54 protein-coding genes (2 of these 54 cut by a window edge) are annotated in these 57,671 nt (G+C 54.5%); 37 read left to right on the top strand and 17 right to left on the bottom strand.

The window, feature by feature from the left end:
- The 3 genes in view from CAP48_RS13410 to CAP48_RS13400 are tightly spaced (at most 8 nt apart) and all read left to right on the top strand, a layout consistent with a single transcriptional unit that may run on beyond the window.
- Positions 1-623: the 3' portion of a type II secretion system F family protein gene (locus CAP48_RS13410; protein WP_100697547.1), read on the top strand. 223 nt of this gene lie to the left of the window's left edge; 623 of the gene's 846 nt are visible here — the last part of the coding sequence; the start codon falls outside the window, past its left edge; its stop codon occupies positions 621-623.
- Between the two features lie 8 nt (positions 624-631).
- Positions 632-1,507: a type II secretion system F family protein gene (locus CAP48_RS13405; protein ID WP_161495263.1), complete on the top strand. Its 876-nt coding sequence runs from the start codon at positions 632-634 to the stop codon at positions 1,505-1,507.
- Positions 1,508-1,831, top strand: a complete 324-nt coding sequence (locus tag CAP48_RS13400) for a DUF192 domain-containing protein (protein ID WP_100697543.1) — start codon at positions 1,508-1,510, stop codon at positions 1,829-1,831.
- A gap of 198 nt (positions 1,832-2,029) precedes the next feature.
- On the opposite strand, the gene CAP48_RS13395 is transcribed toward CAP48_RS13400, so the two are convergent.
- Positions 2,030-2,914 (bottom strand): LysR family transcriptional regulator, encoded by an 885-nt coding sequence (locus tag CAP48_RS13395; RefSeq protein ID WP_100697541.1) that lies wholly within the window; start codon positions 2,912-2,914, stop codon positions 2,030-2,032.
- 119 nt (positions 2,915-3,033) lie between these two features.
- On the opposite strand from CAP48_RS13395, the gene CAP48_RS13390 reads away from it, so the two are divergent.
- The 8 genes from CAP48_RS13390 (at position 3,034) to CAP48_RS13350 (ending at position 12,102) form a co-directional block, all read left to right on the top strand.
- On the top strand, positions 3,034-4,707 hold the full coding sequence (locus CAP48_RS13390; protein WP_100697539.1) for an acyl-CoA dehydrogenase family protein: 1,674 nt from the start codon (positions 3,034-3,036) through the stop codon (positions 4,705-4,707).
- A 73-nt stretch (positions 4,708-4,780) separates the two neighbouring features.
- Positions 4,781-5,761 (top strand): tripartite tricarboxylate transporter substrate binding protein, encoded by a 981-nt coding sequence (locus CAP48_RS13385; protein WP_100697537.1) that lies wholly within the window; start codon positions 4,781-4,783, stop codon positions 5,759-5,761.
- A 2-nt stretch (positions 5,762-5,763) separates the two neighbouring features.
- Entirely contained in the window at positions 5,764-6,906 is a 1,143-nt protein-coding gene (locus tag CAP48_RS13380; RefSeq protein ID WP_100697714.1) for a CaiB/BaiF CoA-transferase family protein, read from the top strand.
- A 152-nt stretch (positions 6,907-7,058) separates the two neighbouring features.
- Entirely contained in the window at positions 7,059-8,852 is a 1,794-nt protein-coding gene (locus tag CAP48_RS13375) for an acyl-CoA dehydrogenase (protein WP_100697535.1), read from the top strand.
- Positions 8,853-9,007: 155 nt separating this feature from the next.
- A complete protein-coding gene (locus CAP48_RS13370) occupies positions 9,008-9,652 on the top strand; it encodes a peroxiredoxin (RefSeq protein WP_100697533.1) in 645 nt (214 codons plus the stop codon).
- 568 nt (positions 9,653-10,220) lie between these two features.
- A complete protein-coding gene (locus tag CAP48_RS13360) occupies positions 10,221-10,433 on the top strand; it encodes a hypothetical protein (protein WP_100697529.1) in 213 nt (70 codons plus the stop codon).
- Positions 10,434-10,773: 340 nt separating this feature from the next.
- A complete protein-coding gene (gene rplS, locus CAP48_RS13355) occupies positions 10,774-11,160 on the top strand; it encodes a 50S ribosomal protein L19 (protein ID WP_100697527.1) in 387 nt (128 codons plus the stop codon).
- A gap of 222 nt (positions 11,161-11,382) precedes the next feature.
- Positions 11,383-12,102 (top strand): CoA pyrophosphatase, encoded by a 720-nt coding sequence (locus tag CAP48_RS13350; protein WP_153045705.1) that lies wholly within the window; start codon positions 11,383-11,385, stop codon positions 12,100-12,102.
- An 81-nt stretch (positions 12,103-12,183) separates the two neighbouring features.
- Here the strand turns inward: CAP48_RS13350 and CAP48_RS13345 are convergent, their stop codons facing one another.
- The 3 genes from CAP48_RS13345 to CAP48_RS13335 form a co-directional block, all read right to left on the bottom strand.
- Positions 12,184-12,582 (bottom strand): shikimate kinase, encoded by a 399-nt coding sequence (locus CAP48_RS13345; protein ID WP_100697523.1) that lies wholly within the window; start codon positions 12,580-12,582, stop codon positions 12,184-12,186.
- 307 nt (positions 12,583-12,889) lie between these two features.
- Positions 12,890-13,780 (bottom strand): ribosome small subunit-dependent GTPase A, encoded by an 891-nt coding sequence (rsgA, locus tag CAP48_RS13340; RefSeq protein ID WP_100697521.1) that lies wholly within the window; start codon positions 13,778-13,780, stop codon positions 12,890-12,892.
- Positions 13,777-15,048, bottom strand: coding sequence for a M48 family metallopeptidase (locus CAP48_RS13335; protein WP_100697519.1), 1,272 nt, complete (start codon positions 15,046-15,048; stop codon positions 13,777-13,779). The genes rsgA and CAP48_RS13335 overlap by 4 nt, the downstream gene beginning before the upstream one ends.
- 53 nt (positions 15,049-15,101) lie before the next feature.
- On the opposite strand from CAP48_RS13335, the gene orn reads away from it, so the two are divergent.
- The 6 genes from orn to CAP48_RS13305 all read left to right on the top strand — a co-directional run bounded on the left by orn (position 15,102) and on the right by CAP48_RS13305 (position 21,003).
- Positions 15,102-15,647 carry an oligoribonuclease gene (gene orn, locus CAP48_RS13330; RefSeq protein WP_100697517.1) on the top strand — a complete coding sequence of 182 codons (546 nt, stop codon included), beginning with the start codon at positions 15,102-15,104 and terminating at the stop codon, positions 15,645-15,647.
- 20 nt (positions 15,648-15,667) lie between these two features.
- The gene (gene acpS / locus CAP48_RS13325; RefSeq protein ID WP_100697515.1) at positions 15,668-16,093 is read left to right on the top strand and encodes a holo-ACP synthase; all 426 of its coding nucleotides are present in this window, start codon (positions 15,668-15,670) and stop codon (positions 16,091-16,093) included.
- A 109-nt stretch (positions 16,094-16,202) separates the two neighbouring features.
- A complete protein-coding gene (nagZ, locus tag CAP48_RS13320) occupies positions 16,203-17,231 on the top strand; it encodes a beta-N-acetylhexosaminidase (RefSeq protein ID WP_100697711.1) in 1,029 nt (342 codons plus the stop codon).
- Positions 17,194-19,023, top strand: coding sequence for an excinuclease ABC subunit UvrC (uvrC, locus tag CAP48_RS13315; protein WP_100697513.1), 1,830 nt, complete (start codon positions 17,194-17,196; stop codon positions 19,021-19,023). The genes nagZ and uvrC overlap by 38 nt, the downstream gene beginning before the upstream one ends.
- Positions 19,024-19,072: 49 nt before the next feature.
- Positions 19,073-19,645, top strand: a complete 573-nt coding sequence (pgsA, locus tag CAP48_RS13310) for a CDP-diacylglycerol--glycerol-3-phosphate 3-phosphatidyltransferase (RefSeq protein WP_100697511.1) — start codon at positions 19,073-19,075, stop codon at positions 19,643-19,645.
- 62 nt (positions 19,646-19,707) lie between these two features.
- Positions 19,708-21,003, top strand: coding sequence for an MFS transporter (locus CAP48_RS13305; RefSeq protein WP_100697509.1), 1,296 nt, complete (start codon positions 19,708-19,710; stop codon positions 21,001-21,003).
- A 377-nt stretch (positions 21,004-21,380) separates the two neighbouring features.
- Here the strand turns inward: CAP48_RS13305 and CAP48_RS20250 are convergent, their stop codons facing one another.
- Positions 21,381-21,518 (bottom strand): hypothetical protein, encoded by a 138-nt coding sequence (locus CAP48_RS20250; RefSeq protein ID WP_161495262.1) that lies wholly within the window; start codon positions 21,516-21,518, stop codon positions 21,381-21,383.
- A gap of 477 nt (positions 21,519-21,995) precedes the next feature.
- Here CAP48_RS20250 and aceA point away from each other — a divergent pair, with 477 nt between their 5' ends.
- Entirely contained in the window at positions 21,996-23,297 is a 1,302-nt protein-coding gene (aceA, locus tag CAP48_RS13300) for an isocitrate lyase (protein ID WP_100697507.1), read from the top strand.
- 280 nt (positions 23,298-23,577) lie between these two features.
- Here the strand turns inward: aceA and mltB are convergent, their stop codons facing one another.
- A complete protein-coding gene (mltB, locus tag CAP48_RS13295; protein ID WP_100697505.1) occupies positions 23,578-24,708 on the bottom strand; it encodes a lytic murein transglycosylase B in 1,131 nt (376 codons plus the stop codon).
- A gap of 204 nt (positions 24,709-24,912) precedes the next feature.
- On the opposite strand from mltB, the gene CAP48_RS13290 reads away from it, so the two are divergent.
- From CAP48_RS13290 to CAP48_RS13280, 3 genes are all read left to right on the top strand, one after another.
- The gene (locus tag CAP48_RS13290; RefSeq protein ID WP_100697503.1) at positions 24,913-25,839 is read left to right on the top strand and encodes a histone deacetylase family protein; all 927 of its coding nucleotides are present in this window, start codon (positions 24,913-24,915) and stop codon (positions 25,837-25,839) included.
- A 221-nt stretch (positions 25,840-26,060) separates the two neighbouring features.
- The gene (locus CAP48_RS13285; RefSeq protein ID WP_100697501.1) at positions 26,061-26,810 is read left to right on the top strand and encodes an electron transfer flavoprotein subunit beta/FixA family protein; all 750 of its coding nucleotides are present in this window, start codon (positions 26,061-26,063) and stop codon (positions 26,808-26,810) included.
- 1 nt (position 26,811) lies between these two features.
- Positions 26,812-27,741: an electron transfer flavoprotein subunit alpha/FixB family protein gene (locus CAP48_RS13280; RefSeq protein WP_100697499.1), complete on the top strand. Its 930-nt coding sequence runs from the start codon at positions 26,812-26,814 to the stop codon at positions 27,739-27,741.
- A gap of 370 nt (positions 27,742-28,111) precedes the next feature.
- On the opposite strand, the gene CAP48_RS13270 is transcribed toward CAP48_RS13280, so the two are convergent.
- The 3 genes from CAP48_RS13270 to CAP48_RS13260 are packed head-to-tail and all read right to left on the bottom strand — an operon-like array spanning position 28,112 to position 31,091.
- The gene (locus CAP48_RS13270; protein ID WP_100697496.1) at positions 28,112-28,462 is read right to left on the bottom strand and encodes a tripartite tricarboxylate transporter substrate-binding protein; all 351 of its coding nucleotides are present in this window, start codon (positions 28,460-28,462) and stop codon (positions 28,112-28,114) included.
- A 48-nt stretch (positions 28,463-28,510) separates the two neighbouring features.
- Entirely contained in the window at positions 28,511-30,094 is a 1,584-nt protein-coding gene (locus tag CAP48_RS13265; protein ID WP_100697495.1) for a sulfatase, read from the bottom strand.
- 13 nt (positions 30,095-30,107) lie between these two features.
- Positions 30,108-31,091: a tripartite tricarboxylate transporter substrate binding protein gene (locus tag CAP48_RS13260; protein WP_100697494.1), complete on the bottom strand. Its 984-nt coding sequence runs from the start codon at positions 31,089-31,091 to the stop codon at positions 30,108-30,110.
- A gap of 104 nt (positions 31,092-31,195) precedes the next feature.
- Here CAP48_RS13260 and CAP48_RS13255 point away from each other — a divergent pair, with 104 nt between their 5' ends.
- Positions 31,196-32,161: a LysR family transcriptional regulator gene (locus CAP48_RS13255; RefSeq protein ID WP_100697492.1), complete on the top strand. Its 966-nt coding sequence runs from the start codon at positions 31,196-31,198 to the stop codon at positions 32,159-32,161.
- A 339-nt stretch (positions 32,162-32,500) separates the two neighbouring features.
- On the opposite strand, the gene CAP48_RS13250 is transcribed toward CAP48_RS13255, so the two are convergent.
- From CAP48_RS13250 to CAP48_RS13240, 3 genes are all read right to left on the bottom strand, one after another.
- The gene (locus CAP48_RS13250) at positions 32,501-33,232 is read right to left on the bottom strand and encodes a M48 family metalloprotease (protein ID WP_100697490.1); all 732 of its coding nucleotides are present in this window, start codon (positions 33,230-33,232) and stop codon (positions 32,501-32,503) included.
- 279 nt (positions 33,233-33,511) lie between these two features.
- A complete protein-coding gene (locus tag CAP48_RS13245; RefSeq protein ID WP_100697488.1) occupies positions 33,512-34,327 on the bottom strand; it encodes a BPSS1780 family membrane protein in 816 nt (271 codons plus the stop codon).
- Positions 34,328-34,332: 5 nt separating this feature from the next.
- Positions 34,333-35,301, bottom strand: coding sequence for a homoserine kinase (locus CAP48_RS13240; protein WP_100697486.1), 969 nt, complete (start codon positions 35,299-35,301; stop codon positions 34,333-34,335).
- Between the two features lie 178 nt (positions 35,302-35,479).
- Here CAP48_RS13240 and CAP48_RS13235 point away from each other — a divergent pair, with 178 nt between their 5' ends.
- The 5 genes from CAP48_RS13235 (at position 35,480) to yfaE (ending at position 42,413) form a co-directional block, all read left to right on the top strand.
- Positions 35,480-37,267 (top strand): ClcB-like voltage-gated chloride channel protein, encoded by a 1,788-nt coding sequence (locus CAP48_RS13235; protein WP_100697484.1) that lies wholly within the window; start codon positions 35,480-35,482, stop codon positions 37,265-37,267.
- Positions 37,267-38,358, top strand: coding sequence for a tRNA dihydrouridine(20/20a) synthase DusA (gene dusA / locus CAP48_RS13230; protein WP_100697482.1), 1,092 nt, complete (start codon positions 37,267-37,269; stop codon positions 38,356-38,358). The genes CAP48_RS13235 and dusA overlap by 1 nt, the downstream gene beginning before the upstream one ends.
- A gap of 288 nt (positions 38,359-38,646) precedes the next feature.
- The gene (gene nrdA / locus CAP48_RS13225) at positions 38,647-40,920 is read left to right on the top strand and encodes a class 1a ribonucleoside-diphosphate reductase subunit alpha (RefSeq protein WP_100697480.1); all 2,274 of its coding nucleotides are present in this window, start codon (positions 38,647-38,649) and stop codon (positions 40,918-40,920) included.
- 30 nt (positions 40,921-40,950) lie between these two features.
- Entirely contained in the window at positions 40,951-42,084 is a 1,134-nt protein-coding gene (nrdB, locus tag CAP48_RS13220; RefSeq protein ID WP_100697478.1) for a class Ia ribonucleoside-diphosphate reductase subunit beta, read from the top strand.
- A complete protein-coding gene (gene yfaE, locus CAP48_RS13215; RefSeq protein ID WP_100697476.1) occupies positions 42,081-42,413 on the top strand; it encodes a class I ribonucleotide reductase maintenance protein YfaE in 333 nt (110 codons plus the stop codon). Before nrdB ends, yfaE begins: the two co-directional genes overlap by 4 nt.
- On the opposite strand, the gene CAP48_RS13210 is transcribed toward yfaE, so the two are convergent.
- Entirely contained in the window at positions 42,367-42,657 is a 291-nt protein-coding gene (locus tag CAP48_RS13210; RefSeq protein WP_100697474.1) for a hypothetical protein, read from the bottom strand. The two genes, yfaE and CAP48_RS13210, sit on opposite strands and share 47 nt — an antisense overlap.
- A 272-nt stretch (positions 42,658-42,929) precedes the next feature.
- Between CAP48_RS13210 and CAP48_RS13205 the strand changes: the two genes are divergently transcribed.
- Genes CAP48_RS13205 through CAP48_RS13195 form a run of 3 tightly spaced genes read left to right on the top strand, consistent with a single transcriptional unit; the run spans position 42,930 to position 45,836 of the window.
- A complete protein-coding gene (locus CAP48_RS13205; RefSeq protein WP_100697472.1) occupies positions 42,930-43,988 on the top strand; it encodes an alcohol dehydrogenase in 1,059 nt (352 codons plus the stop codon).
- Positions 43,989-43,998: 10 nt separating this feature from the next.
- The gene (locus CAP48_RS13200) at positions 43,999-45,021 is read left to right on the top strand and encodes a diacylglycerol kinase family protein (protein WP_100697470.1); all 1,023 of its coding nucleotides are present in this window, start codon (positions 43,999-44,001) and stop codon (positions 45,019-45,021) included.
- Between the two features lie 8 nt (positions 45,022-45,029).
- On the top strand, positions 45,030-45,836 hold the full coding sequence (locus CAP48_RS13195) for a metallophosphoesterase (protein ID WP_100697468.1): 807 nt from the start codon (positions 45,030-45,032) through the stop codon (positions 45,834-45,836).
- A gap of 214 nt (positions 45,837-46,050) precedes the next feature.
- Here CAP48_RS13195 and CAP48_RS13190 read toward each other — a convergent pair whose 3' ends face one another.
- Positions 46,051-46,503, bottom strand: a complete 453-nt coding sequence (locus tag CAP48_RS13190; RefSeq protein WP_100697466.1) for a CBS domain-containing protein — start codon at positions 46,501-46,503, stop codon at positions 46,051-46,053.
- A 235-nt stretch (positions 46,504-46,738) separates the two neighbouring features.
- Positions 46,739-48,151 (bottom strand): YihY family inner membrane protein, encoded by a 1,413-nt coding sequence (locus CAP48_RS13185; RefSeq protein WP_242444485.1) that lies wholly within the window; start codon positions 48,149-48,151, stop codon positions 46,739-46,741.
- A 346-nt stretch (positions 48,152-48,497) separates the two neighbouring features.
- Between CAP48_RS13185 and CAP48_RS13180 the strand changes: the two genes are divergently transcribed.
- From CAP48_RS13180 to CAP48_RS13165, 4 genes are all read left to right on the top strand, one after another.
- Positions 48,498-48,872, top strand: coding sequence for a DUF2069 domain-containing protein (locus CAP48_RS13180; RefSeq protein ID WP_242444492.1), 375 nt, complete (start codon positions 48,498-48,500; stop codon positions 48,870-48,872).
- Positions 48,872-50,359 carry a YdiU family protein gene (locus tag CAP48_RS13175; protein ID WP_100697464.1) on the top strand — a complete coding sequence of 496 codons (1,488 nt, stop codon included), beginning with the start codon at positions 48,872-48,874 and terminating at the stop codon, positions 50,357-50,359. Before CAP48_RS13180 ends, CAP48_RS13175 begins: the two co-directional genes overlap by 1 nt.
- 169 nt (positions 50,360-50,528) lie before the next feature.
- Complete coding sequence (aroC, locus tag CAP48_RS13170; RefSeq protein ID WP_100697462.1) at positions 50,529-51,584, top strand: chorismate synthase; 1,056 nt, start codon at positions 50,529-50,531, stop codon at positions 51,582-51,584.
- A 115-nt stretch (positions 51,585-51,699) separates the two neighbouring features.
- Positions 51,700-52,314: a glutathione S-transferase family protein gene (locus CAP48_RS13165; protein WP_192871337.1), complete on the top strand. Its 615-nt coding sequence runs from the start codon at positions 51,700-51,702 to the stop codon at positions 52,312-52,314.
- A 97-nt stretch (positions 52,315-52,411) separates the two neighbouring features.
- On the opposite strand, the gene fahA is transcribed toward CAP48_RS13165, so the two are convergent.
- A complete protein-coding gene (fahA, locus tag CAP48_RS13160; protein WP_100697458.1) occupies positions 52,412-53,740 on the bottom strand; it encodes a fumarylacetoacetase in 1,329 nt (442 codons plus the stop codon).
- A 114-nt stretch (positions 53,741-53,854) separates the two neighbouring features.
- Positions 53,855-55,174, bottom strand: a complete 1,320-nt coding sequence (locus CAP48_RS13155) for an aspartate aminotransferase family protein (protein ID WP_242444484.1) — start codon at positions 55,172-55,174, stop codon at positions 53,855-53,857.
- A gap of 350 nt (positions 55,175-55,524) precedes the next feature.
- On the opposite strand from CAP48_RS13155, the gene leuC reads away from it, so the two are divergent.
- The 3 genes in view from leuC to leuB are tightly spaced (at most 44 nt apart) and all read left to right on the top strand, a layout consistent with a single transcriptional unit that may run on beyond the window.
- Entirely contained in the window at positions 55,525-56,928 is a 1,404-nt protein-coding gene (gene leuC, locus CAP48_RS13150; protein ID WP_100697456.1) for a 3-isopropylmalate dehydratase large subunit, read from the top strand.
- A gap of 4 nt (positions 56,929-56,932) precedes the next feature.
- Complete coding sequence (gene leuD, locus CAP48_RS13145) at positions 56,933-57,589, top strand: 3-isopropylmalate dehydratase small subunit (RefSeq protein WP_100697454.1); 657 nt, start codon at positions 56,933-56,935, stop codon at positions 57,587-57,589.
- 44 nt (positions 57,590-57,633) lie between these two features.
- Positions 57,634-57,671, top strand: partial view of a 3-isopropylmalate dehydrogenase gene (leuB, locus tag CAP48_RS13140; RefSeq protein WP_100697452.1) — the 5' portion only. Its footprint extends 1,039 nt past the window's final position; the window shows 38 of its 1,077 coding nt (coding positions 1-38); its start codon is at positions 57,634-57,636; the stop codon falls past the right edge of the window.

The following is a 57,671-nucleotide window of genomic DNA, read 5'->3' as shown; positions in this document are numbered from 1 at the left end:
GCTTGTGGTGGATTGCCATGATCGTGGGTTTACTGGTTTTTCTGGCGCCCGGCTGGATTGTCGCCAGATTGCGCCAGCGACGCCTCGCTCAATTTGACAGGCAGTTGCCCGCGATGCTGCTGGCGCTGGCCGGTGCATTGCGGGCCGGAGCGGGGGTCCATGCAGCAATCGGCCAAGTCACGGCAGAAATGGCGCCGCCGCTATCGCAGGAGTTCGGTCTGATGCAACGCCAGCAACGACTTGGGGTCTCGTTCGAACAGAGCCTTGACGATCTGTTTGTCCGTATGCCTTCAGAATCCGCGGGCCTACTGGTTTCGGCGCTGAAAATCGCGACGCAAAGCGGCGGAAATCTTGCCGAGGCCCTCGAACGCATCGCACAAACGTTACAGTCCCGCCTGCAGGTACAAGATCGGATTCGGGCGCTGACCTCACAGGGAAAAATGCAGGCCTGGGTGATGGCGGGATTGCCGTTGCTTTTGCTGGTGGTACTCAATATGCTGGATCCGGAGGCGATGCACCTGATGTGGTTTCATCCGGCAGGATGGGTTGTACTGACCGTGGTCTTGTTCCTGGAAGCATTGGGTATCTGGCTGATTCGCAAGATTGTGAATATCGATATTTAGGTGTCACTATGTCATTCTGGATCAGTTGTGTACTCACCGGCATTTCCATTTGTCTTTGTCTTTATCTGTTTCTGTCGCCGGCAAGCAACCGGACTATCGTGCCGCAAGCCTATCGAAAGAACAGAGTACTGGTCTTGCTGTGGCCATGGATCTATGCCCTGGGGCATGCCGTGCTGCCGTTCATGTCGTGGAAGTATCGTGCGCGTTTATGGTCATTGCTACGCAGCGCAGGATTCGATCGTATGGCACAGATCGATCATGTTGCGGGAATCCAGTCGCTAGCCGCCTGCGCGCTGGGCGCCAGTGGCGTCATTCTGCAAATGCCGCAATTGATCGCAAACCCGTTTACAGTGATGGCGACAGCGCTGTTCATGACGTTGGTCGGTTTTTTCCTGCCGCTACTATGGCTACGGGACCGTGCAGCCAGACGCAAGCATAAAATCCTGCGTGAGTTGCCTTTTCTTCTGGATATGACTACGTTGTGCGTAGAGGCAGGCCAGAATCTACAAGGCGCACTGTATTGCACTGCCAATCTGTGCTCACCGGGTATCCTGCGCGATGAATTAAGCTATTGCTTGGGTGAAATACGCACCGGCAAACCGCGCATTGAAGCACTTAGGGCCATGGCCGAACGAACCGGCATCGAAGAGGTCATGCTGTGGGTGGCATCCATCGCCCAGGCAGAAAGCATGGGAATGGCGCTAGGCCCATTATTGCGATCGCAATCGGATCAGCGCCGGCAGGAGCGTTTTAATCGTGCTGAAAAACTCGCTTTGGAGGCGCCGGTCAAAATGCTGATGCCGCTGGTTTTCTGTATTTTTCCGTGCACATTTATCGTACTGGCATTTCCCATCGCGATGAAAATCCTGCAGTCAGGAGTGTAAATGCGTGCCTATTCTTTGATCACCTTCGATCGCTATTTTCAGCGGCTGATCGGCCTCATGGGAAAGCGAAGCATTAACCCGCACCATGTCTTCCATTTTGTTCCTTGCAATAGCGTCCATACCTTTGGAATGGCGATCCCGTTGACCATCATTTTTCTGGACAGGCAAATGCATGTGCTGCATGTGATCGCTGAGCTTGTGCCTTGCCGGGTAGCGTGGCAGCGGCATGCCAGCTCAGTGCTTGAGATGCGGGCCGGCGCCATTGCGTCGATTGAGCAGGCAAGCGCGCTGGTTGAATTTTTATTCTTCAAATGCAAGGGATGAGAAGAGGGGCGCTATCGCCTTACGGCAAGGGCGAAGTTGGCCTTGAGCGTTACAACCGCCCCTGAGCAGTCAGCACCCACGGTATCGATAAAGAAGCCTTCAATCAACAAGGGCTACCCCAGGTCAGCAAGCACGCCTCCCATCAGCAAATAACGGGCCCTTCAGCCAGCGACATAATTCTCAAAGACTACCGGGCAGTCATGGCGTGCCATAGAACGCAAGAATAGTTCGGATAGCATGGTTGATTACGGCGTCATCTCTTTTTCTGGACCAGATCACAGACGTTATAGAGCGCTGAGTATGCGCAAATTCCAGAAAATGCAGATTAGGCAGGCCACAATGGCGCATGCAGGCAGGCACCAGCGAGACTCCCATGTTGTGCGATACCAAACTCAGGATACTCAGCCAGTGGCGCGTTTCATCCACGGCCTTGGGAAAGAACCCAGCGCTGATACACATCGATAGAAGGATTTCGTAATAAACCGGCGATACATGGCGGGAAAAAAAGATAAACCGCTGCGCACTGAAGTGCGTCAAGGTAAGCGCACTTTCTTGAAGTATCGGATTATCCTTGTGAACGCATAACAGAAACGGCTCAGTGACAATGATTTTGTCTTGTAGCTCGGCGGGCAGGCGGTTGCTGTGGATAAACCCCACATCGACATGTCCCATTGCGACTTTATCGATAATATCACTCGAGTTGGACTCGGCCAGTTCAATCTCGATTGTGCCGTCCTCAGGAGCAAGCTGGCCCAATAGCCTGGGCAGCCCCCGGTAGACCATCGAGCCTACAAACCCGATCCGCAAACGGCCACGTTCGGTCGTATGCTGCAGGCGGTTTTTGATCGAACTGGCGTGTCCGAGCAGGAAAAGCGCTTCCTTATAAAGTATGGCGCCAGCAGGTGTCAGACTGACATGCCGACTGTTACGCTCGAACAATTGCACCCCCATCTTGGCTTCAAGCTGGCGGATGGCCAGACTCAAGGGGGGCTGTGAAATGTTCAGGCGAGCCGCCGCCTTGCTGAAATTGAGTGTTTCGGCAACGGCAACAAAATATCGGAGAGCACGTAGTTCCAGATCCATATCTATCTTTATTTTTATCTATATATTATAAGTATAGATCCAAACAGAAATAGTATTTCCGAATATACCTGGTTTTATTTACGCTGTGAACATTCATTGCGTTCAGAAAGGCCGGAATCATGGAGACCAATAATATTCCCGATAGTCGTGGCAGTAATTTCTTTACGCTGGACCCGTACTCCAGTGCATTGTTGAAAACCTATTTGCCACCGCCGCTGTTTGCCCATCTATTGCCTGTTTTCGAGGAACTGGGCGCAGCCGTGGGCGGGCGACTGGACGAGTTGGCCGATACCGCAGACAAAAATCCGCCGCACTTGTTGGTACGAAACCGGCAGGGTCAGGATGCCTGCACCGTTACCCGGCATCCGGCTTACGTCGAACTGGAAAAAGTTGCCTATGAAAAGCTCGGGCTGGCCGCTATGGCGCATCGCCCTGGGGTTTTGGGCTGGAGCCAGCCTTTTCCACCCGTTGCCAAGTATGCCCTGACGCATTTATTCGTGCAGGCAGAATTTGGACTGTGTTGCCCGGTGAGCATGACCGATTCCCTGGCAAGAACACTGAAAAAATTCGGTGATCCTGCCTTGGTCGAACAGGTCTTGCCGCAGGTGACAGCCATTGAGTTTGCCGACTTGCAGCAAGGCGCCATGTTCATGACTGAACAGGCCGCCGGATCCGATGTGAGTGCCACTCAGGTTGTGGCCGAGCTCCAGGGCGATGGGCACTGGCGCCTGACCGGTGATAAGTGGTTTTGTTCGAATCCGGACGCCGGCTTTGCCATGGTGTTGGCGCGCAGTGAAGAAACAGCGGGACTCAAGGGAGTCTCGTTGTTCCTGTTGCCCAAAATCTGCCCTGATGGCACGGCCAATCCGTATCGAATATTACGTTTGAAAGACAAGCTCGGTACACGGTCAATGGCCAGTGGTGAGATCAGGCTGGAAGGGGCTTTTGCATGGCTCGTTGGCGAGCGAGGCAAAGGCTTTCAGCAAATGGCCGATATGATCAATAACTCCCGGCTTTCTAACGGAATGCGTGCCGCCGGCCTGATGCGGCGGGCGGTGAGCGAGGCAGTGTATTTTTGCAGTCACAGGAAAGCATTTGGCAAGCGGCTAATAGAAATGCCATTGATGCAGCGGCAACTGGTCAAGATGATGACCCGGGCAGAGCAGGCGCGCACGGTGATGTTTCAAACCGCAATGGCGCTGGAAAAGGCCGATGGCGGCGATGCGTTTTCCAAGGATCTACTTCGGATTCTCACCCCGCTAATCAAATTTCGTGCTTGTCGCGATGCCCGCGTTGTTACTGGCGATGCCATGGAAGTGCGTGGCGGTTGTGGTTATATCGAAGAGTGGGTTGAGTCGCGTCTGATGCGCGATGCACATTTGGGCTCTATCTGGGAAGGCACCAGTAATATTGTGGCGCTGGACGTGTTGCGGGCGATACGCAAGAGTAACGGGCTGCAGGCGTTGCAGAGCCATGTGCAGTCCCTGTTGCAAACTGGCACGCCATGCATTCAATCGATGAACGCACTGCAAGACGAGTGCATCGACAGGGCATTTGTATTGGCGCGTCGTGTCGCGGACTGTGATGACGCAGTCATGGCGCGCCAGGTCGCATCGGCACTGTATCACGTGATATCGCTCGCCGGCATGCGCTGGGAAGCATCGCAAGCCGGACTTCAAACACGGGCCGTACTGGCTGACCAGGTCTTGCTGCATCGGCTGGCGCCGCGCGATCCGTTATCACAATTGAAATCTGAGGCCGATATGCAGGTGTTGCTGGCTTACGCCTTGTAATTGAAACACATCATATTTTCACAAGATGCATAACGGGCAAGGCTGCCACAGTTGTGCGCACAGGAGCAGACTCATGAATCGATTAAAAATGTATGGCCTGGCCGCGCTGTTGGCGTGTCTGGCGATCCCAGGCGCGGCGATTGCCGCTGATAAATTTCCCGCAGAGGTGGTAAAACTCGTGGTGCCATACCCGCCGGGCGGTCCCACCGATGCACTGGCTCGCCGGCTCGCTCAGGGAGCAGGCGAGAAGCTGGGCACGACCATCGTGGTTGAAAATAAGGCCGGTGCCAACGGCAATATCGGCGCCGAATACGTGGCGCGCGCCAAGCCGGACGGCTACACCATCATGTTCGGCACTTCCGGTCCGCTGGCAATCAACAGCAGCATGTATAAAAAGCTCGGATACCAGCCGGAAACCAGTTTCACACCGATCATGAAAATCGGACACTTGCCCAATATCCTCGTGGTCAACCCAAGGGTTCCGGTAAAGAATGTGCAGGAGCTAATCAGCTACGCCAAGGCCAATCCTGAGAAAGTTACTTATGCCTCATCCGGCACGGGTGCGTCGTCACATCTGGCAGGCGTGTTGTTCAATACGATGGCCGGCACCAGCATATTGCATGTGCCCTATAAGGGAACCGGTCCTGCGCTTAATGACCTGCTGGGCGGACAGGTTGCTATGGCGTTTACCGATGTACTCACCGCATTACCTCACATTCGCGACCATAAATTGAACGCGCTGGGCTTGGCGGCGGCCGAGCGCTCAAAAGCCCTTCCCGAATTGCCGACGATTGCGCAGCAGGGACTCGACGGTTACGACGTCAGTGTCTTTTTCGGCATTGTCGGTCCGGCGGGTATGCCGGACGCGGTTGTCTCGTCATTGAACGACGCGTTCCGAACTGCCATGACCGAACCCGATATCCAGGCCACGCTGGCCAGTCAGGGCATTGTCGAGGCGGAGCAGAAAACACCAGAGGAATTGGCTGGGTTTATTCGCAGCGAAGTGAAAAAATGGCATGACGTAATGAGTAACGCATCTATTGAGCTTAATTAATGATGACCACGACACGACCTCATACGCAGGCCGGTTCTCTGAACGGACTCTGCATTGTCGATCTGACCCGCGTGCTCGGCGGACCCTACTGTACGCAAATTCTGGCTGATCACGGCGCTGAAGTGCTCAAGATAGAGCCGCCTGCGGGCGATGAGACACGAGGCTGGGGGCCGCCCTTTATTGACGACACCGCAGCTTACTTCATGGGCGTCAACCGTAATAAAAAAGGCCTTGTCGCTGATCTGTCTACAGAGAGCGGGCAGCACTTTCTGCGCGGCTTATTGCAGCATGCCGATGTTCTGATCGAAAACTTCAAGCCGGGAACGCTGGAAAAATGGGGGCTGGGCAAGGATACGCTGCACGAGGCATTTCCGCGGTTGATCCATTGCTGTATCAGCGGCTTTGGCGCCGATGGGCCGCTGGGCGGCCTGCCTGGCTATGATGCTTGCGCCCAAGCATTGTGCGGGCTGATGAGTGTAAATGGAGAAAAGGGCGGCGACCCGACGCGCGTGGGACTGCCGGTCGTCGATATGGTGACCGGATTGAATGCGGCAATTGGCGTATTGCTTGCTGTTAACGAGCGCAGAGCTAGCGGAAAAGGGCAATATCTGGACATTTCGCTCTTTGACTGCGCGGTATCGCTGCTGCATCCGCATGCGCCGAACTATTTTGCCAGCGGCAAGGTGCCGGGCCTGACCGGCAATGCGCATCCCAATATTGCGCCTTATGAAAGTTTTCCAACGGCCAATGGAGAGCTGTTTCTGGCAGTCGGCAATAACCGGCAGTTTGCCACGCTGTGCCGCGTGCTGGCGCACCCGCAGATTGCCCAGGATTCGCGCTTTATTGATAATGCGCAACGTCTGGCTAATCGGCAGGCCTTGCATGAACAACTGGTTCAAGTGCTGGCCGCATACCAGGCGTCCGAGCTGGCAGATGAACTGATGCAGGCAGGCGTGCCCGCATCACCCGTCAATAATGTGGCCCAGCTGCTGGCGCATCCGCACACCAGTCATCGGAACATGGTGATCGAGCATGGCAACTATCGCGCCATTAATTCACCAATCAAACTGTCGCGCACACCCGCGCGCTTTCGGTCGCTGCCGCCGGGCTTTGGTGAGCACAATAGTGAATACGCTAAAGAATGATTTGTTCAAACGCCGTTTAAATCGGACCGTCTGGTTCCGTTTTTACGGATGGTGTAATATTGATTTGACAGGCTTTATCTGGAAATTCGCCCAGGGCGTGCCAGCTCGCAACGCCGCCATTATTCATTCTAATACGACACCATGAGACAGACATGACATACAAAACCCCACTGGATGATATTTTTTTCAACCTTAAGGACATGGGGCTGCTTGAGCAGGTATTAGCCCTGCCGGGATACGAGGAAATCGGCGACGACATCGTCGAGGCCGTCTTGCATGAAAACGCAAAATTCGTTCAAGAGGTGGTGGCCCCCACCAACAAGGAGGGCGATAATCACGGTGCCAAATGGGATAATGGTAAAGTGACCACGCCGGCTTCCTTTGCCAACGCATTCAAGGCGTTTGCCGAGGGTGGCTGGCAGGGATTACAGCATACGCCAGATCTGGGTGGTCAAGGTTTCCCGAAGCTGATTTCGGCCATCGTGTCCGAGAACCTGAATGCAGCGAACCTGTCTTTTGCCCTGTGTCCGTTGCTCACCGACGGCTGCATTGAAGCCATCACCCAGGCAGGCAGCGAAACGCTTAAAAAGACGTTTGTGCCACCGATGCTTGAAGGGCGCTGGACCGGCACCATGAATCTGACCGAGCCTCAGGCGGGATCGGACCTGGCCCTGCTCAACACCAGGGCGATTGCCCAGGATGACGGGACTTACCGTATCAGCGGCCAGAAAATCTTTATCACTTACGGTGATCATGACCTGGCGGAAAATATTGTGCATCTGGTGCTGGCCCGCACGCCTGATGCGCCCAAAGGCGTCAAGGGCATCTCCCTGTTTGTGGTGCCCAAGTTTCTGGTCAACGAGAACGGCTCTCTGGGCAAGCGCAATGACGTCTGGTGCGCCTCCATTGAAGAAAAACTGGGGATCCACGGCAGTCCCACCGCCGTTCTTTTATACGGCGCCGGCAAAGGCGAAGTGGGCGAGGGGGCGATCGGCTATCTGGTTGGCCAGGAAAATTTCGGGCTGCAATATATGTTCATCATGATGAATGCCGCCAGGTATAACGTGGGCATTCAGGGCATTTCCGTTTCCGAACGCGCGCTGCAGCAGGCAACTGCCTATGCTGCAGATCGAGTGCAGGGCAATCTGCTGGAGGGCTCAGCCGGGCCGGTCACCATTGACCACCATCCTGATGTCCAGCGTCTTTTGATGACCATGCGCGGACTGACCGAAGGCGGTCGCGCCGTGGCGCTGTATGCTGCCATGTGCAATGACGTCGCCCACCAGCATACCGATGAAAAGACCCGTGATTTGCACCGTGCCCAGTATGAGTACCTCGTTCCTATCGTAAAAGCCTTTTCTACCGAAAATGCGGTTGAAGTCGCCTCGTTGGGCATGCAGGTACATGGAGGCATGGGATATATTGAAGAAACAGGCGCGGCCCAGTATTATCGCGATGCGCGTATTTTGCCGATCTATGAAGGCACGACCGCTATCCAGGCTAATGATTTCATCGGGCGCAAGATTCTGCGCGATGGCGGCGCGGTCAGTCGCGGCTTTCTTGCCGCGATGTGTGATACGGTCAATGCACTGAACCAGCATCCGGAAGATGCGGCGCTGGCCTTTATCGGCGCGCAATTGCAAGTTAGCGTGCAGGCGTACGAGAACGCCCTGGATGCAACACTGGCATTTGCCACCAAGGGTGCCATGCGCAGTGCTTTTGCTGGCAGTGTTCCCTTTCTGATGCTCGCCGGTTATGTTCATGCAGGCTGGCATCTGGCTAACGCGGCTCTCAAAAGCCGGGAACGGCAGTCTGATGTGCACAAGCAAAAAACGGCGACAGCGGTATTTTATGCCGCTCACTTATTACCAAGGGCGCTGGCATTGTCATCTGCCATCAAGGCCGGCGACAATGTGCAGGAAGCATTCGCAGCAGTATTTTCCTAAAGCGCGCAAGCGCAGTGAATATGTTTTAATATGCAAATTGGGTATATCAAAATTATTATTTATTCTTTTAAGGTATAAACATTTTTTGACATAATCCCGGTATACAGTGCGAGGCCATTGGCTTCGCACATTCCCCAAGCTTACAAGGAGATACCATGAGCACAACACTGCGTTTGGGCGATACCGCCCCCGATTTTGAACAGAATTCGTCCACCGGCCCTATCAAGCTTCACGAGTTTCTGGGCGACAGCTGGGGTGTTCTGTTTTCTCACCCGGCCGACTTTACGCCTGTCTGCACGACTGAACTGGGCTATACAGCAAAGCTGGCCGACGAATTTGCCAAGCGTAATGTGAAAGTGCTGGCTGTATCAGTAGATGATGCCGACTCACATAATAAATGGATCGAAGATATCAACGATACGCAAAGCACAACGGTGAATTTCCCCATTCTTGCCGACGATGATCGCAAAGTGTCCACGCTTTACGACATGATTCATCCGAATGCGAGCGCCACTGTCACCGTGCGCTCAGTATTTATTATTGATCCGGCCAAGAAAATTCGCCTGATTATTACCTATCCGGCAAGTACAGGTCGTAATTTCAATGAAATCCTGCGCGTCATCGATTCGCTGCAGTTGACCGACTCTCACAGTGTGGCAACGCCAGTCAACTGGGAAGATGGTCAAGACGTGATCATCGTTCCGTCATTGAAAGATCCTGAAGTGTTGAAACAGAAGTTCCCGAAAGGCTTCACAGAAGTCCGTCCATACTTGCGTACCACGCCGCAGCCTAACAAGTAAGACACGGCCAGATCAGACACGGCCACATAAACCAGAGCCGTTGTTCCGTCCTGATGTTGCCTTCAGGGCCGCTGCTTTTGGGCTGCCCTGAACCTGTCGGCTGTCCAGACATTTCGGCAGTTGCAATAAAAAGCCATGACATAGAACCGTCATGGCTTTTTTATTTGCGGTATCCGTAGTTCTTACGGCAGCAACGGGATTGCTGGGCGCAAAAACGTACGACCCGATGAAAGGCAAGGACGCCAGGGACAAACGCTGTCTGATGCAGCCATGCGGTGGCAACAGCATATCTTCAGGATGTTGATTTAAAAGAAAAATATCAGTCTGGGAGGGTTGGAAACGAAGTGTGAATGCAACATACGCGTGCGAAGTCACAAAATTGCGCTTGCAAAAAATACTGTATGGATATACAGTATTACTTATCGCAATGCATAGTCGCGATATAACTAGATTAGGGTCCTAGTTATCGCTTGCCCGTCGTCGAATGTAGTTTCAATTTGGTGTTTTCCAGCATTCAAATTGTAATTCGACCCCGGGCAGGCACCTCTTAACTTTTGGAGAATTCATCATGACAACCCCAACTCGCAAGCCCGATGCCACTGTCACTTCAACTATATCAGCCTGCCGTCAGTTCGACCAGTCTTTTGCCACGCTTTATCGCAGAAAAAGCAGCAAAGTGAGTCGCAGCAGCCATCTTTTGGCCGACGTCTGCATGGTAGCAGCGTGGTTTGCGTTGATTCCGGTCATGAATCTTTTAGGTACCGCTGCTGGCCTGGCCTGACCTGCCTCACAGAACGGTTCTTTTGTAGGCTATCGCAAGTCAAATAACGCCGCCTTGTGCCGCTCGTATTGGTAAGCCCGCCTAGAACAAGCTGGCCGACTCGGCATGGCGGTGGCAAGGGTCAATTTGTTGTGTTTTTGCCGCTTTTTGATTGAATTCAACAACTTAAGCCTGTTTGTTCCGTGGTAAAAGGCTAGATCGCTGGTGTGCCTGAGCCAAATAAGCTATACTTTCGAGTTCTATTTATCCTCTGTCGGCAAACGCACCTGAATGGGTCGGTGCAATCACAAATAATGTGACGTTACTCTAAACAGCCGTTCATGATGAACCGGAGTCTATTATGAATCTTATCGAAAAACTCGAGCAGGAAGAAATTCAGCGTCTGACTGGTGGCAATCCCGTGACTGAATTTGCGCCTGGCGACACCGTGATCGTCAGCGTGAATGTGGTCGAAGGCACCCGCAAGCGTGCACAGGCATATGAGGGCGTGGTTATTGCCAAACGCAATCGTGGTCTGAACTCTTCCTTTATTGTCCGCAAAATTTCTTCAGGCGAAGCCGTTGAAAGGACATTCCAGTTGTATTCTCCGCAAATCGCATCTATCGTCGTTAAACGTCGTGGTGATGTGCGTCGCGCGAAACTGTACTATCTGCGCAACCGTTCTGGTAAAGCTGCGCGTATCAAAGAAAAATTGGTACGTAAGGCCGACAAGAAGGCAGCTGCGTAAGCAGGTCTTGCAGCGACTGACTGCTTTACAGTGTTATCGCGTTACCGCTGCCTGGTTTATCGCAGCGCTGTAACGGGGAAAAGGGCCGGCTTTGCCGGCTCTTTTTTTATTGGTCGCTTGCCATTCCTTCTGGTTTCATTTCATTCCGATTGGACCGAAATAATATTGCGTGCCTTAAAATGCGCATATTAAGAACGATCATTTATTGCACAGGACACTGTTTTGACTGAACCACTAAGAAAGCCTATTACGCCCGGGTTTGACGTGCAGGCACAAAAATGGACGGTGGCCAATGAAAATTTGCACGCGATATCTCCTGACTTACTTACATCCGCTTTGATCGAGGGCGCCTTTGATCATAGTCTTGTCTGGTCGGCTGATGCGCTGGTTCAACAATGGAACGAAGCCAAAATCGTCCAATATCAGTCTGAGTCCTATATTGACTCTGCCGTGCTGATGCCGCTGGTAAAGCGCGATGGGGAAATCTTCGTGCTGTTGACCAAGCGTTCCGAAAAGCTATATCACCATCCGGGGCAGGTCAGCTTCCCTGGAGGACGGGTCGAGGAAAGCGACATCAACCCTCAACATACGGCGTTGCGGGAAACGTTTGAGGAAATCGGTGTGCCTACACAGGCGGTGACGGTGCTGGGACAATTGCCGGAATTTTACACAGGAACGGGCTTTTTGTTGCGACCCTACGTTGGCTGGCTCGCCAATACGGTTGAAATAAAAACAGACCAGGTGGAGGTGGCAGAAGTTTTCCAGGTGCCGCTGGCGTTTCTGATGGATCCGGCCAACCATCGTCTGCATCATGCAATTGCCCCCGATGGCAACGAAAGATATTATTATTCCATGCCCTGGAATGGTTATTTCATTTGGGGTGCCACGGCAAACGTGATCAGGAATTTCTACCATCGCCTGTTGGCCGTAGTTCAGGCCTGATCTGTCCAGTTTCGCCTACAGTGAAAATATTCCCTAATGAGTGAGAATGGAGAATGCAATTTCATTGTTTGAGTCAAGGTGTCATAAACGAAACATACCGATTTGCATGGCGCTGATGACCATCTCAAGCGTTTCCTGTCGGGTTTTGCCGTCAACAGACAGAACATGGTGTTCCAGTTCACCCAGCAAAGAAAACTGTTGATGCAGGGCAGCGATAGGTTCTGGGTCTGTCAAGGTGTCGTTACCGCGTTGCTGACAGTGAGCGATTGCCAGCGCTAATGAAGGGCGCAGGACAAGGTAATGCACTGGCGTGGCAATTGTCTGGAAAGACGGTAAAAACCATGGGCCGACTATGCAGAAGTCGTCGGTATGCAGGTGAACCTTTGCGGACCCAGGTTGCTCGGTCAGGGCCAGTGCAGCGGTTGTTTTTCCGGAGCCGGGTGGGCCGGTAAGAATAAGAATTTCGCCAGCGTGTTCCATAACAATTCCGTGTGCATGCAACCGTTTCCGATTTTCGATGACGGGTGATGGTTGTTTTATTGCTTTGAAAAATAGTCAGGCCAATTGTGAAACAAAATCGAGATATTTGCATTCATTGTGCAATTTCGACAGAATACGAATTCCCAATTGATAAAAAATGTCAAATCAAGATAGCCATTTTTACTGAATTTTCAGCAGGGCATAATGACCGGGATACGGGGTAACGCCGTTCGGAGCCAGCGCCCCGATGTCTCTGGCTACGCTGAGCCCACTGTCCACGCGCAAACCCGGAGACGGCAGGGTGGTTTCAATATTTCTGCGGCGCGGTCGACTCGGCTAAGATGCGCAAGTAAAGTTCATGCCGCTTGACGCTGATTAAACCCTGCTCTTTGGCAGCCAGCACGCCACAACCGGGCTCATGTCGATGCGCGCAGTTGTAGAACCGGCAGTTTTGGCTGTAGGGCGCGAATTCTGGAAATCCCTGTTCCACTTCAGTTTGTCCCAGATGTTTGAGGCCAAACGCCTGAAAACCGGGCGAATCGATTAACTGCCCACCATTGTCGGGCAAATGATATAGGCGCGACGATGTCGTTGTATGTTTGCCAGTGCCCAGAGCAATGGAATGCGCTTGGGTGTCGGCGCGAGCTTCGGGCACCAGGATATTCAAAATGCTGGATTTGCCCATACCGCTTTGACCAAGCAGCAGGCTGGTTTTGTTTTTCAATAGGGGCAACAGGGCATTGCGCAATGCCTCGGGCTGCAGGGTGCTGGTTTCGATGATTTGCACGCCCAGCTCTTTTATGTCTGACAGAAGGGCGCGTGCACGCGGCAATCCTTCGGCCAGGTCACACTTGTTCAGAATGATTACGGGTGTGATATCGGCGCTGAATGCGCCGGCCAGCGCCCGGCCGGTCAGATCCTCGGAAAACAGTGGTTCAACTGCAATCACAATCAGCAACTGGTCAACATTAGCCGCAAATTGCTTGGCCCGCATTTCGTCTGAACGGTACAGTAAGTTACGGCGTTCGTGTATTCGTTCGATTCGGCCTTCGTCCTGCCCCTGGGGTTCAATGTCGACATAGTCGCCAACACAAATCCCGCTTTTTTTCCCGCGCGTATAGCATTGGCGCAATTGCCCATCGCCCATTTCGACCTGATAGTGACGGCCGTGAGCGGCTACGACACGCCCGGCGATCATCCGTTTGTTGCCTGCAGCTCTTGGAGTCGTCGGATACGCAGCGATGCTGGTGGATGGCTGTCATAAAAAGCCGAGTGCACCGGGTCTGGCGTCAGGGTGGAGGCATTGTCGTTGTATAGCTTGACCAGCGCAGAAATCAGCGCTTCAGAGCTGGCTTGCGTGTGGGCGTAATGGTCAGCTTCAAACTCGTCCTTGCGAGAAAAGAAGCTGAATATCGGCGCAAAGAAGAACGTGAACACAGGCATGGCCATAAAGAACAGCAGCAGAGCCATAGCATCGTTAGAACCATTGATGACAGGTGAAACCCCCAGGCCTTGGTAAAACCAGATCTGATTTTTCAGAAATCCCAGTACGGCGAAAAACACGAGCGCCAGCAAAAAGCTGAAAATCATGCGTTTTTGTACGTGCTTATGACTGAAATGCCCCAGCTCATGGGCCAGCACAGCTTCAATCTCGTCAGGGTTCAGTTTGCCCAGCAGCGTATCGAAAAAAACAATCCGGCGCGATTTGCCGAACCCGGTGAAATAGGCATTGCCGTGGGCCGAACGCTTGGAGCCGTCCATGACGAACAACCCCTTGAGGGCAAAATGGCAGCGCTGTGCCAGATTGTTGATGCGATCGGCCAGCTCGGGATTATCCAGCGGCGTAAACTTGTTGAAAAGCGGGGCAATCCAGGTTGGGAAGACAAACAGAAGGAATGCGTTGAACGCGACCCAGACCATCCATGCCCACAGCCACCACAGGGGACCGGATGCGGCCATCAGCCAGAGCGTGACAGCGGCCAGCGGCAGGCCCAGAACCACGCTGACCACCAAGCCCTTGATCGTGTCGCTGACAAACAGCCCGAAGGTCATACGGTTAAATCCGAATTTCTGTTCCAGTTTGAATTGCTTCCACAGGCTAAATGGCAGATGCAGCGCGCCGGAAATCAACAGGACAGTGCCAAGCAGCAGAATCTGGCGCCAGAAATCGCCAGGGACGGTGTTAATCAGAAACTCATTGATCAATTGCAAACCGCCAAGCAGTGTAAACGCAATGAGCACCATTGCGTCGAAAACGCGCCGGGTCATAGACAGCTTCATGCGCTCGACCGTGTAGTCAGCGGCACGCTGATGGCTATGCAACCCGATTTTTTCAGCAAATTCGTCCGGCACCCTGGCGCGATGGCGAGTAACATGGCGCGCCTGCCGGCTTGCCAGCCACAAATGCGTTACAGTCTCGAGAAGAAGGAAAAGGACAAATAAAAGCGTAAATGGGGTTGGGGACATTTCTGTTGTGTGCTCTGTGCGAAAATAATGTTTCTGAACTATAAGGATCGAAAATGGCGGTAAATGATCTGCGACTGGTATGGCTGGACATGGAAATGAGCGGCCTGGATCCCGAAAAAGAACGTATTCTGGAGGTGGCGGTTGTGGTAACCGAACCTGACCTCAGCTTGGTGGCGGAAGGCCCGGTTCTGGTGATTAATCAGTCCGATGAGGTTCTGGCAGGCATGGATAAATGGAACACGTCTACCCATGGCCGCAGTGGCCTGACCGAAAAGGTCCGCACCTCTGTGCTCACTGAAGAGCAGGCAGAAGACATTCTGCTTGAATTTCTCGCTCCCTTGGTGCCAAAAGGCGCATCACCACTTTGCGGCAACACAATAAGCCAGGACCGGCGCTTCATGTACAAGTACATGCCGCGGTTCGAGAGCTACTTTCATTACCGCAATCTGGATGTAAGCACGCTCAAGGAACTGTCCCGCCGCTGGAAACCAGAGGTATACAAAGGATTCGATAAGAAAAGCCGCCACGAGGCACTGGCCGATATTTACGAATCCATTGAAGAACTCAAGCACTACCGAGAACATTTTATCAAGGTTTAGCACTTCACGGTGAAATGCCCATGGCTAACGAAGTCACGCCGCCGGCAGCGATTGCCGGTATCGGTACGGACCTGATCCATATACATCGAATCCGCCATGCGTACGAGCGCTTTGGCGATCGATTTGTCGCGCGTATCCTGGGCCCGCAAGAGCGGGAGAAATTCTTGCGCAGACAGGCACGTGACCCGGAGCGCGGCCTTCGCTTCCTGGCTACCCGCTTTGCCGCCAAAGAGGCGTTTTCCAAGGCGATCGGGCTGGGCATGCGCACGCCCATGACCTGGTCGCGCATGCAAACGCTCAATGCGACTAGCGGGCAGCCGCTAGTCGTGCTGGCTTCACCCTTGAAAGACTGGTACGAATCCCGCTACGGGCTGGCCCATATTACCCTGACCGATGAATCTGATCTGGCCATGGCCTTTGTCATTGTCGAGCGTAAACCCGTTTAATCATTCATTTTATTGTTCACAGCCAAAAGGAGTCCCGGTGTCTGCTTCCCCATCCCGCCCCGCCCGCCAATCTGCCCAATCGGCCGCCACTGCAGCAGCTGGCCGACAAATGCCCGGTCCGGTGATGCTGGACGTTGCCGGCCACCGCCTGACCAGTCAGGAGCGGGATCGCCTGGCGCACCCGCTGACCGGTGCGGTGATTCTCTTTGCGCGTAATTACGACAATCCTGAACAACTGGCAGAACTGACAGCGCAAATTCATGAAGCCCGCGACGAACCGCTACTTATTGCGGTGGACCATGAGGGCGGGCGTGTACAGCGCTTTCGCGACAAGGGTTTTACCCACCTGCCATCAATGCAGCAGCTTGGCCGCTATTGGGAGCGCAACCCGTTGCAGGCCATGCGAGCTGCGACCGAGATCGGTTATGTGCTGGCGGCCGAACTGCGCGCCTGTGGCGTGGATTTCAGCTTTACGCCTGTACTGGACTTGGACTATGGTGTCAGCGCGGTGGTAGGCAGTCGCGCCTTTCATCGCGACCCGCGCGTCGTTGCCATGCTTGCTCGTGCCCTCATTCAGGGCTTGAGTCTGGCGGGTATGCGCTCCTGCGGCAAGCATTTTCCTGGTCATGGCTTTGTCGATGCCGATTCGCATGTGGCCATTCCGGTCGACGAGCGTGAACTTGAACAAATCATGGCAGACGATGCCATGCCTTATGACTGGCTGGGCGCGCCGGTGCTCTCTGCGGTGATGCCGGCACATGTGATCTACCCCAAGGTAGATGCCTCGCCTGCCGGCTTTTCCAAAGTATGGGTGCAACAGATTCTGCGCGAGCGCCTGAAGTATGATGGCGTGGTGTTTTCCGACGATCTGACCATGGAAGGGGCCTCGGTCGCCGGCGACATCACGGCGCGTGCCCAAGCAGCGCTTTCTGCCGGGTGTGATATGGTATTGGTATGCAACCGTCCCGATCTGGCCGATACCTTGCTCGATTCACTGCAAATAGCCCCTTCGCCGGCATCGCTTGGCCGGATCCGCGCCCTGAAGCCGGCGGCGTCGTTCATGGACTGGAATACTTTGCAATCAGACTCACGGTATCAGTATGCCCGAGACTTTCGATCTCAAATCCTTTCTGAGTGATCTGCCGCATCTGCCCGGGGTGTATCGCCACCTGGATGCGCAAGACACGGTTTTATATGTAGGCAAGGCCCGCGATCTGAAAAAACGCGTCTCGTCCTATTTCCAGAAAACGCCTGACAGTCCGCGCATTGCGATGATGGTGGCGCGGGTCTGGCGCGTGGAAGTGACCGTCACCCGTTCGGAAGCCGAGGCGCTGATTCTGGAAAACAACCTGATCAAAAGTCTGCGGCCGCGTTACAACATCCTGTTTCGTGACGACAAGTCATATCCGTACCTGATGATCAGTGCGCACGACTATCCTCGCATTGCTTACTATCGCGGCATTACCAGTCGCAAGGGGCGTTTTTTCGGGCCTTATCCCAATTCCTGGGCCGTGCGCGAAACCATACAGATTCTGCAAAAGGTCTTTCGGCTGCGCACCTGTGAAGACACCGTGTTTTCGAATCGCTCCCGTCCTTGTCTGCAATATCAGATCGGACGCTGTACTGCGCCTTGCGTCAATTTCATCAGCGAGGACGAATACCAGCGTGATGTGCAGCAAGCTGTGCGTTTTTTGGACGGCGAGGCCGATGACGTGGTCAACGATCTGCAGTCTCGCATGCAGCGGGCCTCAGACCAATTGCAGTTTGAACAGGCTGCGGCGCTGCGGGACCAGATGCACGCGCTGGCCACTGTGTTGCATCAGCAGTCCATGGAAGAGGTGGACAAGACCGATGTCGATATCATTGCCGTGGCACAGGCGGCCGACAAGGCTTGCGTCAATCTGGCCATGGTGCGGGGTGGCCGCCACCTTGGCGATCGCTCGTTTTTTCCGACACAAGCCGATGGTGAAAGCCGTTCCGACGTCATGACCGCATTCATCGCCCAGCATTATGTAGAAAATCCGCTGCCTCCGGTGCTGGTGTGCTCCGAGACGCTGGCCGATGAGGATCTGCTGGCATTGCTCAATGAACAACAGCCGTCCCGGATCAAGACCCGGCTGCAGACCCGTCCTCAGGGGGTGCGCCGGACCTGGCTGGATCAGGCCTTGCGCAATGCCGAGTCTTCCCTGGCGCGAGCTCTATCAGAGTCGACATCGCGTGCGGCGCGCACGCGTGCGCTGGCCGAACTGCTGCAACTGGATACCGATGATGAAGCGCTGGATGCGCTGCGTATCGAATGCTTTGACATCAGCCATACCGCAGGCGAGGCGACGCAGGCCTCCTGTGTGGTTTATCATCATCATGATATGCAGCCTTCGTTATATCGCCGTTATAACATCGCCGGTATTAACGAAGGCGATGACTATGCGGCCATGCGCCAAGTCTTGATTCGCCGCTTCTCCAAAGTCGCCGATGGCGAGGCGCCGTTGCCGGAAGTCGTTTTGATTGATGGCGGCAAGGGACAGGTTGAAATCGCCAGGCAGGTGTTTGTGGAGTTTGGTCTGGACACCCGTGTTATTGTCGGGGTGGCCAAGGGAGAAGGGCGCAAGGTCGGGTTGGAAACCCTGGTCTTTACAGACGATCGCCCGCCTGTCGCGCTTGGCCTGGGCTCGGCGGCATTAATGCTTGTTGCTCAGGTGCGCGATGAAGCGCACCGGTTTGCCATCACGGGTATGCGGGCGCGCCGCGCCAAAGCCCGGAATGTGTCGCGACTGGAAGAAATTGAAGGCGTTGGCGCCAAGCGCAGGCAGAAACTGCTGGCGCGTTTCGGCGGGTTCTCGGGCGTGGCGGCTGCAAGCATCGATGATTTGCGTTCAGTAGAAGGTATTTCCAGAGAACTTGCAGAACGCATCTATGAGTCATTGCGTTAATGGTAGGATTACACATGATGCCCCGCCGTATTTTGTGTATTAAAGTCCTATGCCACTGAACATACCTATTATCCTGACCTGGATGCGGATCGCCATGATTCCGCTGGTCATTGCGCTTTATTATCTGCCGCTGAACTGGATGGGCGTCCCGTTGCGCGATACTATCGGTGCGCTGGCCTTTGTTTTTGCGGCGCTGACAGATTGGTTCGATGGCTGGCTGGCGCGGCGCTGGAACCAGACGTCATCGTTTGGTGCCTTTCTGGATCCGGTCGCAGACAAGCTAATGGTTTGCGCGGCCCTGTTGATTCTGCTCGACTTGAACCGGCTTGATTCCTTTATTGCACTTATCATTATCGGGCGTGAAATAACCATTTCGGCACTGCGCGAGTGGATGGCAACCATTGGCGCGCGCAATAGCGTTGCCGTGCATTGGGTGGGCAAATTCAAAACCGCCGCACAAATGACCGCAATCCCATGTCTGCTGTTTTACCAGGACTGGCATTCCATTCCGTTTGCCCCCGTTGGCACGGTATTGGTGTACATTGCCGCTGTCCTGACAATCTGGTCCATGTTTTACTATTTGAAGAAAGCGTGGCCCATTATCAAACAACAGCAGAACTGACGTTTTTCTCAGATTTATTCAACCGGTTATCACAGGTATAAACCGGTTATCACAGGTATCATATGACTTCGCAGGTTGTGACTTCTTCTGTCCGCGCTCCCAACGCTGACGGCGACCCAAGAGATTGGAAGGTAATTGCGCTGATCGGACTATTGCATGGCGGTTCGCATTTCTATCAGCTGGTATTGCCGTCACTGTATCTGTCTTTGAATCGGGAGTTTGGCTATAGTTTTGCCGAGCTGGGGTTTGTGGCTACGGTATTCTTTGTTGTTTCAGGTGTCGGACAAGCCTCCTCCGGCTTTGTCGTTGACCACAAGGGGGCGCGGCCTGTACTGCGTTTCGGCCTGGCCTGCATGGTGGTTTCCGCTATGCTGATCTCCATTGCCGACGCCTATTGGGTATTTATCCTCGCCGCGTTCATCGGTGGCGCCGGAAACTCTGTGTTTCATCCGGTTGATTTTTCCATTATTAACCAAAACGTGAGCCAGCGGCGCCTGGGCCACGCCTTTAGTATTCACGGTCTCTCCGGGAATCTGGGCTGGGCACTGGCGCCTATTTTCATTACCTTTTTTATTGTCCAGACCGGATCCTGGCGCGTTGCCGCGGGCGCGGCTGCGGTTGCGCTATTGTGCCTCTTTTTGGCAACATTTATTGGTGCGTCGCTGCTGGCCACGCCGGCAGCCGAGGCCGATAAGCCGGCGCCTGAACAAGTTCGCGCCGCAGAACCGGGATTTATCCACAAATTGCGCATGCTTCTGAAGAATCCGGCGTTGTGGGGGGCATTCCTGTTCTTTGCCTTTACATCAGGCTCCATGTCATCGGTGCAAAATTTCACCATTCCGATCCTGGGATCCTTATACGGCATTGGCAAGGAATGGGCCAGTTCGGCGTTGTCTCTATATATGATTTCAGCGGGCGTTGGCCTGCTCATCGGCGGTTTTCTGGCGGGCAGTACCGACAGGACGGAACGTATTGTGGCCGGCTCGCTGGCTACCTCGGGTGTTGTCTTTATTCTGCTTGCTATGGGGGTGCTACCTTCCGGGCTGGCCATAGCCGGACTCTGTATGGCCGGATTTCTGAGCGGCATGGCCGGCCCTTCTCGCGATATGCTGGTTCGGCGTGTCACGCCCAAGGGCGCGCTGGGCTCAGTTTACGGTCTTGTCTATTCGGGAATGGACGTGGGCTCGGCCCTTGGACCGGTCATGTATGGCTTTATGCTAGATCATCAGGCCGTTCGCGGTCCGTGGCTGGCCGCTGGCGTGGCGTTGTTCGGCGCCGTACTGGCTGCATTCTGGGTGGCATACTGCGCGCGCAGACAACAGGACAGTCGCCCGCTCGCACAGGGCAGTACCGCCTGATGCGGTAAAGTGGCTGTCCAGGCGCTTGCCAATCGCTTGAGTCCGCCGTGTCCGCCGATTGCCAGCCCTTGGGTAGCGGGTCTTGACCGCCCATCGTGGTGAGGTATACTGGTTTCATCGCCTTCAGGCTTGTAAGCACAGCGAATCCAGTCCGATCGTCCTTTATCCGGTCTGGGGCCGCAAGAGTGCATTGCACTTATCATTCAGGGAGGAACCACTTATGACAACCGTCAAGCGACTGGCCGCTTACAGCGTAGTGATGGCCATCCTTCTTCTTGTGTTTTCCCTGTACACTAATCCAGAGCTGTACGTGTCCGTATCCAATCTCTTTTGGTCCTGCTTCGGGGGATTCTAGTCGATCCCCGCGCGGCACGATCTCACCGTTCACGGGCGGGACTGGACGCATCGCGCAGTCGCAGGGCAGTGCCTGTCACTTTCGCGGTGCTATTGCCCAATGCGCGGATGACGGATCGTCGGATGGCAACAGGCGCGATCACATCTGTATTTAAACCCATTCGTGTGCCACCGCATTTTTGATTGATGCTATCTGTGTTCGATCACATCCGTGTTCTTCCTCATTGCCGGTGCTTTTGCGGCATGCACTGTCGTCATGAAACAGGGTTCGATATTGAACAATTAATCAGACGGTCTGGCTATTCTTGCTTACGGATCACCACTCTATCGCTTTTGACGGCATTGCCCTTTAGCCTGGCATCCAGACTGGCCTGTTCACAGTAATTTTCAATTCCCAATTCCGAGTATTTCACATTATGAGATGCTAATTTCACAACATGAATTTTGCATGCTGCGCTCGCAAAAATAGCATTTCATTATCGCAAATACTATTTCATAATATAAAATATAAATCATAATATATTGATTTATATGGCGATAATTTTTAGTCTTATATAAGATATAAGTCTATATTGCAGTGCGGTCTTCAGATAGAATTTTCTCCATAGCATCTTTCTTTTTTTATACAGGAGTCAATCATGTCAAAACGCGAAACCGCTATCCGTAACCTTCAAAAAGATTGGGCCGAAAACCCACGCTGGCAGGGGATCAAACGCGGCTATGGGGCTGAAGAGGTTATCAAGCTGCGAGGCTCACGTCAAAACGAGTACACCCTGGCGCGCACCGGTTCCGAAAAACTCTGGAACCTGCTCAATAACGAACCTTTCGTCAATACGCTGGGGGCGCTTACCGGCAACCAGGCAATGCAGCAGATCAAGGCCGGTCTCAAGGCGATTTATCTGTCGGGCTGGCAGGTTGCAGGCGATGCCAATATTGCTGGTGAAATGTATCCCGACCAGTCGCTGTATCCCGCAAACTCGGTTCCAAACGTGGTGCGTCGTATCAATAACTCGCTGACTCGCTGTGACCAAGTTCAGTGGATGGAAGGCAAGGAAGAGGGCGATGCAGGGTATATCGACTACTTTGCGCCGATCATTGCCGATGCTGAAGCCGGGTTTGGCGGCGTACTGAACGCGTTTGAGCTGATGAAAGCCATGATTGATGCTGGCGCCTCAGGAGTTCACTTCGAGGATCAACTGGCGTCGGTGAAAAAATGCGGCCACATGGGTGGTAAGGTGCTGGTGCCAACGCGTGAAGCCGTTGCCAAACTGGTTTCGGCCCGGCTGGCTGCAGACGTGATGGGTGTGCCGACCGTGCTGCTGGCGCGTACCGATGCGGACGCTGCTGACCTGATAACCAGCGATGTCGACGATAACGATCAGCCATTTCTGACTGGCGAGCGCACGCCTGAAGGCTTTTTCCGCACCAAACCCGGTATGGACCAGGCTATTTCGCGCGGGCTGGCTTATGCACCGTATGCAGACTTGCTGTGGTGCGAGACATCGACCCCCAATCTGGATGATGCGAAAAAATTTGCGGAAGCCATTCACAAACAGTTCCCGGGCAAACTGCTGGCCTATAACTGCTCGCCATCGTTTAACTGGAAAAAGAACCTGGATGATGTCACCATCGCCAAATTCCAGCGCGAACTGGGCGCCATGGGTTACAAATTCCAGTTCATCACGCTTGCGGGATTCCATGCCCTGAATTATGGCATGTTCGAATTGGCCCATGGCTATGCTCGTAACCAGATGAGCGCATTCGTTGAGCTGCAGCAAAAAGAATTCGCCGCAGCAGAACTGGGCTTTACCGCCGTCAAACACCAGCGCGAAGTGGGTACCGGTTATTTTGATGCCGTCACCCAGACTATTGAAGGCGGACGTTCGTCAACAACGGCGCTGACCGGCTCTACCGAAGAAGCGCAGTTCTCTCACGGCTGATCGTGCAGCCGGTCCGGCAACGCTTCTGGCGTATCCGGGCCATGCACGGGTCAGTGTTGACGATGTGTAAAAGAAGCGGCCACCGGATTCAAAAAAGCCGGTGGCCGCTTTTGCTGATTGCTTCCGTTCACAACCCGCAGGGACAAGGTGCAGCCTGTCCGATATAGGGGCAGCCGGCAACCGCATTTTGCATCGGCACAACCGGCAGCAAGCTAGGGGCACCGGGCAGCCTGCGCGCTGGTGCCCCTATCCGCTATTGCTGCGCCGCGTTTCTCATTTCTCAATATGGCATGGTGACCTGATGACCATTGGCACGCTGGCGCTGCGCCAGTCCGTGAGCCAGCTCGGCCACAGAGGCGGCATAGAAGTAGCTGCGGTTGTATTTGGTAATGGCGAAAAAGTTGCGTGTGGCGGTACGATACTCATGTACGCCGCGAACCTCATCACGCAGGTCGATGACGCCGATTTCCTTGCCGTTCTGCCAGTTGCCGCCGCTAGCGCCGGCACGCAGCTTGGCGCCATGACTTTGCAACTGGCGCCAGCTCATGGACGGCTCCAGGCCACCGTCAACCAAGGATGCTGCATTTGCGGGCAATGTCACCGGCGCGAAAACCGGCGCATCGGCGCGCCAGCCATGTTTGGCGAGGTAGTTAGCCACGGAAAGGATGGCATCCTGAGCGCTGTAGCGCAGATCAATGTGTCCGTCATTGTCACCGTCTACTGCATAGTGCTCGATGCTGACTGGCATAAATTGCGGAAGGCCAATGGCGCCGGCAAAGGAGCCGGTAGCGGCATTGGCATCGACTTTGTCGCGATAGTCAAGATCCAGCAGGGCGGCCAGCTGATTGCGGAACATCTGGGCCTTCTCGGGGCGGTTCGCCTCGGGATGGTGAAAGCCCAGGGTATACAGGGTATCCAGCACGCGGAACGACCCGGTTTGTTCCCCGTAGACGGTTTCCACGCCGATGATCGCGGCAATAATCGCAGCAGGAACGCCGTAAGTTTTTTCTGCCCGGTTCAGGGTTTGCCGGTTGGCATCCCAGAAGGTCGTCCCTTTGCGCAGGCGAATGGGTTCGACAAAACGGCTGCGGTAGCTGAGCCAGGCGCGGGTTACCCGTCCGCCTGTGCCTTTGGGCGTCATCAGGCGGACGACCCGGTCGTCCACAGTGGCCGTGGCAAGTAGCTGTTCGATGTGCGAGCGCGGGATGGCATGGCGCTCAGAAACTTGGGCGACAAAAGTGTTCCGGTTCGCGCTCAGGCTTCGGTTTTCCGCTGCCCAGCCCGTCGGTCCACTGGTGCCGGACTGCGTTGACGAGCCTCTATCACTCGATTGCACCGATTGGCCGGTGGATGAACACGCCGATAAAGACAGCAGCAATACCGGTACAAGCAGTGCAAAAGATCGTTTCAAGAGGAACCCCGTGAAGTTGTGGTGACGTTGGAAGTATGGGAAATTAGCAGCATCATGCCATAATTTGCGGCAAAAACCGAGAGATTGAGTATGACGCCCAGGATTGCCCAGTGTCTCGTTGCGCTGCAAAATATGGTAGATTGTATGCAGATAAAATAAGATCAATCAATAGTCAATCAGTAAATTGAAAGCAGGACGAATATTGTGGAGACGCTATTCATAACGCATTCTTCGTGCCATCGCCACGAAATGCGCTCCTGGCATCCCGAGTCGCCGGCGCGTCTGGATGCCATCAATGACAGGCTGGTGGCAAGCGGTCTTGCCGATTTTCTGCAGCATATGCCGGCTCGGGAAGCACTGGAATCCGATCTGCTGCGCGTGCATACCGAAGAGCATGTCCGGTTTCTGCGTGAAAACGCGCCGCAGGACGGCTATTTTAATGTCGATACCGAAGAAACTTGCATGAACCCGCATACCCTGCAGGCGGCATTGCATGCGGCAGGAGCCGGCTTGCAAGCCATTGACCAGATCATGGCCGGCCACGCCCGTAATGCTTTTTGTGCCGTACGACCGCCAGGGCATCATGCCGAGCCGTCGCGAGCCAGTGGATTCTGTTTTTTGAATAATGTGGCTATCGGCGTTCGTTATGCGCAGCACCAATATGGCCTTCGGCGTATTGCCATTGTTGATTTTGACGTCCACCACGGCAATGGCAGCGAGGCAGCGTTTGCCAACGACGATTCGGTCATGATGTGCAGTTTTTTTCAATATCCGCTGTTTCCCAACAGCGGTGTAGATCATCCGGCGCCCAACATGCACAACAGCCCCGTGCCGGCTTACACGAAGGCGGAGCAGATTCGCGAACTGGTGGCGCGCCAGTGGCTGCCGGCGCTGGAACAATTCAAACCCGAGTTGATTTTTATTTCTGCCGGTTTTGACGCGCATCGCGAAGACGACATGGGGCAGCTTGACTTGGTAGAAAAGGATTACATCTGGCTTACCAAGCAGGTGAAGGATGTTGCTGATAAATATAGTCAAGGGCGTATTGTGAGCATGCTGGAGGGCGGTTACGCCTTGTCCGCGTTGGGACGCAGCACCGAAGCGCATATTCGGACTTTAGCAGGGCTTTAAGTCGGTCCGGCGCCGGATTTGCGGACAAATGTGGCATTTTCTGCGGCAAAGCGGTCCACAGTGACCACCGGAGCGCGTTTCTGTTGCGCTGTGCAAAACGGAAATCTGCAAAATTCATGCGATTGAATGAATTAGTCAAATCGCTGCAAGCAAGCATGTAAAATAATCGGGTTCAGTAATAAGTTCGGGGCGGCTGCCCCGTAAACCTAGGAGATTGTTGGATGAAGGTATTGGTGCCTGTAAAACGTGTTGTTGACTATAACGTCAAAGTACGCGTGAAGTCAGATCAGTCTGGCGTAGATATTGCAAATGTGAAAATGTCTATGAATCCGTTTGATGAAATCGCCGTCGAGGAAGCAACACGACTCAAGGAAGCAGGTACGGCCACAGAAATCATTGCGGTCTCTTGCGGTGTGGCGCAATGCCAGGAAACCTTGCGTACGGCCATGGCCATTGGCGCTGACCGCGCTGCGCTTGTGCAAACCGATGTCGAGTTGCAGCCCCTGGCTGTGGCCAAGCTGCTCAAAGCTGTTGCCGAGAAAGAGCAGGTTAACCTGGTCATTCTGGGTAAGCAGGCCATTGACGACGATGCCAACCAGACCGGACAAATGCTGGCAGCATTGCTGGGCTGGCCACAGGCCACGTTCGCCAGCAAGGTTGTGATTGAAGGCGAAAACGCCAAAGTCACGCGCGAGGTAGACGGTGGTCTTGAAACCATCAGCGTCAAACTGCCTGCGATCATCACGACCGACCTGCGCCTGAACGAGCCTCGCTATGTGACGTTACCCAACATCATGAAAGCGAAGAAAAAGCAGCTGGATACACTCACGCCAGAAGAGCTGGGTGTAGACGTGACGCCGCGTATCAAAACGCTGAAAGTCAGCGAGCCGCCTTCACGCAAGGCCGGCATCAAGGTTGATGATGTTGCTGCGCTGGTAGACAAACTCAAGAATGAAGCGAAGGTGATTTAATATGACGACTCTAGTTATTGCAGAACATGATAACCAGCAGTTAAAACCGGCAACATTGAATGCGGTTGCTGCTGCACAGAAAATCGGCGGCGATATTCATATTCTGGTTGCCGGCAGTGGAGCACAGGAGGTCGCGGCACAGGCTGCCAAAGTCGAGGGCATTACCAGCGTACTGCTGGCCGATGCCGATCATCTGAAGGACTCCCTGGCGGAAAACGTGGCCGAGCAGGTGCTTGCCGTTGCCGGTGACTACAGCCATATTGTGTTTCCGGCCACAGCATCCGGCAAAAATATCGCGCCGCGCGTGGCTGCGAAGCTGGACGTAGCCCAGATTTCCGATATCACCGCTGTCGAGTCAGCCGATACATTCGAGCGTCCCATTTACGCCGGTAACGCGATCGCAACCGTCCAGTCTTCCGATGATAAGAAAGTGATCACCGTTCGCGTCACTTCTTTTGACGCCGTAGCGGCCGAGGGCGGCAGCGCCGAAGTCAACACTCTGGAAGCGATTGGCGATTCAGGCCTGTCATCTTTTGTGGGCCGCGAAATGGCCAAGAATGATCGCCCCGAGTTGACTGCGGCTACGGTTGTGGTATCGGGTGGTCGCGGTATGGGCAGTGCAGATAACTTCAAGTTGCTCGAGCCGCTGGCCGACAAGCTTGGCGCTGCGCTTGGCGCTTCCCGCGCTGCGGTTGACGCCGGTTATGCGCCGAACGACTGGCAAGTGGGTCAAACCGGAAAAATCGTTGCGCCGCAGTTGTACGTGGCCATTGGTATTTCAGGTGCAATCCAGCATCTGGCCGGCATGAAAGATTCCAAAGTCATCGTTGCCGTCAATAAAGATCCGGAAGCGCCGATTTTTGGTGTTGCCGATTACGGCCTGGTTGCAGATTTGTTTACTGCCGTACCAGAGTTGGAAAAAGCAATCTGACCCTGCTCAATGGCTTTTGCTGGGGCGCGACACACGCATCCACCCGCAGGCAAACCCTAAAAGAGGCATTGCGTTAAAATTTCACCCGCGACATCAGTCCAACAGGTCTGGTATCACGGGTGAAATGCTTTTGGATTCAGCGACTGTTTTTAGGTTCAGTGATTGCTGTTGCGGACAACTCGCAGTTTGCCCCAACCAGATACCGATAAGTGCAATCGATAGCCAGCCTGATCCGGCAAGCGTGTGGAATTGCGCGTCGGGCGCCATATCGGGTTTCGAAACTGTTTTCACATCGATCTTCGTATCGAGCTTTCGCAACGGACCTTCGCATCGACCAGTGAGATAAGCCAGTTCCTGTGAAGGAAAGCGCTTATTCAACCCGGATATTGGCTTGCTTGATAGTTGCGCGGATACGACTGTCGTAATTGACGACCCATTGTTGCGCTTCCTGCGATGATCCGCTAACGCTGCGCAAATTCAGCTTGTCAAACTGTGCTTTGACTTTTTCTGATTGCATCGCGCGTGCAATCGCAGCATTCCATTTTTCGGAGATATTTTTGTCCAGTCCCTTGGGCGCCATCAGCAGGAACGCAAAGTGCATATCAAAATTCTTCAAGACTTCAATGCCACTCTCGGGATAGTTTGCCAATGCTGCGCCGCCAAAGACGAGGGCCAGGCCGCAGGCGATGGCCTTTTTGGCGATAGTATTCAATGTATACACAGTTGTCTTCTGTCTTGAGTACCGGGTGTTATCTAGGGTAGTTTCTGCTCACGCCAGTGCGCTTGGGTACGGGCTTTTGTCCACCAGCTCGAGATTGGTGTATGCCAGTTTTTCCATCATCATTGCTCGAACGACCGCTGCCTCCTGGCTATCCCATAGATTGTTCATCTCGTTAGGATCGTTTTGCAGGTCATAGAGTTCTCCCCAGGAGGCTGCATCGTAAATTGTCATTCGGTAACGCCGCGTCAAAAGGGTACGGCAGCGTACACGGGTGTCGATGCTGAGGATGACGCGCTGGCCTTCTTCTTCAATCAGCAATGAATCGCGCAGATCCGAACTGGCGCCGTCAATCAAGGGTTGCATGTCTTGGCCCTGAATGCCATTGAAGGCGCGTACGCCGGCGCGATTCAGAATGGTGGGTGCAATATCGATCGTGCTGGCAAGCGCATCCGATTGTTTGCCAGCTGCTTGTGGCAAATGTGGATCAGCCCAAATGAAGGGAACGCGCGTCAGACCTCGGTAGTGGATTGGACCTTTGAGCATAAGTTGGTGATCGCCCAAGAAATCGCCGTGGTCGCTGGTGAATATGACGACCGTGTTTTCCTGCAATCCGAGCTGTTCCAATTGATCTATCACGCGGCCGATCTGCGCATCGATATTGCTGATAGAGCCATAGTTCAGTGCCAGCGCTTCCTTTGCTTCGCGCTCATCGCACGCAAAAACGGCAGTACCTTTCTTTGTGGCTACGCCGGAGTCACGACGCTGATAAAGCCATTTGACATGTTGCGGCGGCTCGTGATTGGAGTAAAACGATGCCGGCAGTGTCATGTCCTCGGGCTTGTACATGTCCCAATACTTGCCCGGCGGGGTAAAGGGATGATGGGGGTCAGGAAAAGATACCTGCAGAAAAAACGGCTGTTCGCTGCCTGCATACTCATTGAGCAGGTCAATGCTGCGATCGGCAATATAGGCTGATGGGTATTGTTGCTCGGTCAGACGCGTGCGCCAAGCCTGTCCGATCTGCGTTAACTTGTAGTCTGGGGAGGGTATTGCGTTGTCGGGGCCGATCAGCGATTCCCCATCGGGCACTTCGCGACGCAGCCAATACCGATAATGCCCATGAACGATATCGGCATGGTCGTCCACCAGATAGACTTGTTCGAATCCGTAGTATGGATAATCAAGATCGTAATTATCGCAAGCGAGCCACTTGCCGCGCTTTTCCTGCTCATAGTTGCCGTCATCTGTTTCGAACGCTTCCTCGCATAATCGTTGCGTCGGATCTTCGGGCCAGATCGGTGCATGCGCCGTCATGTTTTGCAGATGGATTTTGCCTACCTGTGCAGTCTGATAGCCGGCAATGCGCAAAGTCTCGACAAAGGTACGTGCCTTGAGCGATAGCGGTATCCCATTATGGCGCGCTCCGTGCACCGAAGGATAACGGCCAGTCATCATGCTGGCCCGGTTTGGCATGCAAATAGGTGTAGCTACGTGCATATTTTCCAGCCGGAACCCTTTTTTTGAAAGCGCGTCAATAATAGGCGTTTTCACCACGTCGTTACCATAGCAGCCCAGGTGATCGGCACGTAACTGGTCTGTAATAAACATAAGAAAATTGACTGGTCGGGTCATATCTGACATTACCTTATTGTTTGGCGGATGTTGTCGAAGAAATGGAATTCTTCCAGCGTTGCACATTGGCGTTCACTTTATCGGCAAACGTATTGCGGCTGGAAATGTTGGGAACCATTCCCAGGGGAATGAGCTCGCGGGCAAATGCATCAGAGGCAATCACCTTGTTGAATGCCAAGTGCATTCTGTCGGCCAGCGCAGGATCCAGGTTTGCCGGAGCAAACAGACCGATCCAGGACTGGATCGATGTACCTTTCTGGATATCGGAAAAATATTGTGTTTGTGCGACTTCCTTGACGCCACCGAACATGTCATCCTGGGGATTGGCGATACCCAGGATCTTGATCCGTTTGTCAGCCAGAAACGGCTTGGCCGGCACCACCCCCGCCATGACAAGTGGAATGTTGCCAGCAACCGTGTCTGTCATTGCCGGACCGGCTCCCTTGTATGCGATATGCGTGACATCAAGATTCAGCTTTTGCGCAAATTGCTCCATGGCCAGCGCATGTACGCTGCCCATTCCTGGCGACCCAAAGCTGTATTTGCCGGGTGAGTTGCGAATAAGCTGTACTGCTTCAGTAAGGGTATTGGCCGGGAAGTCCTTGTTGGCAGCCAGGATGACGATGTTCTCGGCGACATCGGCGATGGGCGTAAAGTCTTTGACGGGGTCATAATTGAGGTCGGGCATTATCACGCTATTGACGCCGTGGGTGTTTGAGGTGCCCATCAGCAGAGTGCGTCCGTTTGGTTTGCTGCGTGCCGCCTGCTGAGCAGCGATAGCGCCCGCGGCCCCCGACTTGTTCTCCACCACGAGATTGAGACCATCATTGGCCGACATGTGCTTTGCCAAAATTCTGGTCAGCGCATCCACTGCACCTCCCGGCGCATAGGGGACGATGATCGTGATTTGTTCCGGCATGGCGGTCGAAGCCACGGCTGCCGGGGAAACACAACAGGTCAACAGCACGGGTAGAACGCGTTTCCATAGACGACGCATGACATTGTCTCCTTATATGTTTGTTCGCTTAAGTGTTCCATAGTTACCGGAACTCTGTAAAATTCATTTATCGACTCACCGCATAACCAATTTGGCATAACCCCATGTTTCACCTGAAAAAACGCCAGGCTGATTTGCTCGTAGCGCTGGCCGAGACGCAGAACCTGCACAAGGCGTCGCTACAACTGCATATGACCCAGCCAGCGGCCTCTAAAGCGTTGTCTCAGCTTGAGCAGGAAATTGGCTATCCGTTATTTGAACGCAGTGCACAAGGAACTGCCCCGACCGCGTACGGCAACACGATGATCGAGTATGCGCGTCAGATACTGCAGTCGACTCGCCGTATTCAATCCGAGCTGCGGCAATTCGAACGCGGACAGCGCTGTTCGCTCGCTATCGGGGCGTTACCGTCGGCCACTTTGTCCGTAGTGCCCGACTTGCTTAGCGAACTGATTGCACAGATGCCGGGCCTGCAGGTGAGCATAGAGGACGGCATCATCGAGCCGCTGCTGGAAAAGCTCGGTGTCGGTCGCCTGGATATTGTCATTGGCCGCAGAACGGAACTGATCGACCTGAGCGCCTTTGATCGTATTGTTCTGGATTACGAACCCATGGTTTTGGTCTGTGGATTGCAGCATCCCCTGGCGCAAACCAATGAGCTGAATCCCGAACAACTGCACGGCTGCAACTGGATTTTCCCGCCAGTGGGTACCTATGCGAATGCCAAACTGATCGAACTGTGCGATTCATTTGGGCTGGTAAGTCCGACCATAATCATTCGCTCCAGCACGACAATGACGAATGTTATTATGCTGGGGCGCGAGAACCTGGTAGCGGCCTTGCCTCTGGGAATTGCTCGGTACTTTGAACGGCAGAATATGTTGCGCATTCTGCCCTTGGAGAAAACGGTAAATTTTGGAGAAGTCCTGTTGTTTACGAGTAAACAGATGGTGTATTCGCCGAATGCAGCGCTGGTAGCGCAAGCGTGTGCGATGATGCAACAAAAGATGGCGGAAAAGGGCGCAGCGCCAGAGCAGATGTCGTCGGAAAATCAATCAAACACACCGTGAAGCGTCGCCAGTATGGCCGTGTCGCTTGGTGGCTGCAACCCGGGTTGGTGGTCCAACTTATATAAAGACTGAGTCCAAGCCAAGTCAGTGCAATTACGCCAAGCGATGGATGTCCCGCGAGATACAGGCCTCGGCTTGAAGCGATCCCCGGCATAAACCGGCGCTAGCGTAAAGAAGCCCGAGCGTTGGGGAGTCCCGGCGTAACGAAGCTCGGGCGTGAAGAGGCACCGGCTTGAAGAGACTCCAACGTAATAAGCCGCAGCAAAAAGAAGCTGCGGCATAAACGAGTCTAAGTGCAGAGAAACCCCAGCATAAAGAAGGGGCCGCTGTCGGCGTGTATCACATCGCTGCGATGCGATCGGCCCGGCTGCCCGAATCGGGGTGGCTGGAAAAGACGCTGGCGCTGCCCTGGGACAGCGATTCCAGTTTCCGCAGGGCCGATACGGCGGAAGATTTATCGCGTCCTTGTTCCCTGAGTATTTTCAGGCCAAAGCCGTCTGCGGCGTATTCATGCGACTGGGAATACTGGGCGTTGACCAGGCCGTTGGCGAGTGCGCCCAGTTCACTGCCTGAGAGCGTGGACAGAATGGGCACGCCACTGGCTGCGCCGGCTTGCTGCGCTGCGAGGGTCAGCATGCTGGAGCGGGCTTGGGCCTTGGAGTGACCTTCTATGACATGCCCAACTTCGTGGCCCAGCACAAACAACAATTCATCGTCTGTCATTTTGTCCATCAGGCCGGAGTAGACGCGGATACTGCCATTTGGCAAGGCAAAGGCATTCACTTCGGGATTCAGATACGCCTTGAATTGCAACGGCACGCCCTGGTAGGTTTGCAGATTGCGTGTGACGCGCGCCAGCCGGGTCGCGTACTTGCTATTGGCGGGAGCGATCTGATTTTGCGCGTCCAGTTTCTGCTGGGAACTGACGGCCAGCGCCTGAATCTGCTCATCGGATACCGTGGCTGCCTGAAACAAAGAAGAGGCGGCGCCCACCATGCCGGCGACATTCATGTTTTGGCAGGCAGTCAGGGTGCTTACAGCGAGCGCGGCAAGGGCAAAGTGTCTGAACATGTATTTTCCTTTGATAAGGCCTGGCTGGAATACGGCTTCCCGGGCATGTTCGGCAACGCAGGTAGCGTGTTGCTGCAAGGCGCTGACGCCGGAAAGACGAAAAAAAACAAAAAGCGGCGTTAAATTCTTGCTGATTATATTTAGATTGCCGGCTTTTGACTATTGGGAAGATCAACAAGTTCGTCGCCTGTCAGATTTGCGAGCCCCGTCCCGATTGCCAATTTACCATGCGCCCAAATCACGCCTGCCTTCAAATGTCGCAACCCGGCGCGACGCCTGTCACAATACTGTAGGTTGTTGCGTGCCGAAAATGGCCGCGTAGCTGGAATAGAATCCACAATATATCGTAGCCACCATGATCATCAATATCACCTGCATGACAAATGCAATCAGCAGGGCTGGCAGTCCCAGCAACACCATTAAGGGCACGAGAATAAACTGCAGAAAGACGAACAGCAGGAACCAGCACAGGAAATACGTCAGAAAGGCGGTCTTGTTCCGCCAAGACGCGACAAAGGAATAGAAGATGGCCTTGCTGATCGTGAGTCCTTCCCAGCCGATCAGTTGCGGCACATGCCAGAACATCAGGGTCACAACAAAAAGCAGAATTGCCCAGCTGAGCAGCAACACGATGGTGCCGCCGTCGGGCAGGGCTTGGGCCGAGGCGTCGGCGCCGGCCTGGACGCCATAGAGGATGCTGCTGATCTGCGAGATGGTCTGCTCATCCAGCAGCGGATACAACAAAGCCACGCTCAGCAGCAGAAGAAGGCCGGCATAAACGAAACCGGACAGCGCCAGACGAGATATGACTTTGGGCTTTTGCAGGCTGAACACCCAGGCCTTGGGGTCAAGGTGACTGAAGCCTGGTGGTTTTCCCTGGATATCCCGGCACGCACTGACCACAATCAGGCTGGCGATGGGCATGGTAATAATGAACAGTCCCACCCCGATCACCGGTATCTGCATCAGGATCTGGCTAATCATATTGATAACAAACAGCAGCGCGAGTAGCGCAAAAGGCTGCTTTCGGAAAATCAGGAAGGCGTCTTTGAGCCATTGCCAGCCGGATAAGGCCGGAAGTTTTGCAGCAATCATGTTTTTTACGGTAGTGGCGGTGCCGGTTGTTGGACGCGTAACGTCAGGATGCGCTCGAAGTGGGTCGGGTCATGGGGCTTGAGCGTCTGGGCAGGACGCGGACGAAAATAGTCGTTCAGGCGCGAGGTCCAAAAACGCAGGGCAGCAGCGCGCAGTGCAACCGGCCACAACGCTTTTTCCGTTTCTGTGAACGGGCGCTCCTGAGCATAGGCGTTGACCCACGCCTGAACCAGCCATGGCTGCAGGGCACCGGTGCTGCGCTCAATGCACCAGTCGTTTACCGCGACCGCGACATCGAACAACCAGGCATCATGTCCGGCAAAATAAAAATCAATGATGCCGCCCATGCGTGGCTCATCATAGGTGCCATCGAACAGCACATTATCGCGAAAGAGGTCGCAATGGCAGGCGCCGGCAGGAATTGCCCTCCAGTCGCTACCGGACTGAATCCGGCGCTGTTCGTTCAGGCAGGATACAAACAGTGCATCTTGCTGTTCAGTCAGAAACGGGCGGATGGCCGGATAGGTTTCTTCCCACCAGGGCAGGCCGCGCAAATTCGGTTGGTGCAGGGTAAAGTCCCGGGCTGCCAGGTGCGCCTTTGCCTGCGTGCGCGCAGCAATCATGCAATGCTGTACGCCGGGGTCGGATTCGTACCCCCCGGGCAGGCGATCAACAATGGCTGCCGGTTTGCCCTTCAGGGTACCGATCCGTTTGCCGTCCCGCAACGTCTGTGGCATGGGCACCTTGACGTTTTGGCTCGCCAGCGAGTGCATCAGCTCAATGTAAAAATTCAGTTGCTCATGATTGAGCACTTCGAATACGGTCAGCACGTATTCGCCCTGTGTGGTGTTCAGGAAGAAATTGGTGTTTTCAATGCCGGCGGTAATGCCGCGCAGGGAAACAAATTCGCCCAGCGCATAGAGGTCCAGATAGTCGGCTGCTTCCTGGTTGGTGACGGGAGTAAATACGGCCATGAGAAAATACGTTACACAGAATCATTTGAATGCCGATCATTTTAGTGCAGGTTGAGCAGGATAAGCGTGCGTGGCGCTCGGTGCGCAAAAGAATCACAATCGAGTTTTGCTACAATGGAGCACTTTTGCAGTTTGCCGCAATTTGTTTGCGCGCCTGTTATTTCTCCGAGACCGATAAATGGCCATGTTTTCTCCTTTTGAGGCACGCAACAAGCTGACTCAGTTTGCCTGGCTGACAAACCGGCCGGCGTTCTTTGTCTGGGCCATCGTCGTGGGCGTGGCCGGGGCGGGCATGACCGTTCTGTTTCATATGGCCATCCACTGGGGACAGTTGCTGACTGGCTCGGTACCGGGTGAAATCGAAATCGTGGCGAGCCGCTGGAACAGTACCGAGCGTATCCTTTTTCCTGCCGTGGGCGGACTGCTGGCAGGAACCTTGCTGTGGCTCTCGTCCAAAGTCCGCAAGGATATGAACGCGGATTATATGGAAGCGGTAGCGCTGTCGGACGGGCGACTGTCGCTGCGCCAGGGTGCACTGCGGGTTCTGTCTTCTCTGTCTACCATCGTCACCGGCGGCTCTATCGGCCGGGAAGGGGCGATGGTGCACCTGGGCGCCATGGTCGCCTCGGCCATCGGACGTTTCCTGGCCTTCAATTCTAATGATATCCGGCTGCTGGTGGCCTGCGGCGCCGCCGCCGGGGTGTCTGCTGCCTATAATGCGCCGCTTGCGGCTGCCTTATTCGTGGCTGAGATCGTCCTCGGAACCCTGTCGGTCGCCACGCTGGGCCCGCTGGTCATCTCGGCGGGTGTTGCCAATGTCACCATGCATCTTACCGGTTACTACCGTGTCACCTATGACGTCAAACCTATCTCGCTAGCGATTGACTCCACTTTACTACTGCTGTGCGTGCTGGCGGTGGTGGCCGGGCTGCTGGCGCCGCTGTTCCTGCGTTTTCTGGATGCGATCCGCCAGTTGTTTCGCAAGACCCGATTGCCCCTCCCATTGAGCCTGGCGTTAGGCGGTGCATTACTTGGCGGGATTCTGGTGCTGCAGCCCAACGCTGCCGGCAATGGCTACGGACCGATCGAAGACATGCTGACTCAGTCCTGGACGCTCCCGGCAGTATTGCTGATGCTTGCCTACAAAGTGCTTGCCACGGGCGCAACGGTGGGCTCAGGCGCAACCGGCGGTGTCTTTACACCCATGTTGATGGTGGGCGCTAGTGTCGGCTTGCTGTTTTTCCAGGTGATTTCATTCGTGGTGCCCGAGCTGGCAGGGCAGCCTACCCTGTATATACTTATCGGAATGGGCGCGTTTCTGGCGGCTGGCACGCATGCGCCGTTAATGGCGATCCTGATGATATTTGAAATGACGCACCGGATTGACCTGGTGTTGCCGCTGATGTTTGCCTGCGTGATTGCAAATGTGGTCAGTAGTCTGTTTAGCACGCCGGCCATGTATGGGGTCACGTTATCGCGCGAGCAGACGGCAAGGCTTCGGCAGCAGATAAGCAGTATGACGCTCAAGGGACTTGTGATAGATGCGCAAACGGTGCTGCGCCAGGACCAGACACTGGAGCAGGCGGTGACCATGTTTCAGGACCACCCCGTGCGCTATCTCTACGTGATAGATGAAAATGACCATTACCTGGGCGTGCTGTCCAACCAGGAAGTGACGCGCTGGCTGCTGTCACAAGCGCCCATGACGACGCCGATATCGGAATTGATGGTGCAGCCGCATTTTATCCCGGTCCTGCACCCGGACATGACGCTGGGGCAGGGGCTGGAACTGTTTCTGAGCTTTATGGGCGAGCGCTTGCCGGTGCTGCTGTCCAAAGACGAACCGATACTGCTGGGCGTGGTGCGCAAGTCTGCCATCTTGGAGCAACTGGAAGAGCAGCGCGAACTTCAGGACCGGCATCGGCCTCCCCATATTGATTTTCGCATTTCTGGCGATAAACGATAATGACGCATTCAGTGATCGATGACAATACCGCGAAAAACCATGCCGCCGCTGCGCTGGCGAACGCTGGGGTAAGTGCACGTTTGGCGGGCACGCCTTTGCTTGACTATACCGATGCCGATGGCTTGCGACCCTGGCGGCTGAGTGTTGCCCCCATGATCGATGTGACTGACCGGCATTGTCGTTATTTTCACCGCTTGCTGGCACCCAATGCCTTGCTTTATACCGAGATGATTACCACTGGCGCGCTGATTTTTGGAGATGTGGCACGACATTTGAGTTTTAGCGGTCAGGAGCACCCGGTAGCGTTGCAACTGGGCGGCAGCGAACCGGCTGCGCTGGCCCATTGCGCCAGGCTGGGGCAAAGCTGGGGGTATGACGAAATCAATCTTAATTGCGGCTGCCCCTCAGAACGGGTGCAAAAGGGCGCGTTTGGCGCGTGTCTGATGGCCGAACCGGCTTTGGTTGCCGATTGCGTCAAGGCCATGCAGGATGCGGTGACGGTGCCCGTTACGGTAAAGCACCGGCTCGGACTGGATTACGAAGAGTCGTATAGTTTCGTGCGCGATTTTGTCGGGCACTTGTATGACGCCGGGTGCCGGGTATTTATTGCACATGCGCGCAATGCGGTGCTCAAGGGGCTGTCGCCCAAAGACAATCGGGAGATTCCACCGTTGCGCTACGACGTGGTGACCCAGCTCAAACGCGATTTTTCCGATGCGCTGTTTGTGCTCAATGGCGGATTGAACACGACCGAGCTGATCAGTCAGGCCGCCACGATGTTTGACGGCGCCATGGTCGGCAGGGCGGCATGGCATGAACCGTATGTATTGCGCCAAAGCAGTCAACAGTTGTGGCCTGACACGCCGGTCAATGACGACGCCGCCATTGTCGAGCAAATGGCCCGCTATGCGAAATCGCAGCTCGCCCACGACGTTCCGTTGCGGGTCGTCGTCAAACCCATGCTTGGTCTGTTCAATGGGCGTAAGGGCGCGCGCCAGTGGCGGCGTCATTTGTCTGACCCCGTCCAACTGTCAAGGCAGGATCCGGCCGTTTTGCTGGAGGCGTTTGCGTTTGTCGATTCGCGGCGATAAAGCGGCTGCGCGGCATCAGCTGCACAAGCCGTAGTCGCCGCCACGTGCAGAGGGCCGTGCCGGATATCGCATATAATCAACATCGTTACATTTTTTCTAGCGCGTAGAAATAGCCATATTAATCAAAGCGTTGTGTTGTTTTTCAAGGTTTTGCACCAGATCCTGATCACTTGAAATATGCGGCTTAATACTATATATTGTGTCAAACATAAAATAAAACACTATATATAGATAATAGTCGGTCCGGCTCCGAACCGTTCCATCAACCATCATGGAAATGCATACGCAATGAACAGCACACTCTTGGTCACCAAACGTGACGGCAGAAAAGAACCTATTGATCTGGATAAAATTCACCGCGTTATCACGTGGGCCGCAGAAGGTCTGGATCATGTTTCCGTGTCGCAAGTTGAGCTCAAGTCCCATATTCAGTTCTATGACGGCATTAAGACGGAAGATATCCATGAAACCATCATCAAGGCAGCAGCGGACCTGATCTCGCAGGCCACGCCAGATTATCAGTACCTGGCCGCACGTCTGGCCATTTTCCATTTGCGCAAGAAAGCCTTCCAGCAATTCGATCCGCCGTCGCTGTACGATCATGTCACCCGGCTGACCGAAATGGGCAAATACGACGAACATATCCTGCAGGACTATACGCGGGAAGAGTTCGACGAGCTGAACAGCTATATCGATCACAGTCGCGATATGCGGTTTTCATATGGCGCGGTCAAGCAGCTTGAAGGCAAGTACCTGGTGCAAAATCGTGTCAACCACGAAATCTATGAAAGCCCCCAGTTTCTGTATATTCTGGTTGCGGCATGCCTGTTCTCAAAGTATCCGAAGGACACGCGACTGTCTTATGTCAAAGGGTTCTACGACGCCACGTCGCAGTTCAAAATATCCCTGCCTACACCGATCATGTCTGGCGTTCGTACGCCCACGCGCCAGTTCAGCTCTTGCGTGCTGATCGAGTGCGGCGATAGTCTGGATTCCATCAACGCCACGACCAGCGCAATCGTGCGCTATGTATCGCAACGCGCCGGCATCGGCATCAATGCGGGTCGCATTCGTGCGGTTGGCAGCCCCATTCGCGGCGGCGAAGCCCAGCATACGGGCTGCATTCCCTTTTACAAGCACTTTCAGACAGCGGTCAAATGCTGCTCGCAGGGTGGGGTTCGCGGCGGCGCAGCGACCTTGTTCTATCCCATGTGGCATCTGGAAATTGAATCGCTGCTGGTGCTCAAGAACAATCGTGGCGTTGAGGAAAATCGCGTACGTCATATGGATTATGGGGTGCAAATCAATCGGTTGTTGTACCAGCGCCTGATCAGAAACGGCGACATCACGCTGTTTTCTCCTTCGGATGTGCCTGGTTTATACGATGCGTTTTTTGAGGACCAGAACCGGTTCGAGGAACTGTACGCACAATATGAGAAGGACCCAACCATTCGCAAGCGCGCTGTTAAGGCGACAGAACTATTTTCCCTGATGATGCAGGAGCGGGCCGGCACAGGTCGCATCTACATTCAAAACGTTGATCACTGCAATACGCACAGCCCGTTTGATCCGGCCGTGGCGCCCGTGCGCCAGAGCAATCTGTGCCTGGAAATCGCGCTGCCGACCAAGCCGCTGGAAGACATAAACGACGAGAACGGCGAAATTGCCTTGTGCACGCTGTCTGCATTCAACCTGGGTGCCATCGAATCGCTGGACGAGCTCGAAGGCCTGGCCGATCTGGCGGTGCGCGCGCTCGATGCCTTGCTTGATTATCAAGACTATCCGATAAAAGCCGCGTATATTGGTTCCATGAAACGCCGTACTCTGGGTATCGGTGTCATCAATTACGCCTACTATCTGGCCAAGAATAACGCCAAATATTCGGACGGCAGTGGCAATGCCCTGACGCACCGCACCTTTGAAGCGATCCAGTATTATCTGCTTAAGGCTTCTGTAGGCCTGGCCAAGGAATTCGGTCCGTGCACGGCTTTTGACGAGACAACCTATTCCAAGGGCATTTTGCCAACTGATACCTACAAGAAGGATCTTGATGGCGTTTGCGATGAGCCGCTGCATCTGGATTGGGAAACGCTGCGCAAGGACATTACCACGCATGGTCTGCGCAATTCGACCCTGACGGCGCTGATGCCTTCAGAGACCTCTTCGCAGATCTCCAATGCCACCAACGGTATTGAACCGCCGCGCGGCCTGGTGACGGTCAAGGCTTCCAAAGACGGAATTCTGAAACAGGTGGTGCCTGAGTACGAACGTCTTAAAGACAAGTACGAATTGCTGTGGAACATGCCTAACAATGAAGGTTATCTGCAGATTGTGGGCATCATGCAGAAATTTGTGGACCAGTCTATTTCGGCCAATACGAATTACGATCCGGCCCGTTTCGAAGGCGGTCGTGTCCCGATGAACCAGATGATCAAGGATCTGCTTACGGCGTACAAGTTCGGTGTCAAGACACTGTATTACCAGAATACCCGTGACGGCGCGGAAGACAAACAGGATGATCAGGCACAAGATGACTGCGAAAGCGGCGCGTGCAAGATTTGACCAGGCAGCAATTGAGTAAGAGAAAAAACAATGGCATATAGTACCTTTTGTCAGACTCCGAATGACCAGATGAAAGAACCCATGTTCTTTGGTCAGTCGGTCAATGTGGCGCGATATGATCAGCAGAAATACGAAATTTTTGAAAAACTGATTGAAAAGCAGCTGTCCTTCTTCTGGCGTCCCGAAGAAGTAGACGTGTCCCAGGACAGAATCGATTATCAAACATTGCCGGAACACGAAAAGCATATTTTCATCAGCAATCTGAAATATCAGACACTGCTCGATTCCATTCAGGGTCGCAGCCCGAACGTGGCGCTGCTGCCGCTGGTGTCCATTCCGGAGCTGGAAACGTGGATCGAGACGTGGTCGTTTTCCGAGACTATCCATTCGCGCTCGTACACGCATATCATCCGCAATATCGTGAACAATCCATCGGTGGTATTTGACGATATCGTTGCCAATGAATACATTCTGAAGCGCGCCAGCGATATTGCCTTCTATTATGATGACGTAATCTCGTATACGCAGCTATATAACCAGTTTGGCGAAGGCACGCATATGCTTGCCGGCAAGCAAGTGGTCCTCTCCCTGCGCGAGCTCAAGAAAAAGCTGTATCTGTGCCTGATGGTCGTCAATGTGCTTGAGGCCATTCGCTTTTATGTCAGTTTTGCGTGCTCCTTCGCCTTTGCAGAGCGCGAGCTGATGGAAGGCAACGCCAAGATTATTAAATTGATTGCTCGCGACGAGGCCTTGCACCTGACGGGCACGCAGCATATGCTCAATATTTTGCGCAGCGGCGAAGACGATCTGGAAATGGCCGAGATTGCCAAGGAAACTCGCGAAGAGTGCTTTGAAATCTTCAAGCAGGCAGCGCTGCAGGAAAAAGAATGGGCAGAATACCTGTTCAAAGGCGGTTCCATGATCGGCTTGAACAAGGACATTCTGTGCCAGTACGTCGAATATATTACCAATCTGCGCATGCAGGCAGTAGGACTGCAAGTTGCATTTCCAGGAGTGCGTCAAAATCCGATTCCATGGATTAACGCCTGGCTGTCTTCCGATAATGTCCAGGTTGCGCCGCAGGAAGTGGAAATCAGTTCCTATCTGATCGGACAGATTGATTCACAGATGAATACCGACGATTTGCAGCATTTCGAACTATGACATCTGTCATAACGACCGATAGCCGGTTTGAATTGCTGGAAGGAGAAACACTGCTAGAAGGACTGGAACGCACCAGTCATGAAGTAGAGTACCAGTGCCGTGCGGGGTACTGTGGCTCATGCAGGACGCATTTGGTCAACGGTAGCGTACGGTATTTATCCGAGCCGCTGGCCTATATCGCCAAAGACGAAATATTGCCGTGTTGCTGCGTGCCTGACGGGCCGGTGCAAATAGAGGCTTGTCTTATGCATGAGCCCGAGCAGCCCTTGCTGGGCGAAGAGTTCAATATTCAGACGTCGCTGGATTTTGGGACTGACGGGCGGAAGTAGCGGGTACGCCGTCGCGCCCGCTTGCCTTGCGCCTGGGCTGCAAGGCGTATTTGAGGGCGAATATCGTCGCGACTGACCATAGCAGCAGCCAGATCACGTGCATGACCATCACGAAGATATCACGGCCGGCCAGCGGCACCGCTTGCGACATGAAATCGTTCAATACCGATAGCGATAATCCGATCATCATGCCTGCAAAAAGCAGAACCGTTAATACAAAAGACCACTTCGGATCTGATTTCATCGATTTTCCCGGTTAGACGATGTCGCTGCCGATATTATTATGTGACGGGCGGGGCAGCCCAACGGCAGTATTCTCATTAGTCTAGGCCAACCGCGTTCCCTTGTGAAATACCGAATACTTATGTCTATATTGCCGGGTTTCAGATCATCAATTGGCCTTTATTGTCGGAACAGTGCAAGGCATTTTCAACGACCTCATATACAATATCCATTCTCGGCCGTCATCTCTGGCTTGCCCAGTACGACCGGCACCGGCACAGGAGTGGTGAAAATATGAAGTGTTACTGCATTACCGGTTTCAAGTCCCCCCTGCAAATGATGGAAAAAGAGGATTTTATCCCGCAGGGCACCCAGGTCGTGCTGGACGTCACGGCGGCGGGCGTCTGTCACAGTGACTTGCATCTATGGGAGGGCGGTTACGATCTTGGGCAGGGAAAGCGGCTGCAGCTGAAGGACCGCGGCGTCAGCCTGCCGCTGACGCCCGGCCACGAAACGGTCGGCAAGGTGCGCGCGATAGGCCCCGACGCGGGTGACCTGGATACGGATAAACATTATCTGATCTATCCCTGGATTGGCTGCGGAAAATGCGTGGTCTGCCAGCGCGGCGACGAAAACCTGTGCGCAGCGCCCGCATGCCTTGGGATCCATCGTGATGGCGGCTACGCCACGCAAATTGTCGTGCCGCACCCAAAATATCTGGTGGATATTGCAGATGTGGATCCGGTGCAGGCAGCGCCTTACGCTTGCTCAGGCCTGACAACCTATTCGGCGCTTAAGAAATTTGACCAGACCGTTCTGCAAAACGAACCGGTTATTATCTTTGGTGCCGGCGGCTTGGGCCTAATGTGCCTGCAATGGCTGCATGCCATGGGGGGCAAGGGCGCGGTCGTTGTTGACCTGGATCCGGCCAAACGCCAGGCGGCTGTGCAAGCCGGCGCACTGGCGGCAGTCGATGGCAACAGTGAAACGCTGGTCGAGGACATTTATGCCGCAGCCGGAACGCGTACCATCTGGTCTGCGATCGATTATGTGGGGGCGCCGTCTACGGCCAGTCACGCCTTCAATCTGCTGGCCAAGGGCGGCAAGTTGGTGATTATCGGCTTGTTCGGCGGACAAAGCGAGTGGCCACTGGCCTTGTTTCCGTTGAAGGCTGCCACGGTACAGGGGTCATATGTGGGCAACCTGGCCGAACTGAAGGAGTTGATGGTGCTGGTCAGGCAGGGCGCAATCCGTCCTATCCCGGTAAGTCGTCATCCGCTGCAAGAGGCTGACCAGACACTCATGGCGCTGCACGCCGGAAAAGTGATCGGCAGGGCCGTCTTGACGCCATAAAGGAACCCATATGACAACGCCTAGCAACCCATTGCAGCGCCCTGACAACGACCTCGCCCGCCACGCGGATGTCCAACAGCAGGCGCCGCTACCAACCGATGCGGCCACGCGTTCTTTTGTGTTCTTTACCAACGCCAGTTCCGGCAACCAGGACACAGAGCAGTTTCTGGAAAAAATTGCCACGGTAATGCATGGCCGCCAGTACCACATTGTCTGCGTCTACCCGGAAGATGATCATGAGCAAAAACAGAAAGAAGCGGTGGAACTGGTAAAAGCGCATCACGCCATACTGGTTGTGGCCGGGGGCGATGGCACCATCAGCGCCATGGCCAATCACGCGATTGCCAATCAGTTTCCGATGGCGATCGTGCCGTTTGGCACATTCAATATGTTTGCACGCGACCATGGTTTGTCGCTGGACACGGACATTGCGTTGCGAGACCTGCTGACCGGCCAGATTCGTGCGGTCCAGACAGGAGAAATCGGCGGCGTGCATTTTATCGTGAATGCCACGCTGGGCCTATACTCCCAATTGCTGGCCGACCGGGAGCAATGGAAGGTCCAGTTCGGCCGGCGCCGGGGTATTGCTATTTTTGCTGCTTTTTCCACCATCATGAAGTACGGTCGTTCCTACACTCTTCAATTTAATAAGGGCGAAGGGCGGCAGATGGTAAAAACGGTGAGCTTTATGGCCTGCAATAACAATATGCAGGCCCAGCAGGCGGGCGTGCAGTATGATGAAAAAATGGGAGAGGGATATCTTTACGGTATTGTGCTCAAGCCATCAAGTCGCAAGCGCATGCTGCTGCTGGCCTTAAAGCTGATGTTCAAGCGATTGGATCAGGATCGCCAGATCATGAGTTTTCCGTTTGAACAGCTGGATATCGATAAAAAGAAAGGAGGGCGCAGTATCGAGATTGCCATGGACGGCGAAGTCCATACGCTGCAGGCGCCGTTTACCGTCAAGGCTAACAAGGACCTGCTCAAGATAGTGATGCCCGCATCGGTAACGCAGCCGCAATCACAGGAATAATATCGAGCATGTATCGGATCATCCAGCTTTCAGATGTTCACTTTGGCACGGTCAATGCAAACGTTCTGAATGCACTGGTCCATGCCGTCAGGCACTTGTCTCCTGCATTGTGTGTTGTCTCGGGGGACATCACCCAGCGCGCTACGCGTCGCGAATTTCAGGCGGCCAGTGCTTATTTCAATACCCTGCCATCGCCCGTGTTTTGCATTCCCGGCAACCATGATATTCCGCTGTTTGCGCTCTGGACGCGTTTTACGAATCCTTACGGGCGTTACCGTCGATATCTTCACAAGGAAGTGGAGCCGTTATTCGAAACCGAGCAAGCCATTGTCATTGGCGTCAATACCACCACGCCATTTCGACATAAGCGCGGTATCGTGACCGATGCGCAGATCCGACGGGTGGCGCAGCTGGCAGCAAAGAATGCAGCAAAAAAAAGCGTGCTCGTGGTCGCCCACCATCCATTTCATGTGCTGGAGCAGGCGGATCACGACCAATTGGTGGAAAACCATGAGGCTGCCATTCGCGCGTGGTCGGCGGCCGGCGTGGATTTGATCATGGGGGGGCATGTTCACGTTCCGTTTGTTTACCCGCTGACCCAATGCTACCCGGACCTGCCTAATCCGATGCTGGTTGTACAGGGCGGAACCACCACCTCCTTGCGGGTTCGTCGCCATATTCCCAACTCATTGAATGTCGTGGACTTGTATCCGGAAAAGAAGATTCACATTACGACTTGGACCTATCAACCCAAAGACGATAGTCACCCGAATCGGTTCATGTGCGTAGAAAAAGATATGTGGAAAACGAATTAGGCCTGAAGGCCTGGGCAAGGGCGGCTACTGGCGGGACGGTATCGGTGAATGTCAGATAGACGTTGGCCAGGCGTCGGATAGAATCGGGCAGATGTCGGTAGAAGCCGGGCCTGCATCGGACAGAAGGGATTGACCTTGGGTAGACGCCGAGCGGGGGCGGCGGCCTTGTCGGGAAGGCGCGGCGCCGGGCAACCGTTCGCGCGCCCAGGGTTGCCTAGTCTTTATCGTTTTCGGTGTCCTCCGGCCAGTCGCGGATATAGGCCTTGAGCATTTTGTTTTCGAATTTGGACGCTTCCAGCATGGCGCGCGCCATATCGTAGAACGAAATGACGCCCATCAGCACAGGTCCGTCCATGACCGGAACATAGCGTGCGTGGTGTTCCAGCATGAGCCGTCGGACTTCCTCTGCGTCGGTGTTTGGCGATACGCTGACCGGAGCATCATCCATGATTTTGCGGATAGTGGTATTTTCGGTAGAGCCCTCATGGATGTGGCGAATAATTTCGCGGAAGGTGAGCATGCCCGTCAATTGTCCCTGTTCCATGATGACGAGCGAACCGATGTCGCGCTCACTCATGGTGGCAATGGCTTCTGCCACGGACTGGTCCGGTGTGGCGGTGTAAAGGATATTGCCCTTGACCCGCAAGACTTCACTGATTTTCAACATGGCAATCCTCCTGTAGCCCTTTTCTGCAATCCGATGTTCTGATCGGAAACTGTTCCTGGTTAAATGGGAATGTACCCGAAATCGACCGCCATGCAAAGCTATTCAGATGCAATCGCCGGCCGCGGCGCCCGGTCCCGGATGCCTGGCGCTTGAGCACCAGGCGCCGGTGGCCGCAACGTCTGGCCGATTCGCGACAAGGCAATGTCCTTGCAATCCCGCTTTTGATTTGCCGGTCTTACGGGGCGTTTACGGTGGTATTGGTGGCAGCGGCCAGCACGGCTGCCGTCTTGCCGTCGTCGGTATCTGTGTCCGCTATAGGCGGTGTAGCGGAACCCGAGTCTGCTTCATCCAGATACAGAATGTCACGCAGCTTAACGGTATTGTCTTCAGTCATCAGCCGTGCAATCACCTGGCGCAATGCCGGATCATGGCTGATCTCGATCACCTTGCTGTCGAACAGGAAGCAATCGGCCAGCGGATCCAGGCTAGCACTCAGGCTGCTGGCCAGTACCCAACGCTCAGAGCGTTTGCCGGCCGTGTTGACGATGTAACCCAGGGATACCAGCGGCTCAAGGATATCCAGGGTTTCGCTGTAATTCATCTTTATCTGGCCGGCAATATAGCTTGTGCCATAGCCGGGCGGATTGCGATCGCGTGCGCTATGCAACAGGCGCAACACAAACAGTGCGGTCACGAAATGTACGCCAGGCGACATCTTGTCGTGCATTTGGCCGCTGCGAATCTGTGGCGCCAATGCGGCGACCGTCGCTCCGAAAAGTACGACCAGCCATGACAAGTAAATCCATAACAGAAAAATCGGAATCGTGGCAAACGCGCCATAGATCAGGGTGTAAGAGGGGAACTGGGTAATATAGTATGCGAAGGCGGCCTTCATGATCTCCAGCAAAATGGCCGTGGTATAGCCGCCGATCATCGCATCTTTCCATGCCACTTTCCGGTTAGGCACCAGATAATAGAGCAGGGCGAAAATCAGGCCGGAAACAATAACCGGCACCAGTGTGAATAACACACTTTTGATCACCGAAAACTGGGTCACCAGTCCGAGCTGTTCCTGTGCGATATAAGAGGAAGTCCACAGACTGGCACCCAAAAAAATGGGTCCCAGCGACAAAATGGCCCAGTACACAAGAATCCGCTGTCCGATAGGACGGCGACGGGTCACGTTCCAGATATCATTGAGCACTTCGTCGATGGTCATCATCAGCATAATAGAAGTGACAATCAGAAAGCCCACACCGATGGCCGTCAGCTTTGAGGCCTGCTGGGCAAACATGTTCAGATAACTCATGATGGTTTCGGACACGGTCTCCGGCATGAGATTGTGGGTCAGAAACTCTTCGAGCGAGACTTTGAAATCAGTAAATAGCGGGAAAGCGGTAAACAGGGAAAGAATGACGGCCAGCATCGGCACAATCGCCAGAACCGTAGTAAAGGTCAGGCTGGAGGCCACTTGAGTGAGCTTGTCGCGTAGCAGCCGCTGAATGCCGAACATGACTGCTTTTTTATAGAACTGGAACCCCAGTTCCGAGTCTCCCATATTTAGCCGCAATTCCTCTTGCGCTTCTATTGCTTCCTGCGTTTCCTGTTTTTTTTGTTGTTCCAAATCGAAATCGTGATGTTTTGTCATGGTCAGATGCTGGTTTACCGCGTCGGAAAGGCCAACACGATGATACTCGGTTCAGGATTGTTTCAGTATAACAAACCGGACCGCCCCTGCCGCTGCGCTGTTTGGTCGCTTGTTCCAAATTGTAAATCCGCAACGGCAGTCAGCGTTAAAGCAATTGCCAGCGAGACAGCGAATATAATGAGGACATTGATTAGCCAGACTTGGAACCATTTTGACAAAGCCTTCTTCTGCGCCTGCTGCCAATATGCAGCAGGCCGATCCCTCCGGTTCACGTTCGTCGTCAGTCACCTCCGACGCGGTAGGTGCACCGGAACCCACATCGGCATCGGTGCACAGACCGCAACAAATAGCGTTGGATTCGCGCTATCGTGTGGCTGCGTTTGCTTCTCTTTTATTGTTGTTTCTGTTATGCATCGCCTGGGAACTGTTTCTTGATCCACTGGTGCCAGGCGGCAGTTTATATGTATTGAAGGCTTTGCCGCTACTGTTTCCTTTATACGGGGTATACAAAGGTAATCTGTATACGCTGCAATGGGCGTCCATGCTTGTCCTGCTGTATTTTACCGAAGGCGTCGTACGATGGTACTCGGATATCAGCACGACGTCTTCCATGCTCGGGGCAGTTGAGACCGTATTGTCGGTTGTGTTTTTTCTCGCTGCCATTTTTTATGTCCGGCCTGCGAAGCGAGCAGCCAAACAGGCCAAAAAGCAGGGGAAATAATGAAGCAATCAAACCTGACAGTCAGCAACGAATTTGCCGCACTGTCACCGGCGTTTTATACGCGACTCAAGATGCAGGGCCTGACAGACCCGACGCTGCTGCATGTCAACCCCGATGTGCTGGCACAACTGGGTTTGACGATGGATGATGCGCGTTCGCCGCAATTTCTGTCTATCATGTCCGGTAATGCCGATTTGCCAGGAGGCATTACGCTGTCCGCGGTGTATAGTGGGCACCAGTTTGGTGTCTGGGCCGGCCAGTTGGGGGACGGCCGCGCACACCTGTTGGGTGCGATTCGCGGCACCGATGTCGATGGCAAACCCACAGACTGGGAAATTCAACTGAAGGGATCGGGCAAAACGCCGTATTCACGGATGGGAGATGGCCGTGCTGTGCTGCGTTCATCCATTCGCGAGTATCTGGCCAGTGCTGCCATGACCGGGCTGGGCATTCCGACTACGCAGGCCTTATGCCTGGTCGGGTCCGATGATCCGGTCTATCGCGAAACCGTTGAAACGGCAGCCATTGTGGCGCGTGTCGCGCCGTCTTTTGTGCGATTCGGTTCCTTCGAACACTGGTATGCAGCCAAGGACACAACCCGGCTGCGAGAATTGCTCGATTATGTGATCAGTCACTTTTTCGCACAAGAGGTGCCACGCCAGGACAGTGAACATACCCTGAATGATGTCATCGAGCGCTTTGTCGATGTGGTGATTGAACGCACGGCCACGCTGATGGCCGACTGGCAATCTGTCGGATTCAATCATGGCGTTATGAACACCGATAATATGTCGGTGCTGGGTCTGACGATCGATTACGGGCCCTTTGGCTTTATGGATGGCTTCCAAATCAATCACGTTTGCAATCATACGGATACGCAGGGCCGCTACGCGTGGAACGCGCAACCGTCAGTGGGTCTTTGGAATTTGTATCGATTTGCCAATTGCTTTGTTGCCCTGGGCGCAGACCCCGAACGGCTCAAGGGGCGGCTTGAACGCTACGAGGGGCTGTTCATTGCCGCCTATCGTCAGCGCATGGTCGCCAAATTGGGGCTGGACGTCTGGAAGGAGGGCGATGACGAGCTTATTGACGGCTGGTGGCGAGTGCTGCATGAACAGTCGGCAGACTTTACGCTCAGTTTTCGCTATCTGTCTCAGATTGACGACGATGAAGGCGGGTTGCGCAGTCTTTTTGCGGATACGACCGCCCTGGAACAATGGCTGGTAACGTACCGGACGCGCCTGCAGGACAACGATAGTGATGCGCAGACACGTGCTCGCCTCATGGACCAGGTCAATCCGCTATATGTGTTGCGTAATTACCTGGCGCAGGAAGCGATAGAGGCCGCTGAAAAAGGCGATATGAGCGTGACCGATGCATTGCTGCAGGTCTTGCACGATCCTTACACTGCACATCCTGGCATGGAGCATTATGCGCAGCAGCCACCGGCGTGGGGACGTGAGCTTGAAGTCAGTTGCTCATCATAATAAGTAATTGCGGTCAATCTGGTGCTGCATTGGCTGCCCGGGCGGGGCAGCGGCCAAATAAGTGCGTCGGGCTGCTGGCGCTTGCGCTTGGGTACGGTCAGTTTCTGGTATTCTTCAGTACTTTCCTTGATCAGCAACAGACGCGCCAACCAATTCTAGTGGATAAGATATGTCGGGTAACACATTAGGCAAGCTTTTTTCAGTCACCAATTTTGGTGAATCCCATGGACCGGCTATCGGCTGCGTTGTCGACGGCTGTCCGGCAGGCATGGACTTGTCTGCCCAGGATATCCAAATGGAGCTTGACCGTAGACGGCCTGGAACATCGCGCCACGTTACCCAAAGGCAGGAGCCTGATACCGTCGAGGTTTTGTCGGGCGTCTATGAAGGCAAGACCACGGGTACGGCAATCGGCTTGCTGATCCGCAATCAGGATCAGCGCAGCAAAGATTATTCGGCAATTGCCGATACCTTTCGTCCCGGTCATGCCGATCGTACCTACTGGGAAAAATATGGCATTCGTGATCCTCGCGGGGGCGGCCGTTCCTCTGCGCGGTTAACGGCGCCTACGGTCGCGGCCGGAGCCATTGCCAAAAAATGGTTGAAAGAAAAATTTGGCACCGTCATCCGGGGGTATATGAGTCAGCTTGGCCCCATACAGATTCCCTTCAAATCGTGGGACGCGGTTGCCACCAACCCGTTTTATGCAGCCGATGCCGCTGTTGTCGCCGAACTGGAGGCGTTTATGGATCGGTTGCGCAAGGATGGCGATTCAATTGGCGCTCGCATCGAGGTGGTGGCCCAAGGTCTGCCGGCGGGCTGGGGCGAACCGTTGTACGACAGGCTTGACGCCGATATTGCACATGCAATGATGGGCCTGAACGCGGTAAAAGGCGTGTCTATCGGAGCGGGGTTCGAGTGCATTGCCCAGCGCGGTTCCGAGCATGGGGACGAGCTGACGCCCGACGGTTATCTGAGCAATCATGCGGGCGGCGTACTGGGTGGCATTTCCACGGGCCAGGATATTACGGTTTCGCTTGCCATCAAGCCTACCTCCAGTATTCGTATCGAGCGCAAGTCGATCAACCGGGCCGGTGAACCGGTCATGGTGCAGACGCTGGGCCGTCACGACCCCTGCGTAGGCATTCGCGCTACGCCGATTGCCGAAGCCCTGCTGGCGTTGATCCTGATTGATCATGCTTTGCGCCAGCAAGCCTATCGCTAATTTTTGCGTTGTAGCGTCAGGCGCATCATGCTTTGACGCGTGTCAGTGGTGAGCCAATGGCTGTATGGTAAATTCGTGGTGAAATCGCGATCTTGCGAAACAGGAGAAACCGATGATGAAACTCTATGGATTTGGCCCTACGCGCTCGCTTCGTGTGCTTTGGGCGCTCCAGGAACTTGACGTTCCCTTTGAATTTGTATCTGTTAACCTGGCAGCGGGGGAGAACAAAGATCCGGATTTCTTGCGGCTGAACCCGACCGGCAAAATACCCGTGCTGGTAGACGGAGATCTGATTCTCACCGAATCGGCGGCCATCGTTATGTACCTGGCAGAAAAGTATGCGGCCAAGGGACTGATGCCGGCTGATTTAAAACAGCGTGCGCTGGCATACTCGTGGTCCATGTTTGCCGTCACGGAGCTGGAGCAGCCGCTGTGGCGGATTGCCAGGCATTCCTTTGTGTATCCCGAAAGCAAACGTCTTCCCCAGGATGCGGCGCTCGCCAGGGAGGAGTTCCTGCAGATGGCCGCGATACTGGCCCACCACATACAGGGACGCGAGTTCATCGTTGGCGATAGCATCACCATTGCGGATTGCGTGACCGCCTATGTGCTGGACTGGGGCGACCACATCGGATTGCTGGAGAACTATCCGAACCTGAAGGCCTATCTTGCGCGCATGTATACGAGGCCCCATGCGCCGCAGCGACTTGCGCAGGCGATGGCCAAATGAACAAAGAATCATGAAACGGACAGCACAGCCAAGTTTTGTACGGTCCGTTTTTGCATAGCCAGCTGCTTAGTGCGTGCGTATTGTACCTATCACACGCTTATTGCGACTTGAAATTCGCTTTGAGGACGGTGCCCGATACCATGCCAAACGAGATGTCGGGGTAGCCATCTTTTTTACATACGGCTTTCATGATGATTTCATCGCCATCTTCCAGGAAGCTGCGACTTTCACCCCAAGGTAATGTGATGGGTTTTTTGCCAGCAGCCGTCAGCTCCAGCAGTGAGCCGGCCTGTGAGGCGTCCGGGCCGGAAAGCGTACCGGTACCAAGCAGGTCGCCCGGCTGCAGGTTGCAGCCGTTTACCGTGTGATGCGTAATGAGCTGCGAGGCAGTCCAGTAGGCATCCTTGAAGTTGCTGGTGGCCAGGGTATATGGCTGCTGACCACTATCGCGTGACTGCTGCGTGGTAATTTGCACTTCGACTTCGATATCATAGGCACCGCCTTCCGCATTGGCTTGCGATTGCAGGTAGGGCAGTGGTTGCGGATCGCTTGCCGGATGAGAGAATGTCGTGCGGAATGGCTCGAGCGCTTCGGTAGTGATAATCCACGGAGATATAGTAGAGGCAAAATTTTTGGAAAGAAATGGGCCCAAGGGCACGTATTCCCACGCTTGCAGATCCCGCGCGGACCAGTCGTTCAGAATGCAGAAGCCAAAAATGTGTTTTTCGGCTTGTTCAATTTCAATGCGCTGTCCCTGTTCGTTGCTTTCACCCACGAAAATGCCCAGCTCAAGTTCATAGTCAAGCCGCTTGCAAGGACCGAAATCGGGCGCATCGCCTTCATTTTGCGGCTTTGTCTGGCCCACGGGGCGAGGAAAAGCCTGACCGGAGACGCCGATGCTGGAGGCCCGGCCGTGGTAGCCGATGGGCACCCATTTGTAGTTTGGCAACAGCGGGTTATCAGGCCGGAATTGTTTGCCGACGGCCGTTGCGTGATGCACAGAAATATAGAAATCGGTGTAGTCGCCGATGCGTGACGGCGTAATGAATTCTGCGTCTTCCTGTGCGACAAGCAAGGGCCGGATGGCGTCTTCATGGGCCGATCCGGTGCGCAGCGCTTCTGATAATGCTTGTCGCAACGCAGACCAGTAGGGCTGGCCAAGCGCCATCAGGCCATTGAGCTGTATGGCCTGGCAGGCTTCCAGGGCCTGCTGCGCCTTGTCGGTAAACAGATTCAGGTCATACAGGCGGGACAGATCGACTATCTGGTTGCCGATGCCCACGCCGGGACGAAATGCTTCGCCGGATCCGTGCCGGCGAAACGACGCAAAAGGCAGATTCTGGATGGGAAAACCGTTGCCCGTTATGTTGGCACTGTCTACCCAACTGGTCAGATCTGCCTGGTGTGTTGCGTTTAATGTAATCATGATTCGATAGTTAACAATAGATTGCGGTTGTCAAGTGTACCCAATATTGTGCTCCTGGCCCATTCGCAGAATCCCGCAGATAACGGCTTGAGGTCTGCGGAGCACGAAGGCCGGTTATGCGGTCTGGGAGATGGCCTTGCCCAGCACATCAAACAGAGTAGCGATCTGTTCTTCGCTAATAATCAGCGGCGGCGAGATGGCAATGGTATCGCCCGTGTAGCGTAACAGTACGCCTGCTTCATAGCAACGCTGAAAGACTTCGGCGGCGCGTGCGCCGGGGGCGTTTTCCCGTGGTGCCAGCTCTACACCGGCGACGATGCCCAAATTACGCACATCGATGACATTGGGCACGCCGTTGAGTGCATGAGCAGCCGCTTCGAAAACGGGAGAGAGCTTTCTGGCATTGTCGAAAATACGTTCGGACTGATAAAGCGCCAGCGTGGCGCCAATGGCCGCCATGGCCAGTGGGTGGCCCGAGTAAGTATAGCCATGGAACAACTCGATGCCATTGTCGCTGGCGTTGACCACGGCATCGTACAGGGTATTTTTGACAGCGACCGCACCCACGGGCACTGCTGCGTTGCTGATTCCCTTTGCCATGGTGATGATGTCGGGCGTGACGCCAAAATACTGGCTGGCCGTATTGGCGCCCAAACGGCCAAAGCCGGTAATGACTTCATCGAAAATCAGCAGGATTCCGTGTCGGCTGGTAATGTCGCGCAGCCGTTCCAGGTAGCCTTTGGGCGGAACCAATACGCCGGTCGAGCCGGCCATGGGCTCGACAATGACGGCCGCAATGGTTGAGGCGTCATGCAAGGCAACGATCCGCTCCAGTTCGTCGGCCAGATGCGATCCCCAGGTGGGCTGTCCTTTGCTGAAGGCATTCTGTTGCAGATTATGCGTGTGGGGCAGGTGATCGACGTTGGGAATCAGCGAATTGGCAAAAGCCTTGCGGTTCGGGCTGATGCCGCCCACCGAGATGCCGCCAAAGCCCACGCCATGATAGCCGCGTTCGCGTCCAATCAGGCGGGTGCGCTGCGGCTGGCCATTTGCCCGGTGGTAGGCCAGTGCTATCTTGAGCGCCGTGTCTACCGATTCGGAGCCGGAATTGGTAAAGAAAATGCGCTGCATCTCTTGCGGCATGAGCGCGGCCACGGCTGTGGCAGTCTCGAAGGCCAGGGGATGACCCATCTGGAAACTGGGCGCGTAATCGAGCGTGGTCGCCTGTGCGGCAATCGCCTGGGCGATTTCATCACGGCAATGACCGGCGTTGACGCACCATAGTCCGGCGCATCCATCAAGTATCTGGCGTCCGTCGGTGTTTTTGTAGTACATGCCTTTAGCCGAAGACAGCAGGCGAGGCGCTTCCTTGAAGCTTCGATTCGCGGTAAAGGGCATCCATAAATGGGAAAGGTCGGGTGTCTGCGGTGTCATTTGTCTCTCCGGGTATTTGCTCTCTATTCTACTCACAATACTGTTAATTTTCTGTTTCCGATACGGCTTTTGCGGGGAAGCGACACTTGGCTCAGCCGAACGCACGCCCATTAAATATAGTAGTATTCATACCAGTATATTGTATTGACTTGTTAACGCTGACGAATCGGCCATAATACAGCTATCGTACATGCTTGCGTCTGGCGCGTTCTGCCCAGCGCATTGCCCAATTCATGTGCAGTCCGGCAGGTGTTGTCGCATCATGCCGGGCGGCAGCATAAACGGGTACGCACGGCAGCGCTTGCGCTTTGACGCATTAACCCGCATACCAGCATTATCAGGAGAACATTTTGGCTCAGACCCTTTACGATAAACTCTGGGACGCCCATGTGGTGCACCAGGAAGATGATGGCACCTGTCTTTTATATATTGACCGTCATTTGCTGCATGAAGTGACCAGTCCTCAGGCATTTGAAGGCCTGGCACTGGCCGAACGCAAGCCATGGCGTCTGTCGGCCAACCTGGCGGTGGCCGACCACAATGTGCCGACCATGGGTCGCGCCCAGGGTATCAGTGATCCCATCTCCAAACTGCAGGTCGATACGCTGGACAAAAACTGCGAGACTTATGGCGTAACAGAATTTCGCATGAACGATCTGCGCCAGGGCATTGTGCATGTGATCGGTCCGGAACAGGGTGCAACCTTGCCTGGCATGACCGTGGTTTGTGGTGATTCGCACACCAGTACCCATGGCGCGATGGGCGCACTGGCTTTTGGCATCGGCACCTCGGAAGTGGAACATGTACTGGCCACGCAGACCCTGTTGATGAAAAAGAACAAGAATATGCTTGTTCGCGTGAATGGCGATCTGCCTTTTGGCTGCACCGCCAAGGACCTGGTTCTGTACGTTATCGGTATTATCGGCACCGCTGGCGGCACGGGCCACGCCATTGAATTTGCCGGCAAAGCCATCAGCGATTTGTCCATGGAAGGCCGCATGACCGTCTGTAATATGGCGATCGAAGCCGGCGCGCGTTCGGGTATGGTCGCCGTAGACGATAAAACTATTCAGTATTTCAAGAACCGTCCTTATTCACCCACGGGCGTCTTGTGGGATCAGGCGGTTAGCTACTGGAAGACATTGCATTCGGATGCCGATGCCAAGTTTGACAAAATCGTTGACATCGATGCCCGTCAGGTGCGCCCGCAAGTGACTTGGGGAACCTCGCCCGAGATGGTTCTTTCCATTGAAGACCGTGTTCCTGATCCCGATCGTGAAAAGGATGATGTCCGGCGCAACGGCATGGAGCGTGCGCTGCAGTATATGGGCCTGGAGCCCAATACGCCCATTGCTGACATCCGTGTAGACCGCGTATTCATTGGCTCCTGTACCAATTCCCGAATTGAAGACCTGCGTGCCGCCGCCCAGGTGGCGCGTGGCCGCCGCGTGGCCGCCAATGTCATCCAGGCCATGGTGGTGCCCGGATCCGGTCTGGTCAAGCAGCAGGCCGAAAAAGAAGGGCTGGACAAAATTTTTGTGCAAGCCGGCTTCGAATGGCGTGAACCGGGCTGCTCCATGTGCTTGGCCATGAATGCCGACAGGCTGGAGCCGGGAGAGCGTTGCGCCTCCACCTCCAATCGCAACTTCGAAGGCCGTCAGGGGCAGGGCGGCAGAACCCATCTGGTGAGCCCCGCCATGGCAGCCGCGGCCGCTATTGCCGGCCATTTCGTCGACGTCAGAAAATTAGGATAACAGCATGGAAGCATTTACCCTTCATGAAGGTCTCGTTGCACCCCTGGATCGCGAGAACGTGGATACAGACCTGATCATCCCCAAGCAGTTTTTGAAATCCATCAAACGTTCGGGCTTTGGCCCCAATTTGTTCGATGAGCTGCGTTATCTGGATCATGGCGAACCGGGCATGGACAACAGCAAGCGGCCGCTGAACCCCGATTTTGTATTGAACCAGCCGCGCTATCAGGGCGCCAGTGTCCTGCTCGCGCGCAAAAATTTCGGGTGTGGTTCAAGCCGCGAACATGCGCCGTGGGCGCTTACCCAGTACGGATTCAAGGCGATCATTGCGCCTTCGTATGCCGATATTTTCTTCAACAACAGCTTCAAGAACGGCCTGCTGCCCATTGTGCTTTCCGAATTGGAAGTGGCCCGATTGTTTGACGAAGTGCGTGCATTCAGCGGCTACAAGTTGCGGATTGACCTCGAACGCCAGGTGGTCATTACTGCTGACGGGCGGGAACTGGGCTTTGAGGTCGACGCCTTTCGCAAATACTGCCTGCTTAACGGCTTTGACGACATAGGCCTGACATTGCGGCGCTCGGACAAGATCCGCGCATTCGAAGCCGAGCGGCTGGCGCGTCATCCCTGGCTGGAAGGCAGTGCCGGAATCAGCGGATAAGTCTGAGCCGATAAACCTATATCAAATCAAGAGAAATACGCGTTATGACACACACAATTGCAGTTCTTCCCGGTGATGGCAT

The organism is Advenella sp. S44 (assembly GCF_002810445.1).
GTDB lineage: Bacteria > Pseudomonadota > Gammaproteobacteria > Burkholderiales > Burkholderiaceae_B > Advenella.
This window is presented reverse-complemented; position numbering and strand designations above follow the sequence as displayed.

What these genes read in the sequence shown, in the direction of transcription:
- orn (WP_100697517.1), top strand. Translation starts at nt 15,102, where the DNA reads ATGGCGGTAAATGATCTGCGACTGGTATGGCTGGACATGGAAATGAGC.
- CAP48_RS13380 (WP_100697714.1), top strand. Translation starts at nt 5,764, where the DNA reads ATGACCACGACACGACCTCATACGCAGGCCGGTTCTCTGAACGGACTC.
- CAP48_RS13370 (WP_100697533.1), top strand. Translation starts at nt 9,008, where the DNA reads ATGAGCACAACACTGCGTTTGGGCGATACCGCCCCCGATTTTGAACAG.
- CAP48_RS13405 (WP_161495263.1), top strand. Translation starts at nt 632, where the DNA reads ATGTCATTCTGGATCAGTTGTGTACTCACCGGCATTTCCATTTGTCTT.
- CAP48_RS13395 (WP_100697541.1), bottom strand. Translation starts at nt 2,914, where the DNA reads ATGGATCTGGAACTACGTGCTCTCCGATATTTTGTTGCCGTTGCCGAA.
- CAP48_RS13305 (WP_100697509.1), top strand. Translation starts at nt 19,708, where the DNA reads ATGACTTCGCAGGTTGTGACTTCTTCTGTCCGCGCTCCCAACGCTGAC.
- CAP48_RS13335 (WP_100697519.1), bottom strand. Translation starts at nt 15,048, where the DNA reads ATGTCCCCAACCCCATTTACGCTTTTATTTGTCCTTTTCCTTCTTCTC.
- CAP48_RS13190 (WP_100697466.1), bottom strand. Translation starts at nt 46,503, where the DNA reads ATGTTGAAAATCAGTGAAGTCTTGCGGGTCAAGGGCAATATCCTTTAC.
- CAP48_RS13285 (WP_100697501.1), top strand. Translation starts at nt 26,061, where the DNA reads ATGAAGGTATTGGTGCCTGTAAAACGTGTTGTTGACTATAACGTCAAA.
- yfaE (WP_100697476.1), top strand. Translation starts at nt 42,081, where the DNA reads ATGACATCTGTCATAACGACCGATAGCCGGTTTGAATTGCTGGAAGGA.
- CAP48_RS13280 (WP_100697499.1), top strand. Translation starts at nt 26,812, where the DNA reads ATGACGACTCTAGTTATTGCAGAACATGATAACCAGCAGTTAAAACCG.
- CAP48_RS13400 (WP_100697543.1), top strand. Translation starts at nt 1,508, where the DNA reads ATGCGTGCCTATTCTTTGATCACCTTCGATCGCTATTTTCAGCGGCTG.
- nrdB (WP_100697478.1), top strand. Translation starts at nt 40,951, where the DNA reads ATGGCATATAGTACCTTTTGTCAGACTCCGAATGACCAGATGAAAGAA.
- aroC (WP_100697462.1), top strand. Translation starts at nt 50,529, where the DNA reads ATGTCGGGTAACACATTAGGCAAGCTTTTTTCAGTCACCAATTTTGGT.
- CAP48_RS13235 (WP_100697484.1), top strand. Translation starts at nt 35,480, where the DNA reads ATGGCCATGTTTTCTCCTTTTGAGGCACGCAACAAGCTGACTCAGTTT.
- aceA (WP_100697507.1), top strand. Translation starts at nt 21,996, where the DNA reads ATGTCAAAACGCGAAACCGCTATCCGTAACCTTCAAAAAGATTGGGCC.
- nrdA (WP_100697480.1), top strand. Translation starts at nt 38,647, where the DNA reads ATGAACAGCACACTCTTGGTCACCAAACGTGACGGCAGAAAAGAACCT.
- CAP48_RS13175 (WP_100697464.1), top strand. Translation starts at nt 48,872, where the DNA reads ATGAAGCAATCAAACCTGACAGTCAGCAACGAATTTGCCGCACTGTCA.
- CAP48_RS13195 (WP_100697468.1), top strand. Translation starts at nt 45,030, where the DNA reads ATGTATCGGATCATCCAGCTTTCAGATGTTCACTTTGGCACGGTCAAT.
- CAP48_RS13155 (WP_242444484.1), bottom strand. Translation starts at nt 55,174, where the DNA reads ATGACACCGCAGACACCCGACCTTTCCCATTTATGGATGCCCTTTACC.
- CAP48_RS13255 (WP_100697492.1), top strand. Translation starts at nt 31,196, where the DNA reads ATGTTTCACCTGAAAAAACGCCAGGCTGATTTGCTCGTAGCGCTGGCC.
- CAP48_RS13360 (WP_100697529.1), top strand. Translation starts at nt 10,221, where the DNA reads ATGACAACCCCAACTCGCAAGCCCGATGCCACTGTCACTTCAACTATA.
- CAP48_RS13375 (WP_100697535.1), top strand. Translation starts at nt 7,059, where the DNA reads ATGACATACAAAACCCCACTGGATGATATTTTTTTCAACCTTAAGGAC.
- leuD (WP_100697454.1), top strand. Translation starts at nt 56,933, where the DNA reads ATGGAAGCATTTACCCTTCATGAAGGTCTCGTTGCACCCCTGGATCGC.
- CAP48_RS13185 (WP_242444485.1), bottom strand. Translation starts at nt 48,151, where the DNA reads ATGACAAAACATCACGATTTCGATTTGGAACAACAAAAAAAACAGGAA.
- CAP48_RS13165 (WP_192871337.1), top strand. Translation starts at nt 51,700, where the DNA reads ATGAAACTCTATGGATTTGGCCCTACGCGCTCGCTTCGTGTGCTTTGG.
- CAP48_RS13265 (WP_100697495.1), bottom strand. Translation starts at nt 30,094, where the DNA reads ATGACCCGACCAGTCAATTTTCTTATGTTTATTACAGACCAGTTACGT.
- CAP48_RS13210 (WP_100697474.1), bottom strand. Translation starts at nt 42,657, where the DNA reads ATGAAATCAGATCCGAAGTGGTCTTTTGTATTAACGGTTCTGCTTTTT.
- CAP48_RS13240 (WP_100697486.1), bottom strand. Translation starts at nt 35,301, where the DNA reads ATGGCCGTATTTACTCCCGTCACCAACCAGGAAGCAGCCGACTATCTG.
- dusA (WP_100697482.1), top strand. Translation starts at nt 37,267, where the DNA reads ATGACGCATTCAGTGATCGATGACAATACCGCGAAAAACCATGCCGCC.
- nagZ (WP_100697711.1), top strand. Translation starts at nt 16,203, where the DNA reads ATGCCCGGTCCGGTGATGCTGGACGTTGCCGGCCACCGCCTGACCAGT.
- CAP48_RS13245 (WP_100697488.1), bottom strand. Translation starts at nt 34,327, where the DNA reads ATGATTGCTGCAAAACTTCCGGCCTTATCCGGCTGGCAATGGCTCAAA.
- CAP48_RS13205 (WP_100697472.1), top strand. Translation starts at nt 42,930, where the DNA reads ATGAAGTGTTACTGCATTACCGGTTTCAAGTCCCCCCTGCAAATGATG.
- CAP48_RS13345 (WP_100697523.1), bottom strand. Translation starts at nt 12,582, where the DNA reads ATGGAACACGCTGGCGAAATTCTTATTCTTACCGGCCCACCCGGCTCC.
- CAP48_RS13260 (WP_100697494.1), bottom strand. Translation starts at nt 31,091, where the DNA reads ATGCGTCGTCTATGGAAACGCGTTCTACCCGTGCTGTTGACCTGTTGT.
- uvrC (WP_100697513.1), top strand. Translation starts at nt 17,194, where the DNA reads ATGCCCGAGACTTTCGATCTCAAATCCTTTCTGAGTGATCTGCCGCAT.
- CAP48_RS13250 (WP_100697490.1), bottom strand. Translation starts at nt 33,232, where the DNA reads ATGTTCAGACACTTTGCCCTTGCCGCGCTCGCTGTAAGCACCCTGACT.
- rplS (WP_100697527.1), top strand. Translation starts at nt 10,774, where the DNA reads ATGAATCTTATCGAAAAACTCGAGCAGGAAGAAATTCAGCGTCTGACT.
- pgsA (WP_100697511.1), top strand. Translation starts at nt 19,073, where the DNA reads ATGCCACTGAACATACCTATTATCCTGACCTGGATGCGGATCGCCATG.
- CAP48_RS20250 (WP_161495262.1), bottom strand. Translation starts at nt 21,518, where the DNA reads ATGGGTTTAAATACAGATGTGATCGCGCCTGTTGCCATCCGACGATCC.
- CAP48_RS13390 (WP_100697539.1), top strand. Translation starts at nt 3,034, where the DNA reads ATGGAGACCAATAATATTCCCGATAGTCGTGGCAGTAATTTCTTTACG.
- CAP48_RS13385 (WP_100697537.1), top strand. Translation starts at nt 4,781, where the DNA reads ATGAATCGATTAAAAATGTATGGCCTGGCCGCGCTGTTGGCGTGTCTG.
- acpS (WP_100697515.1), top strand. Translation starts at nt 15,668, where the DNA reads ATGGCTAACGAAGTCACGCCGCCGGCAGCGATTGCCGGTATCGGTACG.
- fahA (WP_100697458.1), bottom strand. Translation starts at nt 53,740, where the DNA reads ATGATTACATTAAACGCAACACACCAGGCAGATCTGACCAGTTGGGTA.
- rsgA (WP_100697521.1), bottom strand. Translation starts at nt 13,780, where the DNA reads ATGATCGCCGGGCGTGTCGTAGCCGCTCACGGCCGTCACTATCAGGTC.
- CAP48_RS13200 (WP_100697470.1), top strand. Translation starts at nt 43,999, where the DNA reads ATGACAACGCCTAGCAACCCATTGCAGCGCCCTGACAACGACCTCGCC.